The organism is Actinoplanes sp. CA-051413, from assembly GCF_050955795.1.
In the GTDB taxonomy this organism is placed as follows: domain Bacteria; phylum Actinomycetota; class Actinomycetes; order Mycobacteriales; family Micromonosporaceae; genus Actinoplanes.
Map to the genome: position 1 here is coordinate 5,361,335 of NZ_CP192100.1, position 55,785 is coordinate 5,417,119.

At 71.5% G+C, this 55,785-nt stretch carries 54 protein-coding genes (2 of these 54 only partly in view); 17 read left to right on the forward strand and 37 right to left on the reverse strand.

The genetic code is table 11. The features are described from left to right. Nucleotides 1–1,391 carry the 5' portion of a putative bifunctional diguanylate cyclase/phosphodiesterase gene (locus tag ACQP2Y_RS25290; RefSeq protein ID WP_433717503.1) on the reverse strand. Its footprint begins 817 nt before the window's first position, so only the first 1,391 of its 2,208 coding nucleotides appear in the window; the start codon lies at nt 1,389–1,391; the stop codon falls past the left edge of the window. Nucleotides 1,392–1,455: 64 nt separating this feature from the next. Beyond that, nucleotides 1,456–2,436: an aldo/keto reductase gene (locus ACQP2Y_RS25295; protein ID WP_433717504.1), complete on the reverse strand. Its 981-nt coding sequence runs from the start codon at nt 2,434–2,436 to the stop codon at nt 1,456–1,458. 62 nt (nt 2,437–2,498) lie between these two features. Between ACQP2Y_RS25295 and ACQP2Y_RS25300 the strand changes: the two genes are divergently transcribed. After that, a complete protein-coding gene (locus ACQP2Y_RS25300; protein ID WP_433717506.1) occupies nt 2,499–3,482 on the forward strand; it encodes an ArsR/SmtB family transcription factor in 984 nt (327 codons plus the stop codon). Between the two features lie 34 nt (nt 3,483–3,516). Here ACQP2Y_RS25300 and ACQP2Y_RS25305 read toward each other — a convergent pair whose 3' ends face one another. Next, nucleotides 3,517–3,678, reverse strand: coding sequence for a hypothetical protein (locus tag ACQP2Y_RS25305; RefSeq protein WP_433717508.1), 162 nt, complete (start codon nt 3,676–3,678; stop codon nt 3,517–3,519). A gap of 300 nt (nt 3,679–3,978) precedes the next feature. Here ACQP2Y_RS25305 and ACQP2Y_RS25310 point away from each other — a divergent pair, with 300 nt between their 5' ends. Then, entirely contained in the window at nt 3,979–4,887 is a 909-nt protein-coding gene (locus ACQP2Y_RS25310) for a FadR/GntR family transcriptional regulator (RefSeq protein ID WP_433717509.1), read from the forward strand. A gap of 12 nt (nt 4,888–4,899) precedes the next feature. Here the strand turns inward: ACQP2Y_RS25310 and ACQP2Y_RS25315 are convergent, their stop codons facing one another. The 11 genes from ACQP2Y_RS25315 to paaN all read right to left on the reverse strand — a co-directional run bounded on the left by ACQP2Y_RS25315 (nt 4,900) and on the right by paaN (nt 16,109). Then, on the reverse strand, nt 4,900–6,042 hold the full coding sequence (locus ACQP2Y_RS25315; protein ID WP_433717510.1) for a hypothetical protein: 1,143 nt from the start codon (nt 6,040–6,042) through the stop codon (nt 4,900–4,902). A 424-nt stretch (nt 6,043–6,466) separates the two neighbouring features. Beyond that, nucleotides 6,467–7,165, reverse strand: coding sequence for a cutinase family protein (locus ACQP2Y_RS25320; RefSeq protein WP_433717511.1), 699 nt, complete (start codon nt 7,163–7,165; stop codon nt 6,467–6,469). 727 nt (nt 7,166–7,892) lie between these two features. Further along, nucleotides 7,893–8,951 carry a 1,2-phenylacetyl-CoA epoxidase subunit PaaE gene (paaE, locus tag ACQP2Y_RS25325; protein WP_433717512.1) on the reverse strand — a complete coding sequence of 353 codons (1,059 nt, stop codon included), beginning with the start codon at nt 8,949–8,951 and terminating at the stop codon, nt 7,893–7,895. A 1-nt stretch (nt 8,952) separates the two neighbouring features. Continuing rightward, nucleotides 8,953–9,444 carry a 1,2-phenylacetyl-CoA epoxidase subunit PaaD gene (gene paaD, locus ACQP2Y_RS25330; protein WP_433717513.1) on the reverse strand — a complete coding sequence of 164 codons (492 nt, stop codon included), beginning with the start codon at nt 9,442–9,444 and terminating at the stop codon, nt 8,953–8,955. Further along, the gene (gene paaC, locus ACQP2Y_RS25335) at nt 9,438–10,322 is read right to left on the reverse strand and encodes a 1,2-phenylacetyl-CoA epoxidase subunit PaaC (protein ID WP_433717514.1); all 885 of its coding nucleotides are present in this window, start codon (nt 10,320–10,322) and stop codon (nt 9,438–9,440) included. Before paaC ends, paaD begins: the two co-directional genes overlap by 7 nt. Nucleotides 10,323–10,331: 9 nt before the next feature. Next, the gene (gene paaB / locus ACQP2Y_RS25340) at nt 10,332–10,628 is read right to left on the reverse strand and encodes a 1,2-phenylacetyl-CoA epoxidase subunit PaaB (protein ID WP_360554573.1); all 297 of its coding nucleotides are present in this window, start codon (nt 10,626–10,628) and stop codon (nt 10,332–10,334) included. After that, on the reverse strand, nt 10,625–11,569 hold the full coding sequence (paaA, locus tag ACQP2Y_RS25345; RefSeq protein ID WP_433717515.1) for a 1,2-phenylacetyl-CoA epoxidase subunit PaaA: 945 nt from the start codon (nt 11,567–11,569) through the stop codon (nt 10,625–10,627). Before paaA ends, paaB begins: the two co-directional genes overlap by 4 nt. Beyond that, the gene (locus ACQP2Y_RS25350) at nt 11,566–12,456 is read right to left on the reverse strand and encodes a 3-hydroxyacyl-CoA dehydrogenase family protein (protein WP_433717516.1); all 891 of its coding nucleotides are present in this window, start codon (nt 12,454–12,456) and stop codon (nt 11,566–11,568) included. Before ACQP2Y_RS25350 ends, paaA begins: the two co-directional genes overlap by 4 nt. Then, complete coding sequence (locus tag ACQP2Y_RS25355; protein WP_433717517.1) at nt 12,453–13,214, reverse strand: enoyl-CoA hydratase/isomerase family protein; 762 nt, start codon at nt 13,212–13,214, stop codon at nt 12,453–12,455. Before ACQP2Y_RS25355 ends, ACQP2Y_RS25350 begins: the two co-directional genes overlap by 4 nt. Continuing rightward, complete coding sequence (locus ACQP2Y_RS25360; protein ID WP_433717518.1) at nt 13,214–14,428, reverse strand: thiolase family protein; 1,215 nt, start codon at nt 14,426–14,428, stop codon at nt 13,214–13,216. Before ACQP2Y_RS25360 ends, ACQP2Y_RS25355 begins: the two co-directional genes overlap by 1 nt. Continuing rightward, nucleotides 14,421–16,109: a phenylacetic acid degradation protein PaaN gene (paaN, locus tag ACQP2Y_RS25365; RefSeq protein WP_433717519.1), complete on the reverse strand. Its 1,689-nt coding sequence runs from the start codon at nt 16,107–16,109 to the stop codon at nt 14,421–14,423. The genes ACQP2Y_RS25360 and paaN overlap by 8 nt, the downstream gene beginning before the upstream one ends. Nucleotides 16,110–16,191: 82 nt before the next feature. Here paaN and paaI point away from each other — a divergent pair, with 82 nt between their 5' ends. From paaI to paaK, 3 genes are read left to right on the forward strand one after another with little or no spacing between them, the layout of a single operon-like run. Next, nucleotides 16,192–16,641, forward strand: coding sequence for a hydroxyphenylacetyl-CoA thioesterase PaaI (paaI, locus tag ACQP2Y_RS25370; RefSeq protein WP_433717520.1), 450 nt, complete (start codon nt 16,192–16,194; stop codon nt 16,639–16,641). Next, the gene (locus ACQP2Y_RS25375) at nt 16,638–17,288 is read left to right on the forward strand and encodes a TetR/AcrR family transcriptional regulator (protein WP_433717521.1); all 651 of its coding nucleotides are present in this window, start codon (nt 16,638–16,640) and stop codon (nt 17,286–17,288) included. Before paaI ends, ACQP2Y_RS25375 begins: the two co-directional genes overlap by 4 nt. 19 nt (nt 17,289–17,307) lie before the next feature. Continuing rightward, entirely contained in the window at nt 17,308–18,615 is a 1,308-nt protein-coding gene (paaK, locus tag ACQP2Y_RS25380; protein ID WP_433717522.1) for a phenylacetate--CoA ligase PaaK, read from the forward strand. Here the strand turns inward: paaK and ACQP2Y_RS25385 are convergent. Continuing rightward, the gene (locus ACQP2Y_RS25385) at nt 18,597–19,619 is read right to left on the reverse strand and encodes a LacI family DNA-binding transcriptional regulator (RefSeq protein WP_433717523.1); all 1,023 of its coding nucleotides are present in this window, start codon (nt 19,617–19,619) and stop codon (nt 18,597–18,599) included. The genes paaK and ACQP2Y_RS25385 overlap by 19 nt on opposite strands. Nucleotides 19,620–19,715: 96 nt before the next feature. Here ACQP2Y_RS25385 and ACQP2Y_RS25390 point away from each other — a divergent pair, with 96 nt between their 5' ends. Further along, nucleotides 19,716–20,885 (forward strand): Gfo/Idh/MocA family protein, encoded by a 1,170-nt coding sequence (locus ACQP2Y_RS25390; RefSeq protein WP_433717524.1) that lies wholly within the window; start codon nt 19,716–19,718, stop codon nt 20,883–20,885. 70 nt (nt 20,886–20,955) lie between these two features. Continuing rightward, nucleotides 20,956–21,960, forward strand: coding sequence for a sugar phosphate isomerase/epimerase family protein (locus tag ACQP2Y_RS25395; RefSeq protein WP_433717525.1), 1,005 nt, complete (start codon nt 20,956–20,958; stop codon nt 21,958–21,960). A 581-nt stretch (nt 21,961–22,541) separates the two neighbouring features. Here the strand turns inward: ACQP2Y_RS25395 and ACQP2Y_RS25400 are convergent. Beyond that, nucleotides 22,542–22,685, reverse strand: a complete 144-nt coding sequence (locus ACQP2Y_RS25400; protein ID WP_433717526.1) for a hypothetical protein — start codon at nt 22,683–22,685, stop codon at nt 22,542–22,544. 284 nt (nt 22,686–22,969) lie between these two features. Between ACQP2Y_RS25400 and ACQP2Y_RS25405 the strand changes: the two genes are divergently transcribed. Continuing rightward, on the forward strand, nt 22,970–24,490 hold the full coding sequence (locus ACQP2Y_RS25405; RefSeq protein ID WP_433717527.1) for an OmpA family protein: 1,521 nt from the start codon (nt 22,970–22,972) through the stop codon (nt 24,488–24,490). A gap of 15 nt (nt 24,491–24,505) precedes the next feature. Here ACQP2Y_RS25405 and ACQP2Y_RS25410 read toward each other — a convergent pair whose 3' ends face one another. The 11 genes from ACQP2Y_RS25410 to iolC all read right to left on the reverse strand — a co-directional run bounded on the left by ACQP2Y_RS25410 (nt 24,506) and on the right by iolC (nt 36,316). Beyond that, nucleotides 24,506–25,366, reverse strand: a complete 861-nt coding sequence (locus ACQP2Y_RS25410; RefSeq protein WP_433717528.1) for a sugar phosphate isomerase/epimerase family protein — start codon at nt 25,364–25,366, stop codon at nt 24,506–24,508. Beyond that, nucleotides 25,363–26,394, reverse strand: coding sequence for a Gfo/Idh/MocA family oxidoreductase (locus ACQP2Y_RS25415; protein WP_433717529.1), 1,032 nt, complete (start codon nt 26,392–26,394; stop codon nt 25,363–25,365). Before ACQP2Y_RS25415 ends, ACQP2Y_RS25410 begins: the two co-directional genes overlap by 4 nt. Next, a complete protein-coding gene (locus ACQP2Y_RS25420; protein WP_433717530.1) occupies nt 26,391–27,206 on the reverse strand; it encodes an ATP-binding cassette domain-containing protein in 816 nt (271 codons plus the stop codon). The genes ACQP2Y_RS25415 and ACQP2Y_RS25420 overlap by 4 nt, the downstream gene beginning before the upstream one ends. Before the next feature lie 4 nt (nt 27,207–27,210). After that, nucleotides 27,211–28,278, reverse strand: a complete 1,068-nt coding sequence (locus ACQP2Y_RS25425) for an ABC transporter permease (RefSeq protein WP_433717531.1) — start codon at nt 28,276–28,278, stop codon at nt 27,211–27,213. A gap of 70 nt (nt 28,279–28,348) precedes the next feature. Continuing rightward, nucleotides 28,349–29,341 (reverse strand): sugar ABC transporter substrate-binding protein, encoded by a 993-nt coding sequence (locus ACQP2Y_RS25430; protein ID WP_433717532.1) that lies wholly within the window; start codon nt 29,339–29,341, stop codon nt 28,349–28,351. Between the two features lie 32 nt (nt 29,342–29,373). Further along, nucleotides 29,374–30,264, reverse strand: a complete 891-nt coding sequence (locus ACQP2Y_RS25435) for a TIM barrel protein (protein ID WP_433717533.1) — start codon at nt 30,262–30,264, stop codon at nt 29,374–29,376. A gap of 7 nt (nt 30,265–30,271) precedes the next feature. Continuing rightward, nucleotides 30,272–31,768, reverse strand: coding sequence for a CoA-acylating methylmalonate-semialdehyde dehydrogenase (locus ACQP2Y_RS25440; protein ID WP_433717534.1), 1,497 nt, complete (start codon nt 31,766–31,768; stop codon nt 30,272–30,274). Nucleotides 31,769–31,781: 13 nt separating this feature from the next. Next, nucleotides 31,782–33,635 carry a 3D-(3,5/4)-trihydroxycyclohexane-1,2-dione acylhydrolase (decyclizing) gene (iolD, locus tag ACQP2Y_RS25445; protein WP_433717535.1) on the reverse strand — a complete coding sequence of 618 codons (1,854 nt, stop codon included), beginning with the start codon at nt 33,633–33,635 and terminating at the stop codon, nt 31,782–31,784. After that, nucleotides 33,632–34,507: a 5-deoxy-glucuronate isomerase gene (gene iolB / locus ACQP2Y_RS25450; RefSeq protein ID WP_433717536.1), complete on the reverse strand. Its 876-nt coding sequence runs from the start codon at nt 34,505–34,507 to the stop codon at nt 33,632–33,634. The genes iolD and iolB overlap by 4 nt, the downstream gene beginning before the upstream one ends. After that, nucleotides 34,504–35,373, reverse strand: a complete 870-nt coding sequence (locus ACQP2Y_RS25455) for a Cgl0159 family (beta/alpha)8-fold protein (RefSeq protein ID WP_433717537.1) — start codon at nt 35,371–35,373, stop codon at nt 34,504–34,506. Before ACQP2Y_RS25455 ends, iolB begins: the two co-directional genes overlap by 4 nt. Beyond that, complete coding sequence (gene iolC, locus ACQP2Y_RS25460; protein WP_433717538.1) at nt 35,366–36,316, reverse strand: 5-dehydro-2-deoxygluconokinase; 951 nt, start codon at nt 36,314–36,316, stop codon at nt 35,366–35,368. Before iolC ends, ACQP2Y_RS25455 begins: the two co-directional genes overlap by 8 nt. Nucleotides 36,317–36,507: 191 nt before the next feature. Between iolC and ACQP2Y_RS25465 the strand changes: the two genes are divergently transcribed. Next, on the forward strand, nt 36,508–37,272 hold the full coding sequence (locus ACQP2Y_RS25465) for a GntR family transcriptional regulator (protein ID WP_433717539.1): 765 nt from the start codon (nt 36,508–36,510) through the stop codon (nt 37,270–37,272). Here ACQP2Y_RS25465 and ACQP2Y_RS25470 read toward each other — a convergent pair. After that, nucleotides 37,253–37,735, reverse strand: a complete 483-nt coding sequence (locus tag ACQP2Y_RS25470; RefSeq protein ID WP_433717540.1) for a MarR family transcriptional regulator — start codon at nt 37,733–37,735, stop codon at nt 37,253–37,255. The two genes, ACQP2Y_RS25465 and ACQP2Y_RS25470, sit on opposite strands and share 20 nt — an antisense overlap. A gap of 69 nt (nt 37,736–37,804) precedes the next feature. Between ACQP2Y_RS25470 and ACQP2Y_RS25475 the strand changes: the two genes are divergently transcribed. Further along, nucleotides 37,805–38,197 (forward strand): tautomerase family protein, encoded by a 393-nt coding sequence (locus ACQP2Y_RS25475; RefSeq protein WP_433717541.1) that lies wholly within the window; start codon nt 37,805–37,807, stop codon nt 38,195–38,197. Between the two features lie 54 nt (nt 38,198–38,251). Here the strand turns inward: ACQP2Y_RS25475 and ACQP2Y_RS25480 are convergent, their stop codons facing one another. The 6 genes from ACQP2Y_RS25480 to ACQP2Y_RS25505 form a co-directional block, all read right to left on the reverse strand. After that, a complete protein-coding gene (locus ACQP2Y_RS25480; protein ID WP_433717542.1) occupies nt 38,252–38,716 on the reverse strand; it encodes a cupin domain-containing protein in 465 nt (154 codons plus the stop codon). A gap of 88 nt (nt 38,717–38,804) precedes the next feature. Continuing rightward, nucleotides 38,805–39,446 (reverse strand): hypothetical protein, encoded by a 642-nt coding sequence (locus tag ACQP2Y_RS25485; protein ID WP_433717543.1) that lies wholly within the window; start codon nt 39,444–39,446, stop codon nt 38,805–38,807. A gap of 10 nt (nt 39,447–39,456) precedes the next feature. After that, the gene (locus tag ACQP2Y_RS25490) at nt 39,457–40,269 is read right to left on the reverse strand and encodes a class I SAM-dependent methyltransferase (RefSeq protein ID WP_433717544.1); all 813 of its coding nucleotides are present in this window, start codon (nt 40,267–40,269) and stop codon (nt 39,457–39,459) included. Next, nucleotides 40,257–40,844 carry a GNAT family N-acetyltransferase gene (locus ACQP2Y_RS25495; protein WP_433717545.1) on the reverse strand — a complete coding sequence of 196 codons (588 nt, stop codon included), beginning with the start codon at nt 40,842–40,844 and terminating at the stop codon, nt 40,257–40,259. The genes ACQP2Y_RS25490 and ACQP2Y_RS25495 overlap by 13 nt, the downstream gene beginning before the upstream one ends. After that, nucleotides 40,841–42,343, reverse strand: coding sequence for an APC family permease (locus tag ACQP2Y_RS25500; protein WP_433717546.1), 1,503 nt, complete (start codon nt 42,341–42,343; stop codon nt 40,841–40,843). The genes ACQP2Y_RS25495 and ACQP2Y_RS25500 overlap by 4 nt, the downstream gene beginning before the upstream one ends. A gap of 31 nt (nt 42,344–42,374) precedes the next feature. After that, nucleotides 42,375–43,022 (reverse strand): GOLPH3/VPS74 family protein, encoded by a 648-nt coding sequence (locus tag ACQP2Y_RS25505; RefSeq protein WP_433717547.1) that lies wholly within the window; start codon nt 43,020–43,022, stop codon nt 42,375–42,377. 336 nt (nt 43,023–43,358) lie between these two features. On the opposite strand from ACQP2Y_RS25505, the gene ACQP2Y_RS25510 reads away from it, so the two are divergent. The 4 genes from ACQP2Y_RS25510 to ACQP2Y_RS25525 all read left to right on the forward strand — a co-directional run bounded on the left by ACQP2Y_RS25510 (nt 43,359) and on the right by ACQP2Y_RS25525 (nt 47,861). Further along, entirely contained in the window at nt 43,359–44,648 is a 1,290-nt protein-coding gene (locus ACQP2Y_RS25510) for a DUF1800 domain-containing protein (RefSeq protein ID WP_433717548.1), read from the forward strand. 53 nt (nt 44,649–44,701) lie between these two features. Continuing rightward, nucleotides 44,702–45,922: a DUF1501 domain-containing protein gene (locus ACQP2Y_RS25515; protein ID WP_433717549.1), complete on the forward strand. Its 1,221-nt coding sequence runs from the start codon at nt 44,702–44,704 to the stop codon at nt 45,920–45,922. 64 nt (nt 45,923–45,986) lie between these two features. Beyond that, a complete protein-coding gene (locus ACQP2Y_RS25520; RefSeq protein WP_433717550.1) occupies nt 45,987–46,757 on the forward strand; it encodes a dioxygenase family protein in 771 nt (256 codons plus the stop codon). Nucleotides 46,758–46,862: 105 nt separating this feature from the next. After that, nucleotides 46,863–47,861 (forward strand): TerC family protein, encoded by a 999-nt coding sequence (locus ACQP2Y_RS25525; RefSeq protein WP_433717551.1) that lies wholly within the window; start codon nt 46,863–46,865, stop codon nt 47,859–47,861. Nucleotides 47,862–47,920: 59 nt separating this feature from the next. On the opposite strand, the gene ACQP2Y_RS25530 is transcribed toward ACQP2Y_RS25525, so the two are convergent. From ACQP2Y_RS25530 to ACQP2Y_RS25540, 3 genes are all read right to left on the reverse strand, one after another. After that, on the reverse strand, nt 47,921–48,166 hold the full coding sequence (locus ACQP2Y_RS25530) for a hypothetical protein (RefSeq protein WP_433717552.1): 246 nt from the start codon (nt 48,164–48,166) through the stop codon (nt 47,921–47,923). 255 nt (nt 48,167–48,421) lie between these two features. Further along, on the reverse strand, nt 48,422–50,653 hold the full coding sequence (locus tag ACQP2Y_RS25535; protein WP_433717553.1) for a M4 family metallopeptidase: 2,232 nt from the start codon (nt 50,651–50,653) through the stop codon (nt 48,422–48,424). An 89-nt stretch (nt 50,654–50,742) separates the two neighbouring features. Continuing rightward, nucleotides 50,743–53,529: an AAA family ATPase gene (locus ACQP2Y_RS25540; protein WP_433717554.1), complete on the reverse strand. Its 2,787-nt coding sequence runs from the start codon at nt 53,527–53,529 to the stop codon at nt 50,743–50,745. A gap of 193 nt (nt 53,530–53,722) precedes the next feature. Between ACQP2Y_RS25540 and ACQP2Y_RS25545 the strand changes: the two genes are divergently transcribed. The 3 genes from ACQP2Y_RS25545 to ACQP2Y_RS25555 all read left to right on the forward strand — a co-directional run. Then, nucleotides 53,723–54,508: a thioesterase family protein gene (locus ACQP2Y_RS25545; protein ID WP_433717555.1), complete on the forward strand. Its 786-nt coding sequence runs from the start codon at nt 53,723–53,725 to the stop codon at nt 54,506–54,508. An 8-nt stretch (nt 54,509–54,516) separates the two neighbouring features. Continuing rightward, the gene (locus tag ACQP2Y_RS25550; protein WP_433717556.1) at nt 54,517–55,011 is read left to right on the forward strand and encodes a hypothetical protein; all 495 of its coding nucleotides are present in this window, start codon (nt 54,517–54,519) and stop codon (nt 55,009–55,011) included. Between the two features lie 97 nt (nt 55,012–55,108). Next, nucleotides 55,109–55,785, forward strand: partial view of an alpha/beta hydrolase gene (locus ACQP2Y_RS25555; protein WP_433717557.1) — the start only. The gene runs 1,000 nt beyond the window's last position; 677 of the gene's 1,677 nt are visible here — the first part of the coding sequence; it begins with the start codon at nt 55,109–55,111; the stop codon falls past the right edge of the window.

Sequence of the window (55,785 nt, forward strand, 5' to 3'; positions counted from 1 at the left end):
GAGAACACCGCGTAGGCGTTGCGGCCGGCCCGTTTGGCGGCGTACATGGCCAGGTCGGCGTCGCGCAGCAGTTGGCCGGCGGGCAGGTCGCCGCTGGCGATGCCGATGCTCAGCGAGCAGGTGACGTCGCGGCTGTCCAGCCGGATCTGCTCGCGTCCGGCCAGCAGCAGCCGCTCGGCCAGCGCGACGGCGTCGGCCGCTTCCAGGTTCTCGACCAGGATCGCGAACTCGTCACCGCCGAGCCGGGCCAGGGTGTCGCCGGGGCGCATCTCGGCCCGCAGCCGCCCGGCCAGGGTGGCCAGCAGTTCGTCGCCGGCGCTGTGCCCGAGGTTGTCGTTGACCAGCTTGAAATCGTCCAGGTCGATGAGCAGCACGGTGACGCCACCGCCGGCGCGACGCTGGACGGCCTGTTCGAGCCGGTCGCGGAACAGGGCCCGGTTCGGCAGCCCGGTCAGCGAGTCGGTGAACGCCTGCCGGCTCAGCTGCTCCTCGAGCTCCTTGCGCCGGCCGATGTCGCGCAGGCTGATCACGGCGGCGCGCAGGTCGGCGTCGTCGGTGCGGTTGGTGCCGATCACGTCCAGGTGCAGCCAGGTGCCGTCGGGCCGCCGCAGCCGGGCCTCCGTACGGGCGGTGCCGCCGGGCACAGCGAAGAGCGCGCCCATCCACGCCCGCAGCCCGGCGAGCTCGTCGGGATGGGCCAGCTCCACCATCGCCTTGCCGGTGACCTCCGCGCCGGTGAGACCGAAGATCCGCTGGGCCGACGGGCTGGCGTAGCGGACCGCGCCCGTGACGTCGATGGCGAACACCGCGTCGGAGGCGGCTTCGAGCAGCATCTCGGTGCGGTGCTCGGCGGCCTGCCGGCGCCGGTCCAGCCGCCGCCGGCTGCGCGCGTTGATCGAGCTCAGCGCGACCAGGCAGGACATGATGGCGACCAGGGAGACGGTGGAGACGGCGTTGGCGCCGGTGAGGTCGGGCAGCAGCGCCAGGTAGCCGGCCACGGCCACCGCCCCGAGGCCGACCACCAGGGTGGGCCCGTACAGGGACGCGGCGGTGACCAGGATCAGGGCGACCCCGGGCAGGTAGAGCATCAGCCCGTCCTGGTCGAGCCGGGAGAACAGGAACAGCAGCGGCAGCTCGGCGGCCCACCAGAGGACCAGCCAGCGCCGGACACGGGCGCTGCGGACGAGGCGGGCCCACGGCAGGAGGGCGGCGACGAGCTGCACGAGGGCCGCGGCGAGCACCGGACCGAGCAGCCAGCGCCGGTCCGGTACCCAGTCCACGGCCACCCGTACGCAGCCGAGCATGGTCACCCCGGCGGCGACCGAGGCACCGATCCGGATCTGCCGCGCCCAGTACTCCGCGGTGCTGTCGTCGAACTCCGCCGGTTGCACGAGCCCTGTGATCGGCAGCCCGGCAACTTTCGTGAGGGAAACCGGGCCCTGAGGCGTACCCCCGTCACCATGCCCACGCCTCAGGGCCCGGACCGCCGTTGCCGACGGGCGGGAAGATCCGGTCCAGCTCATCCAGGGTCTCCGCGGAAAGCTCGGTGTCCAGCGCCAGCAACGGCAGATCCAGCTGCTGCGGCGTGCGCGGGCCGAGCACCGGCGCGGTCACCCCGGGCCGCGACAGCAGCCAGGCCAGCGCGACCGTGGTCGGCTCCTGGCCCAGGCCGGCGCACAGCTTCTCGAACTGCTCGAGCGCTGCGCGGTGCGGCTCGACCCGTTCCGGCGCGTGCAGGACGCTGCGGCCGGTGCTGCCCTCGCGCTGCTTGCGCAGCGCGCCGGACAGCGCACCGAAGTGCAACGGGGAGTACGGCAGGATGCCGATGCCCAGCTCCCGGGCGGCGGGCAGCACCTCCAGTTCGACATGCCGGGTGAGCAGGTTGTACTTCGGCTGCTCGCTGACCAGCCCCAGATATTGGCGCCGGTCGGCGGCGGCCTGGGCGCGGGTCAGATGCCAGCCGGCGAAGTTCGACGAACCCGCGTACCGGATCTTGCCCTGTCCGGTGAGCGTTTCCATCGCCTGCCAGATCTCCTCCCACGGGGTGTCCCGCTGGATGTGGTGCAGTTGCAGCAGGTCGATCCAGTCGGTGCGCAGCCGGCGCAACGACGCCTCACAGGAGGCGATGATGTGCCGCGCGGAGAGGCCGCCGTCGTTGGGCCAGTCGCTCATCGGCGCGTAGACCTTGGTCGCGAGCACGATCTTGTCGCGGGCGCCGGACTTGGCCAGCCAGCTCCCGATGAACTGCTCGCTGAGCCCGTCGCCGGTCTCCCGGCCGTACATGTTGGCGGTGTCGACGAAGTTGATGCCCGCGCCGAGCGCGCGGTCGAGGACGGCATGGGACTCGGGTTCGCCGATCTGCCAGGCGAAGTTCATGGTGCCGAGGCAGAGACGACTGACCCGCAGACCGGTACGGCCGAGGTACACGTAACGCATGACACGACCGTAAGGTCGGATTCGCGATGGCCCGAGCCGTTCGACCGTGCTCGAATGGTCGGATGATCCGGCTCGCATTCGCTCCCGCCGATCTCGCGGGCGTCCGGTTCGCCCACTCGCCGATGGCCGAGGTGATCGCCAGCAGCGTGGCGCTGACCAAACCGGACCAGTTCTGGATGTACGCCTCCTGGCGCGCCCAGGTGCGCCCGGTGCTGGCGGCGGCCCGGCTCGAGACGTTCCTCGCCGTGGTGGCCCGCCGGCAGGGCTGGGTGCCGGACTTCCTGAGCCCGGTGCCCGCGACCGCCCGGCCGCTGCTGCGCGACGAGCTGGCGATGATCGCGCAGACTCCGCTCGACCAGGTGGCGTGGGAGGTGGCGTACGCGTGGCGCGGGGTCCCGGACGTGCCGCCGGTGATCGCCCGTTTCGAGCGGGACCCGGCCGGTGGGCTGGCGGTGCTGCTGCGGGAGATCCGGCGGTACTTCGAGCTGGCGCTGGCGCCGTACTGGCCGAGGCTGCGCGCGGCGGCGGAGGCGGAGATCGCCCACCGCGCCCGGGCGGCGACCGAGCACGGGCCGCGGGCCCTGATCCGCGACCTGCACCCGAGCCTGAGCTGGGACGAGACGGCGCTGCGGATCGGCCACGGCGGCGGTGAGGTCGACTTCGGCCTGGACGGGCACGGGCTGGCGCTGCTGCCGTCGGGCTTCGCCGGGCCGAAGGTGTTCACGGTGACGGAGACCGCGCAGGGCCGGGCGTTGTGGTATCCGCCGCGGGGGTACGGCGCGTTGTGGGACGGCACCGCGCGCAGCGAACCGACGGCGGCGCTGGCGGCGCTGCTCGGGCCGACCCGGGCGGCGGTGCTGACGCTGCTGGCGGTGCCGCACAGCACCGGCGAAGTCGCGGCGGCACTGGGATTGGCCGCGGCGACGGCCTCTCATCATTTGACGACGTTGCGGGATGCCGGGCTGATCGCGGGGTCACGGGTCGGGCGGAAGCTGGAGTATCTGCGGACCGGGCTGGGTGAGCAGCTGGGCGGCGGTGCGGGCTGATCCGCCGCCGAGCTACCTTTTTCGCCTACGTGTTTCAGTTCAGCAGGCTGGAGAGAGTGGCGATCGCGCCGGCGAGGGTCACGCCGAACCAGGGGATGGCGGACAGACAGGTCCGGGGCCAGGTGGCGCCGTTGGCGCGGTGCAGGGCCGCCGCTATCGCGGCCGCCACCACCGCGAGCACAAAGGACGCCAGCACAACGGTGAATGTCAGGACGGCGCCGGGGTTCATCGGGGCCGCCGGGGTTGAACGCTGACCATGGTGCATCCCTCCTGAGGTGGGGCCTGAGATCACCTGTTCCGGTTTGTTTTCCGGGGGGTTACTTCACGCTAGCACTGACGCTATCCCGTTTAAAGAATGAAACATAACGTCTTCTGGTACGGCCAGAATGGATCTCAAATGCTGATCTCCGTACCGGATGAAATGGATCTTGTGCTCGGGCGGTCGCACAGTCCCGGCTATTCCGCAAACACCGGTCCTCATGTTTAGATTTTGTTCATGGCAGAAACCGATGTGGACGCCGAGGAGAAGACCCGGGGCTCCGGACGCGCCGCCGTGCGCATCCTGGGCGACCTGATCGCGGCCGGTGACCAGCTCCGCCCCGGCGACGTGGTGAGCCTCGACTACGTGATGGAGCAGAGCGGCGGCAGTCGCGCGCTGGCCCGTGAGGTGCTCCAGGTCCTGCAGATCAAGGGCCTGGTGACGCTCCAGCCCCGGGTCGGGGCCAAGGTCCAGCCGGTCGAGCAGTGGAACCCGTTCGACCCGGACGTCATCGAGTGGCGGCACCAGGTGGCCCCGCGCGTCCAGATGGACCTGCTCACCCAGCTGCGCGAGGCGGTGGAGCCGCAGGCAGCCCGCCTCGCGGCCCAGCACCCTTCTGCGGACGTGTGCCGGGATCTGATCAGTCTCAGCCGGCGGCTCAAACGGCTGGGCCTGGCCCGGGACGAGTTCCGCGACCAGGGCGAGGCCGGCGGCCGGCATCGCGAGCGGTACCGCGCCACGGACGAGGACTTCCACGTCGTGCTGCTCAAGGGATCCGGCAACGACATGTTCGTGGCTCTCAGCGCCCCGGTGACCAAGGCGCTCAACTACCGCATCGAGCGCGCCGCGAGCGGGCCGGCGGGCAAGGTGCGCCCCGCCGGTCCGGTCAGCAATTTCCCCGAGGTGCCGGAGGAGGAGTCGCTGTGGCTGCACCTGGGCCTGGCGCACTGCGTCGCGCAGGGCCTCCCCGAGGCGGCGGAGACGTTCTCCCGCGCCATCCTCGAGGAGGTCCGCGGAGGCGCCCGGTCACGCGTCCGCCGGTACGCGATCAGGGAAGCGCTGGACGAGATGGACCTCGACATGTTGCACGAGGAGGACCGCGACGATTTCGCCGCCGTCATCAGCGCGATCGCGGGCGAGATCTGACCGCTCAGCTTGTCAGCGTCTCCCGATGTCCCACACGACGGCGTGAGCACCGTCCCCGGTGACCGCGATGGTGCCCGCCACCAGGCCACGGTCGTTGATGAACTGCACCGAGCCACCCGTGACCCCACGGTCCAGCGGGCCGAGGTCGACCACGCCGGCGCCCCGCCAGACGACGCCGCGGCTGCCGCCCAGGTCGGCCACGCCGGCCACGTTCCCGGCCCCGTCCATCGCGGTGGCCAGGCCGCTGACTCCGCTGAGCGCGGCGAGGTCGGTTGCCGTACCCCGGTGCCAGCGCACCGCCCGCAGGTTGGAGTTGTCGCCGGCATTGCCGCCGACCTGGCCCCGGTCGTTGATTCCGACCGGGTAACTCTCGGTCCCGCCGAGCGCGCCGAGATCGGTGAAGACCCCGTTCTCCCAGAGGAACGCATGCCAGCCGGAGTCCGGCACCCGCACGGTGCCGATGACCTGGCCCCGCTCGTTGACGTCGATGGCCAGGCTGGCGATCCCGATCGGCGGCGTCAGCCGGATGAGCCGGCCGTCCCGCCACAGGGCAGCCTCGGCCTCGGCCCCGTCTGTGCTGATGGTGGAACCGGCGATGTCACCACGACTGTTGATGTCGTCGGCGAGAGTGTCCCCACCGAGACCGGGCAGATCGGTGGCGACGCCGTCCCGCCAGACGAACGCCTGACCGTACTGTCCGCTGGTGGCGGTGTAGCGGGTGCCGATGACGCGGCCGTGGTCGTTGAGCCCGGTGACGGAGATCCCGTCCCCGGTGACGGCGGTGAGGTCGCGCATGAGGCCGCGACGCCAGAGGAACGGGCGGGCGGTGCCGGCTGCGGTGAAGGCTGCGCCGGCCACGTCGCCGCGTTCGTTGACGTCGACGGCGTAGCTTGGGCCGCCGCCGGGGAGGGTGCCGAGGTCGGTGAGATGGCCGTTCCGCCAACGGAAAGCGTGGGTGGCGCCGGTGGTGGTCTCGCTGGAGCCGACGAGGTAGCCGGAGTTGCTGAGGGCGGTGGGGTTACTCCAGGCGCCGCCGAGGGTGCCTACGTCGTGCGGGGTTATCGGGGTGGTGGTGGCGTGGGCGGCCGATGTGGGTCCGGCTGCTGCGGCGAGTGTGGCGAGGATGGCTGTGGTCAGGAATCTGCTTGGACGCATCTTCTCCCCCTCCAGAATGTGGCGTTCCATCGCCACTCTGCGGGGTCCGTGCGCCTGACGTCTGTCCGTCGATCGTCCATGGTGGATTGGTTGATCGGCAGATCGTGGGCGCGGTGGCTGCCCTTCTCCGCGTGTCCGCCCCTCTGTCCGCACCTCCGGCTGTCCGCGCCCCTCCCTGGCCACACCTCCCTTCATCCCCGCCTCCTCCTGGCAGCGCCTCCCGCGACGCCCGACCCGCGCGCCGCGCACCCGCGATGCTCGCCTCGAAACCCAAGTCCAGCAACCGGTGACCGGTGACAGCCGGTGGCACGGCTATCCGCGACCGATGACCGGCGAAGGGCGACAGCCGGTGGCACGGCTACTCGCGACCGGGGATCCGCGGCCGGTGACCGGGGATCCACGGCCGGCGAGGTAGAGGCGCGTTTCAGCCCAGTTGTGCCGCGACGAACTCGGTCGCGTCGTCCAGGAACTTGTTGTAGTCCAGGTGTGCGGCCAGGCTCGTTCCGCCCTGGCAGAAGCGGTCGTTGCGGTTGCAGAAGGACTGCGTCCGGTCCGCGAAGGCGTCCAAGCCGCCCGCGCCGCGCGGGAAAACGCCGTTGCGGGTGCCGTTGCCCACGTTGAAGTCCTCCCCCGCGGTGAATGTCGGGTCGCCGAAGAGCAGAACCGCCGCAACCCGATCGGACAGCGCGGCCGGGATCGCCGGCTGACCGGCAGCACGACCGCGGACCGACCTGCCCGCGAGGGCGTCACCGACCACGTTCGCACCCTGCGAATAGCCCATGAGAACGAACTTGGTTTCCGCGCACGCGGCCGCCGTCTGCTGCACGTCCGCCGCGATGCTCGTCACGCCTTGCCGGACGCTGGCCGTGTAGTTGAACGAGGCCGGATAGTCGACAGCGGTCGACCGTACGGTCTGCGGCAGCTCACGGGTGAGTTGCTGGGCGAGCGGCGTCAGCAGCACGCCGAGGCCGGGCCGTTCGGTGGTTCCCCGAGCGCCGATGACCTCCACGTCGGGGCAGGCATTCCCGGGCGCCTGGGCTGCGAACGTCAATGGTGCGACAAGCAGGCCGGCCGCTCCGACAACACCCGTCGCCGCGATGGTCAGAACTGTGCGTAAACGCATTTCGTCATCCCTTTCCAAAGGGCCGAGGACTATATGCATTCCATACGCAGAAACCTGGGAGCCCGCCCAACGCTGAGGATTAAGTCACATCCAGTGCAGAAATGATCCGCAGGTGGTCGCCATCCGTAGCAGCTCCAGCGCCGTCGCCGGGGTCGGTCTCGGCCACGCCGCGCCGCTCACTCAAAGGTGAATGTGCGTCCATCTATCGGCGGCTCGGTGGATCGGCGGCGCCCGCACCCCGGCGCACCCTTTGCGGCGAATTAACCATTCGCACCGGACATGGGGTGCCATTCTAGGAATAGGCACAATGGACAGTCGTGCCAGCGGACGCCCCCATGGAGCAAGTCGAACACGCGACGGCCAAGCCCGGCGCGAGCCAAGTTCGTTCCACTCACCGGGCCACGGCTGGGCCGTTCCGGCCGGCCGGGCTCGCCACCGGGTGATGCTCCCCAGCCCGGTTGGGCCATGGGCTGGGCCGCTCCCGCGGCCGAGCTCACGCCACTCGGCGAGTTCTCCCACCCGGCCGGACCCACGGCTGAGCCTTCCCGGCCGGTCGAGCTCACGCGACTGGACGAGTTCTGCCCACCCCCGGCCGGACCCACGGCTGGGCCTTCCCGGCCGGCCGGCCGAGCTCACACGACCGGACGAATTCTCTTCTCCGGCCGTGTACCGGAGACGGTCCCGGCCGACTACCGGATGCGGTCCCGGCCGACTACCGGAGACGGTCTCAGTCGTCGAAGTCGACGATGACCTTCTCCGACGTGGGCGTCGACTGACAGGTCAGGACGAACCCCGCCGCCACCTCCCCCGGCTCCAGCGCGAAGTTGCGCCGCATCACCACATCACCCTCGACCACCCGCGCCCGGCAGGTGCCGCACACCCCACCCTTGCAGGCGAACGGCAGATCCGGCCGCGACCGCTGCGCACCCTCAAGCACCGTCTCGCCCTCCGGCACGGTGACCGTGGTCGACCGCCCGTCGAGCACCACAGTGACCTCGCTGCTCGGCCCCTCGAGCCGGCGCTCTTCCCGTACCGGCTCGGGCGGGGCCTCGTCCACCCAGAACAACTCTCGGTGCACCCGCGCCGGCTCCACGCCGTGCTCGCCGAGCACCTCGGTCGCCGCCGTGACCATGCCGAACGGTCCGCACAGCCACCAGTGGTCCACGGCGCCGACGTCGATCAGCAGCGGCAGCAGTGTGCGCAGCTTCTCCGCGTCGAGCCGGCCGGTCAGCAGGTCCACCTCGCGGGGCTCACGCGACAGCAGGTGCACCAGTTCGAGGCGGGCCGGGTGGGCGTCCTTCAGGTCCGCTAGCTCCTCGGCGAACATGACCGTGTCGGCGCGCCGGTTGCCGTACAGGATGCTGACGTGGGCGTCCGGGTGCCGCAGCAGCGACGCGGCGATCGACAGCACCGGGGTGATGCCGGAGCCGGCGGCGATCAGCACGTGCCGGCCGCCGGTCGAGAGGTCTGGCGTGAAGGAGCCCGTCGGCGGTGCGACCTCGACCTCGTCGCCGGCCCTAAGGCCGTGCACCAGCCAGGACGACACCAGACCGCCGGGGACCTCGCGCACGCCGATCCGCGGTCGTGCCCCGGCGGGCGCGCAGATCGAATAGGTACGGCGCTCGTCGGCCCCGTTGCCGACGTGCCGCACAGTCAGCGACTGTCCGGGTCGGAACGCGTACCGGTCGGCCAGTTCGTCGGGCACGTCGAAGGTGACGGCCACCGCGTCGTCGCAGAGTCGTTCGACGGCGGCGACCCGCAGCGGGTGGAACTCGCGGACCACCACGTCAGATCTCCTTCACGTGCTCGAACGGCTCACGGCAGACCGGGCAGCGGTGCAGGGAACGGCACGCGGTGGCACTGAACGCGGCGATCTGCTCGGTGTCGGGGTTTCCGCACTGGGGGCAGGCGATGGGCCGGCGGCTCGGCGCGAGGGTGAGCGGAATCGGTCCTGCCGCCCGGCGAGGTGCCGCACCGGGTGGCGATATTCCGGCGGCGGCGAGCTTGTCGCGCCCGGCCGCGGTGATCCAGTCGGTGGTCCAGGCCGGTGTGAGCACCGTCCGTACCTCGACCCGGGCGTAGCCGGCCTCGTGCAGGGCATCGGTGAGGTCGTCCTGAATGGTCTGCATCGCCGGGCAGCCCGAGTACGTCGGGGTGATCGTGACGACGACACCGTCACCGGACTCGTCGACGGCGCGCAGGATTCCCAGGTCGGCAAGGGTCAGCATGGGCAGCTCCGGATCGGCCACCCGGGAAGCCACGGCAGCCGCGGTCACCACACACCCCCGGGCAGGGACCGCGCCACACTCTGCAGCTCGGCCAGGATCTCGGTCAACGCGGGAGTATGCACGCCGTCCCGCCCAGCGCCGTCTTTGCCGTTCTCCTCGACCTCGGCAGTCGGCGGCCGGAGCGTCGCAGCCGTCAGGACCTGAGCCCACACCGCGTCGAATTCCGGCCGCGTCGTGGACGGGTCAACCGCCACCGACGCGAGAGCCAGGCGCAGCTCGACCTGGTCCGGCACGAACAACTCGCCCACCAGCGGCGTCACCGCGTCGATCGCGGCCTGCATCCGCTCGTGGGAGATCTCCGTACCGTCGCCGAGGCGGACCACCCACTGCGCCGCATAGTCGCGGTGGTAGGTCACTTCCTTTACGCCCTTCGCGCCGATCGCCGCGAGCACCGGATCGGCCGAGGCGGTCAGCCTGTCCAGCAGGGAGAGCCGCCATGTCGAGAACACCAGAAGCCGGGCCACGAGGTGCGCGAAGTCGGCGTCCGCCCGCTCCACGAGCCGTACGTTGCGGAAGTCGGCGGCGTCCCGCAGATAGGCCAGTGCATCCTCGTCGCGTCCGGCGTCCTCCGCCTCGGCGGCCCGGCTCAGCAGCAGCCGGGCCTGGCCGAGCAGGTCCAGGGCGATGTTGGCCAGGGCCAGCTCGTCCTCCAGCTCCGGCGCACGGGTCACCCACTGCTGCAGCCGGTGCGACATGATCAGCGCGTCGTCACCGAGCGCCAGGCAGTACGCGCTCAGATCGCCCCGGTCGACGTCCTGCGAAACGGCGGTGTCCACGCCGGCGAGGGGGTCGGCGAAGCCGGTGCCGTACGCCCACCGTGCATCGTCGTCGTGGTCGGTGAGCGCCTCATAGGCGGCGTCGAAGGACATGGCATCGCCTCAGATGTGCGGTACGGAGTCGGGAATCGAGTAGTACGTCGGGTGCCGGTACACCTTGTCGCCGCTCGGTGAGAAGAACGCGTCCTTCTCGTCCGGGCTGGAAGCGGCCACATCGTCCGAACGCACCACCCAGATGCTCACGCCCTCGTTCCGCCGCGTGTACAGGTCACGGGCGTGGTGCAGCGCCATCTGGTGGTCGGCGGCCCGCAGCGAGCCGACGTGCACGTGGTTGAGGCCGCGCTTGGCCCGCACGAACACCTCGAACAGCGGCCACTCGTGCTTGATCTCCTCGGTCATGCCGCTACCTCCTGACGTCGACGCGCGTGCGCGGCAGCCGCCTCACGGACCCAGGCGCCTTCCTCGTCGGCGCGACGCCTGTTCTCGATGCGCAGGGAGTTGCAGGGCCCGTCGCCGGAGATGACCCGCTTGAGCTCGGACCAGTCGATCGGCCCGAAGTCCCAGTGCCCGCGCTCCTCGTTCCAGCTCAGGTCGGGGTCGGGCAGGGTGACGCCGAGGGCCTCGGCCTGCGGCACGCTCATGTCGACGAAGCGCTGCCGCAGCTCGTCGTTGCTGTGCCGCTTGATCTTCCAGGCCATGGACTGGGCCGAGTTCGGCGACTGGTCGTCGGGCGGGCCGAACATCATCAGCGACGGCCACCACCAGCGGTTGACGGCGTCCTGCACCATCTCCCGCTGCGCCGGGGTGCCGCGCATCATCGTCATCAGCAGCTCGTAGCCCTGCCGCTGGTGGAAGGACTCCTCCTTGCAGATGCGGATCATCGCGCGCCCGTACGGGCCGAACGAGCTGCGGCACAGCGGCACCTGGTTGCAGATCGCGGCACCGTCGACGAGCCAGCCGATGACGCCGACGTCCGCGAACGACAGCGTCGGGTAGTTGAAGATCGACGAGTACTTCTGCCGGCCCTCGATGAGCCGCCGGGTCAGGTCCCCGCGGTCGGCGCCCAGGGTCTCGGCCGCCGAGTACAGGTACAGCCCGTGCCCGGCCTCGTCCTGCACCTTAGCCAGCAGGATGGCCTTGCGGCGCAGCGAGGGCGCGCGGGTGATCCACTCGCCCTCCGGTTGCATCCCGATGATCTCGGAGTGAGCGTGCTGGGCGATCTGCCGGATCATCGTCTTGCGGTAGCCGTCCGGCATCCAGTCGCGCGGCTCGATGCGCTGGTCCTTGGCGATGGTCTCGGTGAAGGTCTTCTCGTTGGTCTGCGTGACCGTGTCCGTCATCGGGTCTCCTCCCAGGTATGGAAGCCCTGTCCGGTCTTGCGACCGAGCTCGCCGCGGGCCACCTTGTCGCGCAGCAGCCGCGGCGGTGCGAACCTTTCGCCGAGCTCGCGGTGCAGGTGCTCCGCGATGGCGAGCCGGACATCGAGGCCGACGAGATCGGTGGAGCGCAGCGGTCCCATCGGGTGCCGGTAGCCGAGCTCCATGGCGCGGTCGATCGACGCGGCGTCGGCGACGCCTTCCTCCAGCATCCGGATGGCCTCCAGGCCGAGCAGCACGCCGAGGCGGCTGGTGGCGAAGCCCGGCGAGTCGCGGACCACGATCGGGGTCTTGCCCAGCCCGGCCGCCCAGAACTGGGCGGCGTCGCGGACGGTGTCGGCCGTCTGCGGGCCGACGACGATCTCGACGAGGTCGCTGGCCGGCACCGGGTTGAAGAAGTGCATGCCGACGAAGCGCTCGGGCCGGTGCAGGCCTTCGGCGATGCCGGCGATGGAGAGGGAGCTCGTGTTGCTCGCGAGCACGGTGTGCTCCGCGACGGCCTTCTCGGCGGCGGCGAGGACGCCGATCTTCATGCGGGCGTCCTCGGGCACGGCCTCGACGACGAGCTCGGCCGCCGCCGGCAGCGCGGCGATGTCGTCGGTGACGGTGATCCGGTCGAGGACGACTGCGGGGTCCTCGGCGAGCTTGCCGCGCTCCGCGGCCCGGCGCAGCGCGGCACCGAGACGCTCCCGGGTGGACGCACCCGCGGCTGGGTCAGCCTCGACGACCGTGACGGAGGCACCGGCGGCCGCGAAGACCTGCGCGATCCCGGCGCCCATCCTGCCCCCACCGATCACTCCGACGGCCTTGGGCGCACCCGAGCCCACTGGCGGCGGTGCAGCGGCGGTCATCGGCGTTCTCCTGACAGGAAAGCGTCCATCCGGGTGCGCTTGTCCTCTGATTCGAAGAGGATCGCCTGGGCCAGGTCGTCGGCGACCGGATGGCCGCCCGGGGAGTCGGTGACCAGCTTGGTCAGCCGCAGGGCGAGCGACCCCGACCTGGCCATCCGGTCGAGCAACGCGTGGCCACGCTTCAGCAGCTCCTCGGCCGGCACGATCTCGGCCACCAGGCCCAGCCGGTAGGCGTCCTCGGCGTCGAGCCGCCGGCCGGCCAGCAGCACCTGCTTCGCCACCGAGGCGCCGACCAGCTCGCGCAGGCGCCAGCAGGCCCCGGCCGCGGCGAGGATGCCCAGGCCCGGCTCGGGATTGCCGAAGGTCGCCGTCGGTGTGGCCAGACGGACGTCGCAGGCGTAGGCCAGCTCGGCGCCACCGCCGAGCGCCCAGCCGTCGACCGCCGCCACCGTGGGCAGCGGCAGCCGGGCGATCCGGTCGAACAAGCGGCTGTTGATGCCCTGCAGGGCCTGCTCCCGGCCGCGGTCGCGCAGCTCCGCGATGTCGGCCCCGGCGGCGAACGTGCCGCCGTCGCCGGTGAGCAGCAGCAGCCTCGGCCGTTCCTCCAGGCCCGCGCACACCTCGTGCAGCTCGCGGACCATGGCCGCGTTGATCGCGTTGCGGGCCTGCGGCCGGTGCAGCGTCACGACCACGCGGTCGTCCGACTCCTCGACCTTGATGGCGGTGGGAGCCGAGACGGCCGTGGTGGCTTCGGTCATCAGACGCGCTCCACCAGCATGGCGACGCCCTGACCGACGCCGACGCACAGGGTGGCCAGCCCGCGGCGGGCCTCCTCGCGTTCCATGCGGCCGAGCAGGGTGACGGTGAGCCGGGCGCCGGAGCAGCCCAGCGGGTGCCCGAGGGCGATCGCGCCACCGTCGGCGTTGACCCGCTCCTCGTCGAGCTTGAGCCGGCGCAGCACCGCCAGCGACTGCACCGCGAACGCCTCGTTGAGCTCCACCGCGTCGACATCGCCGACGCCCCAGCCGGCCCGGGCCAGGGCCTTCTCGGTTGCGGGCACCGGGCCGAGGCCCATGATCTGCGGCGGGACGCCGGCGCTGGCCGAGGTGACGATGCGGGCGCGCGGGGTCAGGCCGTACCGCTGCACGGCCTCGGCGCTGGCCACCACCACGGCGGCGGCGCCGTCCGAGAGCGGCGACGACGACCCCGCGGTCACCACGCCACCCGCGCGGAACACGGGTCGCAGGGCACCGAGGCGTTCGAGGCTGCTGCCGCGGCGCGGGATCTCGTCGACGGTCAGCTCGCCGTCCTTGAGCGGCACCGGCGTGATCTCGGCGGCGAAGCGGCCGGCGTCGATCGCGGCGATGGCACGCTCGTGGCTGCGCAGCGCGAAGGCGTCGCTGTCGGCGCGGCTGATGCCGTCGAGGGCCGCGACTTCCTCCGCCGTCTCCCCCATCGTCAGGGTGACCCGGCGGTCCTCGGGGCCGGTGCCGGCGTCCTTGTCGTGCGCGGTGAAGCGGGGGTTGGTGAAACGCCAGCCCAGTGAGGAGTCCACGATCTCGCCCGGGCGGGCCCACGGCGTGCCCGGCTTGGCCATCACCCAGGGCGCCCGCGTCATCGACTCGACGCCGCCGGCCACGATCAGGTCGGCCTCGCCGCTGCGGACCGCCTGGGCCGCGGAGATGATCGCGGTGAGGCCGCTGGCGCAGAGCCGGTTGACCGTGTAGCCGGGGACCGTGTCGGGCAGGCCGGCGAGCAGCGCGGCCATGCGCGCGACGTTGCGGTTGTCCTCACCGGCCTGGTTGGCCGCACCGAGGATGACCTCGTCGATCGCTTCGGGGGGCACCTCGCCGCGGCTGACCGCCTCCCGGACGACCAGGGCGGCGAGGTCGTCGGGGCGCACGCCGGAGAGGGCACCGCCGTACTTGCCCTGCGGGGTGCGGACTCCGCCGACCAGGAAGGCCTCAGGCATTGCGCTCCTCGGTGACGTGGTGACGCGACTGCAGCGTGAAGAACCGGCCGGTGACGAAGTAGCTGTCGGTCAGCGAGGCGGTCGCGGCGGGGTTGGCCGCCGTGCCGTGCAGGTCACTGAACGCGGCGGTCTGGTTGACGAAGACGCCGCCGGTGAGGTTTTCCGAGAGGTGCACGCCGGCGTCCAGCGCGGCCTCGCGAGCCGCGGCCAGCACCTCGTGCGAGGTCGAATAGACCGAGGCGGTGAGCGCGCCGTGGTGCTGCACCGTCTCGGTGAACAGCGCGAGGCTGTGCGCGGTCGACTCGGTGGCGATGACGAACGACACCGGCCCGAACCACTCACGGGTGTAGGCCTTCTCGTCGGCCGCGTCGAGCCGCAGCACCACCGGCGTGCGGATGGTCGCGTCCGGATACTGCTCGTCCGTCACAGCCGCGGATGGGTGGATGACGCTCGGGGCGTTGCCGGCCTCGGTGAGCCGGGCCAGCACGCCGTCGTTGACGATGGCGCCCAGCGTGCCCGCGGCGCGCTTGGGGTCGCCGAGCAGCTTGTCGAGCGCGGCGGACAGGTCGGCGCCGAACTCCTCCACGCTGCGGTGGCCGGCGTCGGTCTCGATGCCGGTCGACGGGACCAGCAGGTTCTGCGGGGTGGTGCACATCTGCCCGCTGTAGAGCGACAGCGAGAACGCCAGGTTGCGCAGCAGGCCCTTGTAGTCGTCGGTGGAGTCGACGATGACCGTGTTGAGGCCGGCCTTCTCGGTGTAGACCACCGCCTGGCGGGCGTTCGCCTCGAGCCAGTTGCCGAACTCGCTGGAGCCGGTGAAATCGACGATCCGCACGTCGGGGTGGGTGGCCAGGGTGGCGGCGATGCCGTCGCCGCGCTCCTCGACCGCCAGGGTCACCAGGTTGGGGTCCTGCCCGGCCTCCGCGAGCACTTCGCGGGCGATCTGCACGGTGATGGCCAGCGGCAGCACAGCGCCGGGGTGCGGCTTCACGATGACCGGGTTGCCGGTGACCAGGCTGGCGAACAGGCCGGGGTAGCCGTTCCAGGTGGGGAAGGTGTTGCAGCCGATCAGCAGGGCGACACCGCGGCCGACCACCGTGCTGGTCTTGGCCATGCGCAGCGGATCGCTACCACGCTGCGGCTTGGCCCACGACGTGGTCACGGGAATGCGCGTCGACTCGGCCAGCGCGACGGCGACGGCCTCGAGCCCGCGATCCTGGGCGTGCGCCCCGCCGGCCTGGAACGCCATGACGAACGCCTGGCCGGTGGTGTGCTGCACGGCGTGGGCGATCTCGAAGATGCGGGCGTTGATCCGGTGCAGGATCTCGGCGGCCACGCCGGCCCGGCCCTGCGGCCCGGCGGCGCGCCAGCCGGGGATCGCGGCGCGCGCGGCGGCGATCAGGGCGGCCGGGTCACCCTTCGGGTAGCGGATGTCCAGGGCGATCCCGTACGGCGAGCGCTCGGTCGCCACGGTGCCGCTCGCACCGGGCACCTCGATCGGGAACTCCGCGCCGAGCAGGGCCTGGAACGCGCGTTCACCGGCCGGCGCGGCGTCCTCGCCGTAGACGGACTTGCTCGGCGACTCGGGATACGCAGACCAGTAGTCGCGCGTGGCGGCCGCCTCGATCGCCTTGTCGAGCAGCTGGCGGTGCTTCTCGTAGAACTCGGCGGGGGTTGTCATCGGCGCTCCTGTGCGGTTGGCTGTATCCATATTTACCGTCCGTTCGGTCGGTAATCAAGACCGGGCGGGAAACGGAGGGAACATGGCACGCGGAAACGGGGCACCGGCGGACGAGCCGCAGCCGGCAGGAGCGCGCACCGCAGCGCACGACATGTTCGACCGGGACAAGGCCTCCCAGGCCCTCGGCATCGAGTTGATCTCCGCAGGCGGGGGCAGTGCAGTCGCGCGGATGACGGTGACCGCCGGGATGGTCAACGGTCACGGCATGACCCACGGGGGCTACCTGTTCCTGCTCGCCGACACGGCCTTCGCCCTGGCCTGCAACGCAGCCGGCCCGGTGACCGTCGCGGCCGGCGCCGACATCATGTTCCTGCGGCCCACCGCGGAGGGCGACGAGCTCGAGGCCCGCGCCGTGGAGCGCGCGTCCAGCGGCCGCAGCGGTGTCTACGACGTCACGGTCACGCGCGGCGGCGACGTGATCGCCGAGTTCCGCGGCCGCAGCCGCGTGATCAGCACGGGCCGGCCCGCATGACGGACCGGACCGACGATCCGGCCCGCGCCGAACGTGTCGTCGACTACCTCGAGGAACGCAACCGGCCCAAGCGCGGGCGGCCCGGCCACGACCTCGGCGCGGTGCTGGCCGCGGCCGTCCGGCTGTTCAACGAGCGCGGGTACGAGGCCACCAGCATGGACGACGTGGCCAAGCGGCTGGGCATCACCAAGTCCAGCCTCTACCACCACGTCACCGGCAAGCAGGAGCTGCTGCGGATCGCCGTCGACCAGGCTCTGGACGGGTTGCACGAGGCGATGGACGAGGTGGAAGGGCTGGACGCGCCCGCCCTCGACCGGCTCGAGTCCCTCATCCGGCGCAGCGTGCTCGTCCTCGCGGAGCGCCTGGAATACGTGACGTTGCTGCTGCGCGTACGCGGGAACACGGCGGTGGAGCAGCAGGCCCTGCTGCGCCGCCGGATCTTCGACGCCAAGGTCACCGAGCTGGTCAAGCAGGCCCAGGCCGAGGGGGCCATCCGCCCGGACGTGGACGCCGCCACCGCCGCCCGGCTGCTCTTCGGCATGGTCAACTCATTGATCGAGTGGTACAGCCCGCGCCGCGGCGGCGCGGCGGAGCTGGCCGAAACCGTCACCACCATCGCCTTCGACGGCCTGCGCACGAGGCAGTGAGGTTCACAGAGGAGACGACATGCAGGACCGTACCCCCCGCCCCGAGGATCTCGACCCGATCGAGCGAGCGTCCGTCGATGAGCTGCGGGCGCTGCAGCTCCGGCGCCTGCAGTGGTCGCTGCGCCACGCGTACGACAACGTGCCGCAGTACCGCAAGATGTTCGACGAGATCCAGGTCCACCCCGACGACCTTCACGAGCTGACGGACCTGGCGAAGTTCCCCTTCACCGACAAAGCGGTGCTGCGCGCCAACTACCCGTTCGACATGTTCGCCGTCCCGCGCGAGCAGATCTCCCGGCTGCACGCCTCGTCGGGCACGACCGGGCGGCCCACCGTGGTCGGCTACACCCGCCAGGACATCCGCACCTGGGCCGAGCTGATGGCCCGGTCGATCCGGGCCTCCGGCGGCCGGCGCGGCGACCGGGTGCATGTCGCCTACGGGTACGGCCTGTTCACCGGCGGGCTGGGCGCCCACTACGGCGCCGAGGAGCTGGGCTGCACGGTCATCCCGATGTCCGGCGGCATGACCGAGCGCCAGGTGATGCTGATCAACGATTTCAAGCCGGACGTCATCATGGTCACACCGAGCTACATGCTGGCCATCGTGGACGAGATGCACCGGCAGGGCATCGACCCGCGGAGCACGTCGCTGGCCGTCGGCATCTTCGGCGCCGAGCCGTGGACGCAGGACCTGCGGCGCGAGATCGAGGACCAGCTCGACATCCACGCGCTGGACATCTACGGCCTGTCCGAGGTGATGGGCCCCGGCGTGGCGACCGAATGCGTCGAGACCAAGGACGGCCTGCACGTCTGGGAGGACCACTTCTATCCCGAGATCATCGATCCGCAGACCGGCGAGGTGCTGCCGGACGGCGAGCAGGGCGAGCTGGTCTTCACCTCACTGAGCAAGGAGGCCATGCCGGTCGTGCGCTACCGCACCCGCGACCTCACCCGGCTGCTGCCGGGCACGGCCCGGCCGATGCGCCGCATCGAGAAGATCACCGGCCGTACGGACGACATGATCATCCTGCGCGGGGTGAACCTCTTCCCGACCCAGATCGAGGAGCTGATCCTGCGCACGCCCGAGCTGGCACCGCACTTCCAGTGCCTGCTCAGCCGGGACGGGCGCCTCGACACGATGACGGTGAAGGTGGAGCGCCGGCACGGTGTCGAGCCGGCCGCGGCCGAGCTCGCGGGCCGGCAGCTGGCCACCCTGGTCAAGAACACGATCGGCGTCAGCGTGGCGGTGGCCGTGATCGAGCCCGACGGCGTGGAGCGCTCGGCGGGCAAGATGCGCCGCATCGTCGATCAGCGGCCCAAGGACTGATCCTCCGGCCGGGGCGGTGGCCCGGTGCTGCCCCGGACCACCAGGCGCGGGTTCAGGACGACCTCGAGCCGCTGCTTGCGGCCCTCGTCGAGGCGCTGGACCGCGGCGAGCACCGCGTGGCGAGCCTGGGCGGCGGCGTCCTGGTTGACGGTGGTCAGGTCGATGTGGACGAGATGGGCGAGCGTGCTGTCGTCGTACCCCACGATCGAGACGTGCCCGGGCACCTCGATGCCGGCGCGGACGAACGCGTCCATGACCCCGACGGCGCAGCGGTCGTTGGAGGCCATGACGGCCGTCGGCCGGTCAGGGCTCGCGGCGAGCAGCCGCCCGGCGCGGATGCCGCCCTCCTCGGTGTGATCGCCCGCGATGATGCGGATCTCGTCGGCGAGCCCGGCCCGGCGCATGCCGTCGCGGTAGCCGCGCCGGCGCGCGGCCGCGACGACACCGCGACCGCCGTCGACGAAGGCGATGCGCCGATGACCGAGACCGATCAGGTGAGCGAGGGCCTCGGCGACCCCGACATGGTCGGCTGGGCGCACGACATCGACGTCGCCGGTGGCGACGCGCCGCCCGATCGCGACCACGGGGACCTGAGCGGCGAGGGAGGCGAGCCGCTGATCCGCGGCGTCCGGACCTAACAGGAGTACGGCCTCACAGCGGAAGTCGAGCAGCGTCTCGATCGCCCGATCCTCATCACGGTGCCGGGTCAGCGTGGACAGCACCACCTCGTAGCCGACCTGGTCCGCCTCGGCCTGGATCTCCTCGACCAGCTCGGCGTGGAACGGGCTGCGGATGTCGAGCATCACACCGAGCAGGTGACGCCGCCGGCGGGCCAGCATGCTCGCCGTGCGATCCGCGCGATAGCCCAGCTCAGCGGCCGCTTCGAGAACTCGGCGACGGGTCTCGGCGCTGGGACCGGGGGCACCGCGCAGCACCAGCGAGACCGACGCCGTGGAGACGCCGACCCGCGCGGCCACGTCGTCGAGCCGGGGTCGTTGATCCACTCCTGAAACCTCCGGAAGCACCCTTGACACACAACGAGATCGACTTGGATAGTACTCGCAGTTAAAGCGCTTTAAACCCTGGACCCCGGAGGTCCCATGACCCTCTCGTCTCCCGGCGTCGCTGTCATCGGCGCCGGCATGGTCGGCCGCGCCCACGCGAACGCCTACCGCAACGCCGCCACCGTCTTCGCCCCCGGCCGGCCCGCGCCACGCCTGGTCGCCATCGCGGACACCCACGAGCCGTTCGCCGCCGACGCCGCCACGCGCTACGGCTTCGCCCGCACCGAGACCGACTGGCGGGCCGTGATCGACGCGCCCGACGTGGACGCGGTCACCGTCGCGGTCGCCAACAACCTGCACCGCGAGATCGTCGAGGCCGCGCTGGCCGCCGGCAAGCACGTCCTCTGCGAGAAGCCGCTCGCCCCGAGCCTCGACGACGCGCAGGCCATGGTCGACGCCGCCGCGGCCTCCGACCGGGTGGCAGCCGTCGGTTTCACCTTCCGCCGCTCCCCCGCGATCAACGCCATCCTCGAGCAGGTCCGCAACGGCGGCCTGGGCCGGGTGCGGCACCTCGTCGGCACCTACTTCACCGACTACGGCTTCGACCCGCAACGCCCGATGAGCTGGCGATACCTCGGCGGTCCGGGTTCCGGCGTGCTGGCCGACATCGGCAGCCACCTCGTCGACCTGGCCGAGTTCTTCTGCGGCCCGACCACCGGCGTGCAGGGCACGTCGATGAGCACGCTCGTCGCCTCTCGCCCGAAACCGCTCGGCGTCACCGTCGGGCATGCCGGCGGCGTCGAGCTCAGTGACGAGCACGTCCCGGTGGAAAACGAGGACATCTGCACCTTCACCACTACCTACGCGGGCGGCACGCTCGGCACGTTCGCCCTGTCCCGGGTGGCGTTCGGCCACGCCAACACGCTGCGCCTGGAGCTGTTCTGCGAGAACGGCACGGCGTCGTTCGACCTGACCCGGCCGGGCGAGTTCAGCATCATCGACGGCACACCCGGGCAGAGCGTGAACGGCGCCCGGCAGGTGTTCATCGGGCCGTGGCATCCGTACGTCGCCCGCGGACTGCCCATGGACTTTCCCACGGTCGGCCACGGCCAGAACGACTTCTTCGTGTTCCAGGCCCGCGCGTTCCTCGACCAGATCGCCGGCATCCAAGAGCTCCCACCGTGCCCGGACCTGGCGCACGGCCTGCACAACCTGCGCGTGCTCGACGCGGTCGTCTCCGCCACCGACAAGCCCGTCCTGCTCTGACCCCCACGCCCGTCCTGCTCCGACCCACGCCCGTCCTGCTCTGACCTACGCCCGTCCGGAAGGCAATGCCATGAAGCTCGGCGCCTACACCGCGTGCCTGCACGACCGATCCCTGGACGAAACCCTCAAGATCCTCGGCGAACTGGGCCTGACCAGCGCGGAGATCAACGCGGGCGGTTTCATCCCGGCCCCGCACCTGCCCATCGACGACCTCCTGGCGAGCACCGGCGCCCGCGAGGACTACCTGGGCCGCTTCGCCCAGGCCGGCATCGAGCTGACCGGCCTCAACGTCAACGGCAACCCCCTCAACCCCGACCCGGCGGTGGGCCCGAGACACGCCGCCGACCTGCACCGCGCGATCGACGTGGCGGCCGGCCTGGGAGTCGGACGCGTCGTCACCATGTCCGGGCTGCCGGCCGGCGAGCCCGGCGGCACCACGGCCAACTGGGTGGTGAACCCGTGGGACAGCCAATATCTCGACATCCTCGACCACCAGTGGCACCAGGTGGCGGTCCCGTTCTGGAAGGACATCAACGCCCGCGCGGCCGCCGCCGATGTCAAGATCTGCATCGAGATGCACCCGCACAACCTCGTCTTCAACCCGCCGACGCTGCAACGCCTCGTCGAGCAGACCAACGCAACCCACATCGGCGCCGAGATGGACCCGAGCCACCTGTTCTGGCAGGGCATGGACCCGGTCGCCTGCGTCGAATACCTCGGCGACCTGGTCTTCCACGCTGCGGCCAAGGACACCAGGATCAACCCCGACAACGCCAAGGTGTACGGCGTCCTGGACGACCGCTTCACCCGTACCCCGGCCGACGCCAACCCCCTCAACCTGGGCGGGGCGAACACGCTGAACCAGTGGCCGAAGAGCCCGTCCTGGGAGTTCGTGGCGGTCGGGCGCGGGCACGGTGTGGAGGAGTTCTGGGTGCCGTTCCTGAGGGCGTTGAGTGCGGTGGACCCGGACATGGCGGTCAACATCGAGCACGAGGACCAGGCGTTCGACCAGGTCGAAGGGCTGCGCCTGGCGGCCGAGAATCTACTCGCCGCGGCGTCACAAGCGGGCGTCTGAGCAGGCGTGCGGGTGGGCGATTGAGCCAGCGCGTGCGGGTGGGCAATCGAGCCGGCAGGTGCGGGTGAGCAATCGAGCCGGCACGTCCAGGTGAGCAATCGAGCCGGCAGGTCGGATGAGCAATCGAGCCGGCGCGTCCGGGCGGGCGACTGAGCCATTTCGTCCGGGCGGGCATCCGGCCGCGGGACTGATCGCCGGGCGATCCAGGGTCTGAGCGGGATTTCCAGCAGGCGGCAGCACGGGGTCGAAGCGCTTTGCAGACGCGGGTTCCGGAGGGGTGAGGCGACTGGTGGGCGATGGAGTGAGAGGTCGAGCTGATGATCCGCGCACGCGCTGATCCCGGAAGGGAGGAGTGGCTTCGAACTGTCCCGGCAAGGTGCTGCGCGTAGCGGCAGAGGGATGGCGCGGCTGGTGGCTGCGTAACGACCGGCCGGCTGCGAGGCGAGGTGCTTGAGATGGCTGGGCAAGCGGCGATGGCGGGGCCTGCAGCCATCGCGCGAATGAGACTGGCCGTGGCCGCCGACAACGGCGTCGGTGGTCGCGGCTACCGGGCGCGACGCCAACGCAGCAACGTCGACCGATCATCTCCGCGGGTGACCGCAGAGACTGGGCCAGCCGTCCAGGCGGTCGAGCACCAGGGAAACGGCAGCCATCCCGATCGCGACGCGCCAGTCGATGACCCGGGCCGCGCCGAACCCCTGATTGCCGTCGTAGATCTGCGGCACAAGCCGCGTCCGCAACACCGCGGAATCAACGGACCACCCGCATCAGGCGAAGCACGGTATCCACAACCCTCGCAGACCAGACCGGCATCGCGCCACTCGGCGATGGCCCGACGACCACCCACCCGGGGCGATGAGCAGCATGAACACCCGAGATGCCGGCGGGCTGGAGCGGGGAACCCGATGCGGGCGGGGCAATCCACCAGGCCTCAGCCCGCACAGCAGCGAAACCTGAGGCGACATACGGCTACTAGGCTGGGACACGGTAACCACAGCCGGGAGGTCAGGTGCGACGCTCACGAGCCTTGGTCGCTGTCGGCGTCACCGCCCTCGCCGTCGCGGCGTGCAGTGACGACGCAGCCTCACCGACGGCCGTGACCGCAAGCCCTTCAGCCTCAGCGAGCATCACCGCCCAGCCCGCCGCGCAGGTCAGGACCGTCGACGCCGCCGGTGACATTCTGCAGATGAGTGTCGGGCCACTGATCCGGTCCGGCGACTCCCTCGTGCTCACCGCCCAGACCCGGCTCGAACGGTCCGCAAGCGGCAGCGCCAGCATGGTCAGCCGGCACTTCTCCACCCTCCTGACCAACTCCTTCGACGCCGCCCGGCTTGTCGATGAGGCCGGACGCCGGGTCTACCTCGTCTCCGAAGGGCTCGACGGCAGCGGCTGCGTCTGCACCGGACTGGTCCGCTTCGAGGTCGGTGAGACCCGTCCCCTGCAAGCCGTCTTCCGCGGCGTACCCACCGAGGTCCAGCGGCTGTCGGTCATGCTTCCCTACGCCGGCGTGTTCACCGACGTGCCCGTCACCGACGGCATCGTGCCCGCGCCGCCCGCCGAGCAGACCAGAGCCGGGCAGGTGCAGGAGCCCCTCGACCCCGCAACGGCAGCTCCCGCGTTCACCGCCGCCCTCGAGTCGTACACCGAACGGCTCGACGTCGCGCTGCGGACGCGGCGGACCGCCGACCAGGTCGACATCAGCCTGGACACCGACGTGCTGTTCCGGCTGGACAGTGCCGAGCTCACCCCGGGCGCCGGCAAGTCCATAACCGCCGCCGTCATCGACCTCAAGGCTGCCGGGCCCGGCCCGCTCACCGTCACCGGCCACACCGACAGCACCGGCACCACCGCGCACAACCAGGACCTCTCCCAACGACGCGCACAGGCCGTGGCCAAGGCGCTTCGGGCGGCGCTGCCCGATCAGCAATGGCCCAAGACCGTCGCCGCCGAGGGTGAGAGCAAGCCGGCCGTGCCCAACGATTCCGATGCTCATCGGGCGCTCAACCGGCGGGTCGCCATCACCTACCGGGCCCGCGGGGCGGCCACCCCGGCTCCGGCCAAGGCCGTGCTGCCCAAGACCACCGGCGAGCAGGGCCGCGCCCCCGACGGTGTCGAGGTCGCCATGCCGCTCAACCGGGGCACCCTGCGCTTCGTGCCCGGCCCGGCCACCGTACGGGGACCGTTCCTGCTGGTCAGCCTCACGGCCCGCAACGTCGGCGACAACAAGGCCACCATCCTGGACTTCCTCGGCCAGGGCGTGTTCACCGTCCGGGACGAGTTCGACCCGTACGCCCGGTACGGCACCGCCGGTGTCCGCCTGCTCGCCGGGGACACCGCCGCCTACGGGCTCGACTACGAGTCCTCCCCCGGCTCCCACCGCTGCCTCTGCGACCGGATCCTCAACAAGGCCATCCCGCCGGGCAGCGAGCAGGTGCTCTCCCTGTGGTTCCCGGCCCCGCCCGCCGGCACGGGCACCGTCACTCTCGACGTGCCCGACCGGCTGCGGATCACCGGTATCCCGGTCGCCTGACCCGCCGGGCACGGGTCAGCGGGCGTACTTGGCCACGTACTGGTTGACCTGTTCCAGGTTGAACCGGCCGCTGTCCGCCGCGCGTTCCTCCCAGGCGAAGACGCACACCGTCGCGATGCCGTCGAAGCCCACTTCGGCCAGCGTGCGGAAGAACAGATCCCAGTCGACCTCGCCCTGGCCGATGTCCAGGTGCTGGTGCACCCGCACCGTCGAGCCCGGCGGGTTCACGATGTAGCGCAGGCCCGACGAGCCCCGATGGTCGAACGAGTCCGCGATGTGCACCTGGGTCAGCAGCGGCCCCGCGTGGCGCAGCACCGCCGCCAGGTCGCCGCCCTGGTGGAACGTGTGCGGCGCGCAGTACAGGAACGTCACCAGCGGCGAGTTGATGCCCTTCACCAGGTTCACCCCGGCGATGCCGTCCTCGACGAAGTCGTCCGGGTGCGGCTCCAGCACCAGCCGGACACCCTCGCGTTCGAAGATCGGCAGGAGCTCCTCCAGGGAACGCCAGAACTGGGCCTCGCTGGCCGCCGCTGCCTCGGGGCGGCCGTTGAACTCCGAGTTCATCACGTCCACGCCCAGGTCGACGGTGATCTCGATGGCCCGTTTCCAGTACCGCACCGCCGCCTGGCGTTCGTCCTCGTCCGGGCCCGACCACTTGTACAGCGGCAGCACCGACGCCACCGACACCTCGGCCGCGGCCAGTTCCCGCTTGAACGCGGCCACGTCCGCCGACGACGCCCGCGGGTGCAGGAAGAACGGCATGAAGTCGTCGCGGGGCGACAGTTCGATGTGGCGGTAGCCCAGGTCGGCGACGACCCGCGGCAGCTCCAGCAGCGGCACCCCGCGCAACATGTACGGATCCAGCGCGATCTTCACGACAGCACCGCCTCGGTGGCGTAAAGAGCCGGACGAGGAGCCAGCACCACCGGTACGCGTTCCCCGGTGCGCAACGCCTCGACGCCCGCATCCGACACCACCGCCGCCGCATAGCCGTCCCACGCATTCGGGCCCACCGGTGCGCCGCCGCCGGCCAGCGAGTCGACCCACTCCTGGATCTCCACGTCGTACGCGCGCAGGAACCGCTCCCGCCAGTCGGCCGGCACCGGCGTCGACACCTGCCGCGCCGTCCGGACCGACACCGGGCTGAGCTCGCCCAGGGCCGCCGTACCGTCCTCGCCCACGACCTCGCCGCGGATGTCGTAGCCGTACCGGATGTTCACCGAGATCTCCACGTCGACCAGGGCGCCACCCGCCATCTCCAGGATCAGCAAGAGCGGGTCCTGCAGGGGGCCGCCGTTGCGGCTCCGGCGCGGGATCAGCACCCGGGCCGCGGTGATCTCCTCGCCGAACATCCAGCGGACCATGTCGATCTCGTGCACCGCGGTGTCGGTGATGGCGCTCTCCTTCTCGTAGAAGGAGGGCACGTCGGCGTTGCGGTGCGCGCAGTGCATCATCAGCGGCGCGCCGATCTCACCGCTGTCGACCACCTGCTTGAGGGCCCGGTACGCCGCGTCGTACCGGCGCATGTAGCCGACCTGCACCAGCCGGCGGCCGGCCGCCACCTCGGCCTGCACGATCCGCAGGCAGGCGCCCTGGGTCGTGGCCAGGGGCTTCTCGCAGAAGACCGGCTTGCCGGCGGCGATCGACGCGAGCACGTACTGCTCGTGGGTGGGTCCCCACGAGCAGACGACGACCGCGTCGACCGCCGGGTCGGCGATCAGTTCCTCGCCGGTGGCGTGCACGGTGGCGGCGGGCAGGCCCTCGGCGACCTTCTTGGCCGTGTCCACGTCGACGTCGGTGACGGCGGTGACCGTCACGCCGGCCAGCACCGTGGTCATCCGCCGGATGTGATCGCGGCCGATCATCCCGGTGCCGATGACGCCGACCCGCAGAACGCTGCTCATCGGCCGAGCTCGTGCGACAGCTCGGTCAGTTCGTCGCCGCCGGCCATCTGGGTGGTCAGCTCGTCCAGGCCGACCTCGGAGCGGTTCTTGTCCAGGGCCGTGCCGCCGAGCTTGAGGATGATGAAGTGGTCACCCACCAGGTACGCGTGGTGCGGGTTGTGGGTGATGAACACGACGCCGAGCCCCGCGTCACGGGCCGCCGCCGTGTACTTGAGGACGACCCCGGACTGCTTGACGCCCAGCGCCGCGGTCGGTTCGTCGAGGATCAGCACCCGGGCGCCGAAGTACACCGCCCGGGCGATCGCCACGCACTGGCGCTGGCCGCCGGAGAGGGTGCCGATCGGCTGGTTGATGTCCTTGACGACGATGCCCATCTTGCGGAGCTCCTCGTCGGCGATCCGCTTCATGTCCTTGATCTTCATGCCGGCCAGCGGGAACTTGCCCGCGGTCAGCTCGGAGCCGAGGAAGAAGTTGCGCCAGACCTCCATGAGCGAGACCACGGCGAGGTCCTGGTACACGGTGGCGATCCCGTGGTCCAGGGCCTCCCGCGGGGACGCGAAGGTCAGTTCCTTGCCGTCGACCTTGAGGCTGCCCTCGTTGTGCGGGTGCAGCCCGGACATGATCTTGATCAGGGTGGACTTGCCGGCGCCGTTGTCGCCGAGCACGCAGGTGACCTCGCCCGCGTTGACCCGCAGGTTGATGCCGCGCAGGGCCCGGATCGCGCCGTAGCTCTTGCCGATGCCGGTCATCTCGATGAGCGGCTCGCCCTTGCGCAGTCCCGCATCGGCGTGATCGGCCAAGGTGTCGGTCATGTTGTCATCCCACCTTCCGTGCCGTGGACATCCGCTTGACGTACAGGTTGACCAGGACGGCGAGCAGCAGCATCACGCCGAGGAAGGCCTTGAACCAGTTCGGGTCCCAGCCGGCGTAGACGATGCCCAGGCTGGTCATGCCGAAGATGAACGCGCCGATCGCGACGCCGATCGCGTTGCCGTAGCCGCCGGTGAGCAGCGTGCCGCCGACCACCGCGGCGATGATGTAGAGGAACTCGTTGCCGACGCCGTTGCCGGCCTGCAGCGTGTTGAACCGGTAGAGCAGGTGCATGCCGACGAACCAGCCGAAGAACGAGACCGTCATGAACAGCCCGATCTTGGTGCGGACCAGCGGCACGCCGACCGCGCGGGCGCTGTCCGGGTTGCCGCCGACGGCGAAGATCCAGTTTCCGGTACGGGTGCGCTGCAGGATCCACGCGGCGAGCGCGACGAACAGCAGCCACCAGATCACCGTGATCCAGACCGTCACCGGGCCGATCTTGAAGCTCGACGCGAAGATGGCCTGCAGCGAGCTGAAGCCGTCGATCTGGCTGATGTCCGGGCTGGAGACCGAGCCGGTGACGAGCTTGGTGACGCCGAGGTTGGCCCCCTGGAGCACGAAGAACGTGCCCAGCGTGATCAGGAAGCTGGGGATCCCCGTCTTCATCACCAGATAGCCGTTGAGGAAGCCGATGAACAGGCAGAACAGCAGCGAGACGAGCGCGCCGACCCACAGGTTCATCCCGTAGTTCCAGCACAGCATCGAGTTGACCAGGCCGGCGGTGATGGTGATGACGCCCGCGGACAGGTCGAACTCGCCGCCGATCATGAGCAGGCCGACCCCGACGGCGACGATGCCGATGGTGGAGGACTGGTACAGGATCGTGAAGAACGACTCGGCGGAACGGAAGGCGGGCGCGACGCTGAGGAAGAAGATGAAGATGATGACCGCCGCCACCAGCGCGCCCACCTCGGGTCTGGCGAGGATGCGGCTGTAGAGGCTGAGCGTGACCCGGTTGGACGCTTCGGCGGGGGTCTTGGCGGGAGGAGGAGTGGTCTGGACTTGTGTCATGGCGATGCTCCGATTACTGCCTGAGCGGGGGGCAGCCGCGTCGTGGCCCGCGGCCGGCCCCCGCGAGCGACTACCGGGTGTTGTTCTTGGTGAACGGCACGATCTTGTCGATGTTGGTCTTGTCCACGAACGACGGTCCGGTGAGCACCGCTCGGCCGCCGCCGATGTCGTTGCCGTTCTTGAGGTAGAGGTAGAGCGACGAGACCGCCAGGTAGCCCTGCACGTAGGGCTGCTGGTCGATGGAGAACTCGATCTTGCCGTCCTGGATGTCCTGGGCCGCCTCGGCGTTGAGGTCGAAGGTGATCAGCTTGGCCTTGCTGGCGGCGGCGTCCATCGCCTTGAGGGCGTCGATGGCGATCGGCGCGCCGAGGGTGACGATGTAGTCGATCGACTTGTCCTGCGACAGCTTGGCCTGCAGGGTCGACACGACCGCGCCGTCGTCCGCGCCGTTGACCTGGAGGTTCTCGGTGCCCGGGACCGCGCTCTTGACGCCGGCGCAGCGGGCCTCCAGCGCGACGGAGCCGGCGGCCTGGATGACGCAGAGCGGGTGCTTGGCCCCGGCCTCGCCGATCCGCTTGCCGGCGGCGGTGCCGGCCACGGTCTCGTCGGAGCCGAAGTACATGAGGGCGCCGAGCTTCTGGAACTGGTCGATGCCGGAGTTGAAGCCGACGACCGGGATCTTCGCGTCGGTGGCCGCCTTCACCGACCCGGCCAGCGCGTCCGGGGTCACCAGGGTGGTGGCGATGCCGCTGACCTTGGAATCGACCGCGCTCTGGATCAGCCCCGCCTGCTTGGACGCGTCCGGGTCGTTGGAGTACTTGAGGGTGACACCCTCGTCCTTGGCGGCCTGCTGGGCCCCGGCCTTGATCTTGTCCCAGAACGTGTCACCGGGCGTCTCGTGGGTGATCATCGCGATCGTGTAGCCGGAGCTGCCGGCGGCGTTGGCCCCGCCGCCGGAGGTGCCGGTGGTCTCCTGCTTGCCGCCTTCGCTGCAGGCGGCGAGCCCGAGGGCCACCACCGCCGCCACGGCGACCAGGCGTGCACCTCGCATGCGAAGCGTCATGAGGTTCCTTCCTTCAAGGGGGACGGCGGCCGTCACAGGCCGACGGAGTTCAGATAGGCACGGGTACGGGTGGCGATCGGCAGGGGCAGGTCGAAGTCGACCGGATACATGTCCTGCTCGACGACGACGAACAGGTCGGCGTCCAACTCGTTGAGGGCCTCCAGCACGGACGGCACGTCCGGCCGGCCCGCCGGCGGTTCGACGCTCGCGCCCAGCGCGACGGCCTGCCCGAAGGCCATGTCCTCGCGCTCGGCCCGCTCGGCGATCGCCGGGTCCATCTGTTTGATGTGCACGTAGCCGATCCGCTCGGGGTACTTGCGGATGACGGCCGGGATGTCCGCCCGCCGGTAGGCGAGGTGGCCGGTGTCCAGGCACAGCGAGACGTACCGCGGGTCGGTGTCCTCCAGGAAGCGCTCGGTCTGCGCCTGGGTCTCCACGTGGTAGTCGGCGTGCGGGTGGAACTGCATGGTGAGGCCGTACTCCTCGGCGAGGACCTTGCCGAGGGTGTTGCTGTTGTCGATCAGGGCCCGCCAGCGTTCCGGGCTGAGCTCGGCCGGCTCGTGGTAGGCCCCGGTGACGTCGTCGCGGTAGCCGGGCACCGGGACGAAGATCAGGTTCTTCGCGCCGAGTGCGGCGGTCAGCTCGGCGACCTTGCGGGTTTCGGCGAGCACGGCCGCGAAGTCCTTGTGCGGGCCGCCGACGCCGGCGACCGTGCCGCCGGCACAGGTCAGCTCCCGGCGGTCGAGCTCGTCGCGCAGCTGCGCCGGGTCGGTCGGCAGATACCCGTACGGGCCCAGCTCCAGCCAGCGGTAGCCGGCCCCGGACAGCTCGTCGAGGAAGCGCTGCCAGGCTGTCTGCCGCGGGTCGTCGGCGAACCACACGCCCCAGGAGTCGGGACAGCTGCCCAGCCGGAGTCGTCTCATCGCTGCCTCAGCTCGCCGTCGGGAAGTGCATGCTGGCGCCGTGCGCGGCCTCGACGTGCGGCCACCGGGAGGTCACGACCTTGCCGCGGGTGTAGAACGAGACGCCCTCGGGACCGTGGATGTGCTTGTCGCCGAAGAGCGAGTCCTTCCAGCCGCCGAAGGAGTAGTAGGCCATCGGCACCGGGATGGGCACGTTGATGCCGATCATCCCGACCCGTACCCCGCGCTGGAAGCGCCGCGCGGCCTCACCGCTGCTGGTGAAGATGGCGGTGCCGTTGCCGTACGGGTTCGCGTTGATCAGGTCGATCGCCGCCTCGACGGTGTCCGAGCGCACCACCGACAGCACCGGCCCGAAGATCTCCTCGGTGTAGACGTCCATCGAGGTCCGCACCTGGTCGATGACCGTGGGGCCGACGAAGAAGCCGTCCTCGTAGCCGGCCACCTTGAGGCCGCGGCCGTCGGCGAGCAGCTTGGCGCCCTGCTGCTCACCCGTACCGATCAGGCCCTCGATCCGGTCGCGGGCCGCGGCCGTGACCACCGGGCCCATCTCGCTCTTCGGGTCGCGGCCGGAACCGACCACGACCTCGTTGGCCTTGCGGGTCAGGATGTCGGCCAGCGGGTCACCGGCGGCACCGACGGCGACCGCCGCGGAGATCGCCATGCACCGCTCGCCGGCCGAGCCGAACGCCGCCGCGGCCAGGTGGTTCGCGGCGAACTCGAGGTCGGCGTCGGGCAGGATGATGGCGTGGTTCTTGGCGCCGCCGAGGGCCTGCACCCGCTTGCCGGTCGCGGACGCCTGCTGGTGGATGTAGCGGGCGATCGGCGTGGAGCCGACGAAGGACACCGCGGCGACGTCGGGATGCTGCAGCAGCGCGTCGACGGCCGTCTTGTCGCCGTGCACGACGTTGAAGACACCGTCGGGCAGACCGGCCTGGCGCCACAGGTCGGCGATGTAGTTCGACGCCGACGGGTCGCGCTCGCTGGGCTTGAGCACGAAGGTGTTGCCGCAGGCGATGGCGACCGGGTACATCCACATCGGGACCATCACCGGGAAGTTGAACGGGGTGATGCCGGCGCAGACACCGAGCGGCTCGCGGAAGCTGAACACGTCCACGCCGGTCGAGGCCTGGTCGGAGTACTCGCCCTTGAGCAGCTGCGGGATGCCGCAGGCGAACTCGATGACCTCCAGACCGCGCTGGACCTCGCCGGCCGCGTCGCTGAGCACCTTGCCGTGCTCGTCGGACACCAGCTCGGCGAGCGGCTTGACGTTGGCGTTCACCAGCTCGCGGAAATTGAACATGATCTTCGTACGGGCGCTCAGCGACGCCTGGCTCCAGGACTCGAAGGCCGTACGGGCCGCCGCCACCGCCGCATCCACGTCGGCGCTCTCGGCCAGCACCACCTCGTGCTGCTGAGCGCCGGTCGCCGGGTTGTAGACCGGGGCGCGGCGGGTGGCGGCGCCACTGGTGAAGCTGCCGCCGATCCAGTGTTCGATGGTGGTCAAGGCACTGCCCTCTCTAGAGATACTGCCGCTGGCCGCGCTTGGCCGTTTCGTAGGCGGTCCGGGCCGCCCGGGTGCTGTCCAGCGCCGAGACCTCCGAGACGGGCACGTCCCACCAGCTCTCACTGGACGGCACCGGCGACAGCGGGTCGGTCTCGATGTGCACGACGGTGAGCCGGTCGGCCTCGCGGGCCCGCTTGAGGCCCTCGGTGAGCTCGGCGATGCCACGGCAGCGGATGACCGACGCGCCCAGGCTCTCGGCGTTGGCCGCCAGGTCGACCGGCAACCGGTCGCCGTCGTAGTCGTCGTCCGCGCCGCGGTAGCGGTAGCTCGTGCCGAAGCGCTGCGAGCCCAGCGACTCCGACAGCGCGCCGATCGAGGCGAACCCGTGGTTCTGCACCAGGACGACGATCAGCTTGATGCCGTCGGCCACGGCGGTGACGATCTCCTGCGCCATCATCAGGTACGAGCCGTCGCCGACCAGCGCGTACACCTCGCGGGAGGGGTCGGCCATCTTGATGCCGAGCGCCCCGGCGATCTCGAAGCCCATGCAGGAGTAGCCGTACTCGACGTGGTACTGCTTCGGGTCCCGGGCGCGCCACAGCAGTTGCAGGTCACCGGGCATGCTCCCGGCCGCCTGCACGACCACGTCGCGCTCGCCGCAGGCGTCGTTGACCGCGCCGATGACCTCGCTCTGAGCGGGCAGCGGTCCTTGGCCGAGGTGGTACGCGCGATCCACCTCCTGTTGCCAGGCAGCGACCTCGGATGAGTAGGACATGTCGGATTTGTAATCACGGACGGCGGTGGTCAGCGCAGCGAGCCCGGCCCGCGCGTCGGCCACCACGGTGAGCGCCGACTGCTTCGCAGCGTCGAAAGCGGCCACGTTCACGTTGATAAAACGGACGTCGGGGTTGGCGAAGGCGGTTCGGGAGGCGGTCGTGAAGTCGCTGTAGCGGGTGCCGATACCGATGATCACGTCGGCTTCCCGGGCGAGCCGGTTGGCGACCGGCGTACCGGTGGAGCCGACTCCGCCCACCGAGTTCGGGTGGTCCCAGCTCAGCGCGCCCTTGCCGGCCTGGGTGTCGGCGACCGGGATGCCGGTGGCGCGGGCGAAGGCGTCCAGCTCGGCGGAGGCCTCCGAGTAGATGACGCCGCCGCCGGCGACGATCAGGGGACGGCGGGCGGAGCGGATCACCTCGGCGGCGCGGTCTATCGCGGCGGGTTCCGGGACCGGGCGGGCCACGTGCCACACGCGCTTGGCGAACAGGGCGTCCGGGAAGTCGTACGCCTCGGCCTGCACGTCCTGGGGCAGGCAGACCGTCACTGCGCCGGTCTCCACCGGGTCGGTGAGCACCCGCATCGCGCCCAGCAGCGCCGACGCCAGCTGCTCGGGACGCCACACGCGGTCGAAGAAGCGCGACAACGGCCGGAACGCGTCGTTGACGGACACGTCGTAGGAGCGCGGATCCTCCAGCTCCTGCAGCACCGGCGCCGCGACCCGGGTGGCGAAGACGTCACTGGGCAGCAACAGCACCGGGATCCGGTTCACCGTCGCGAGGGCCGCGCCCGTGAGCATGTTGGTCGAGCCGGGCCCGATCGAGGCCGTGCACGCCATCGCCGAGAGCCGGTTCTTCATCCGGGCGTAGCCGACGGCCGCGTGCACCATGGCCTGCTCGTTGCGGGCCAGGTGGTACGGCAGGTCAGCCGAGCCCGTGCGCTGGGCCTGGAGCAGGGCCTGGCCGACGCCGGCGACGTTGCCGTGGCCGAAGATGCCGAAACAGCCGGCGATCGCGCGCTGCTCGACACCGTCCCGCTCGGTCCACTGGTTGGCCAGGAACGTGACGACGGCCTGGGCGACGGTGAGTCTCACGAGCGCCTCCTCTCGGTTGCGGACGTCAGGGGCAGCCGGGGGTCCATCGCCTGCTCGTTCCAGGTGCCACGGACCCAGGCGTGGGCCGGGTCGTCGGAGAAGAGCCACTTGCGCTCCCCCGGGCCGGCCATGACGTTGAGGTAGTAGAGGTCGTAACCGGGGGCCGCCATCGACGGGCCGTGCCACCCGTACGGGATCAGCACGACGTCCCCGCTGCGCACCTCGGCGCAGATGTCGATCGGGCGGTCGGGGTGGCCGTACACGCGCTGATAGCCGGCCCCGGCAGCGCCCGACGGCGAACCGGCGACCTCGAAGTAGTAGATCTCCTCCAGCGCGGTCTCGCTCTCCCCCGGCGCGTCGTGCTTGTGCGGCGGGTACGACGACCAGTTGCCGCCCGGGGTGAGCACCTCCACCGCGATCAGCCGGTCGGCGTCGAACGAGTCCGGCGTACAGAAATTGTTGACCTGGCGGCTGGCCTGCCCGGCCCCGCGCGGCTCGACCGGCACGTCCTCGGCCGGTCCGTAGCGGAACGGCAGCCGCCGGTCCGCGCGGGCCGCCGGCAGGGCGAACCGGCCGCCGTTGGCCGCCCGGACGGTGACCGACGCGTCGCGGGGCAGGTAGGCGAAGTCGGTGACCCGGGAGAACACCGAGCGCCGCCCGGTCAGGGTGACCCGCTCGTCGTCGCAGGTGACATCGCAGCCACCCGACAGCGGCAGCACGATCATCTCCTCGTCGCCGGTGGCGAAGCTGACCCGGGCCCCGACGGCCAGCTCGATGATCCGCAGGCCGCTGAAGCCCCAGCCGGCGCTCTGCGGGGTCACGACAGTCTCGAACGGCTCGCTCTGGGCGTCGCCGCGACGCAGCAGTGTCATAGCAGGCCCACCGCCCGGTCGACCGCGCCCGCGACGTCCCCGCCGGGCGGGTAGAGCAGGCTGCGCCCGATCACCAGCCCCTGCACGGTCGGCTGGGCCAGGGCCTTGCTCCACCGCGCGTAGGCGGCCTCGGCATCCTCGGAGACCTCGCCGCCCAGGATGAGGGCGGGCAGCGTGGTCGCCGCCATGACCCGTTCCATGTCGGCCACGACCGGGACCTTCAACCACGTGTACGCCGAAGTGGGCCCGAGCCCGGCGGCGACCGTCATCGCCCGGATCATCGCCTCGGCGCTGAGCTCGTTGCGCACCCGGCCGTCGACCCGGTGCGAGATGAACGGCTCGACCATCGCCATCAGCTTGTGCGCGGCGAGGTCGCCGACGGCCCGGCCACAACTCTCCAAGGTGGTCACGGTGCCGGCATCGTCCGGATCGATGCGCAGCAGCATCTTGCCGCCTTCGAACCCGGCCGCGGCGAGACTGTCCCCGTCGTACGCGGTGAAGCGGTCGTCGATCTCGAAGCTGGTGCCGGCCAGCCCGCCACGGTTCATCGAACCGATGACGACCTTGTCGTCGAGCGCGCCGAGCAGCAGCAGGTCCTCGAGGATGTCCGGGGTGCCCAGCACACCGTTGACCCCCGGGCGTTCCAGCGCGGTGCAGATGCGCCGCAGCAGGTCGGCGCGGTTGCCCATGGCCAGCGGGTCCGGCCCGGCCCGCAGCGCGCCGCGGGCGGGGTGGTCGGCGGCGATGATCATCATGCGACCGTGCTCCCCGCGCCAGCCGACGGGCCGGCGGCGGGCGGCCGCGGCGACGGCGATGGCGTCCGGGCGGTCGGCCCGGGCGGCGACGAGCTCGTGGACGTCAAGCACGGCCGGCCTCCTCGAGCAGCTGGTGGACCTCGGACTCCGTCGGCATGGCGTCGGCGCAGGCCAGACGGGTGGTGACGATGGCACCGGCGGCGTTGCAGAAGCGCATCGTGGTCTCCAGGTCCCAGCCGGAGAGCAGCCCGTGGCACAGCGCGCCGCCGAAGGCGTCACCGGCACCGAGCCCGTTGACCACCTCGATCGGCACCGGCGGCACCTGCACCTGTTCCTTGCCGTTGGAGGCCAGCACGCCGAGCGGTCCCTGCTTGACGACGGCGAGCTCGACCCCCGCGTCGTGCAGGGCCTGCGCGGCGGCGTGCGGCTCCCGGACCCCGACCGCGGTCTCGCACTCGTCGAGGTTGCCGACGGCGACCGTCGCGTACGGCAGGGCCTGGCTGATCCACTCCCGGGCCTGCTCACGCGACTCCCAGAACATCGGCCGGTAGTCCAGGTCGAGGACCGTGATGCCGGATTTGTTGCGGGCGCGCAGGGCGGCCAGGGTGGCCTCGCGCGACGGCGACTGGCACAGGCCGGTGCCGGTGACCCAGAAGATGTCCGCGGCCCGGATCGCGGCCAGGTCCAGCTCGGACTCGGCTATCTCCAGGTCCGGCGCCTTCGGGAAGCGGTAGAAGTAGAGCGGGAAGTCGTCCGGCGGGAAGATCTCGCAGAAGGTGACCGGGGTGGGCAGCGCCGCGACCGGCGCGACGAACCGGTCGTCGACCCCGAAGCCGCGCAGCGCGTCGTGGATGAACTCGCCGAACGGGTCGGCGCCGGTCCGGCTGATCACCGCGCTGCGCCGGCCGTAACGGGCGGCGGCGACGGCGACGTTGGTGGGGCTGCCACCGAGGAACTTGGCGAAGGTGCGGACCTCACGCAGCGAGACGCCGATCTGCTGTGGATACAGGTCGACGCCGATCCGCCCCATGGTCAGTACCTCGTCTGCGGGCATGCGTCCCCCTGGGAAAGACGGATGGGCCGTGCGGGGAGATTTCAGGCGCGCTGCGGCGCCTGGTGTGCCGTGCGGATTACGGCGCGATGAAAAGTCTTCAGGGCCGGTGTGTCGGCTCGTTTCGATGTAATAACGTGGGGGCTTCCACGTCAATACTTTGTTATGACAAACTGAAAAACGAAGGGGGTTCCATGGCATCCGATCCCTCCCCAGCCCGTGCTGCGGTGCGCCCGGTCGAGGTCGACCGGACCAGCCCCGTGCCCCTCTACTTCCAGGTCGCCAGCCGCCTGCAGGAGCTGATCGAGCAGGGCGAGATCGGCGTCGGCGCCCGCATCGAGAACGAGGTCGACCTGGCCGAACGCCTCGGCGTGTCCCGGCCGACCACCCGCCGCGCGATCCAGTATCTGGTGGAACGCGGCATGCTCGTGCGCAAACGCGGCGTCGGTACCCAGGTCGTGCACCCCAAGGTGCGCCGCCCGGTCGAGCTGTCCAGCCTCTACGACGACCTGGTCAGCGCCGACCGCAAGCCCCGCACCGAGGTGCTCGACCTGCGGGTGATTGCGGCGCCGGCCGAGGTGGCCGAGGCCCTGGAGGTCGCGCCCGGCGCCGAGGTGACGTGGATCGAACGGCTGCGCTACGCCGGTGGGGAGCCCCTCGCGCTGATGCACAACGCGATCCCGGTCGACCTGATCCGGCTGGAGGCGGCCGACCTGGCCGCGTACGGGCTCTACGAGCTGCTGCGCCGGGCGGGCTTCGTGCCACGCATCGCGACGCAGGTGATCGGCGCCCGCTCGGCCAGCGCGGCCGAGGCGCGGACCCTGCAGGAGAAGCGCGGGGCGTCACTGCTGACGATGACCCGTACGGCCTGGGACGCCGGCGGCCGCGCCCTGGAGTACGGCTCGCACGTCTACCGGGCCAGCCGCTACAGCTTCGAGCTCAACCTGTCGGCGGGCTGATCTCCCCGGCGTCCGACGCACCGGAGACGGCGGCCTCGTAGGCGAGCAGTGTGTCGACGACGACACGACGCTGCGCCGGGGTCAGCGGCCCGAGGGCCTGACGCCACGCCTGGGCGCCGGGCGAGAGCCACTGCGAGATCGCCGGCCGGCTCGCCGCGCTGATGTCGACGATGCGCCGGCGACGGTCCGCGTCGTCCTCGCGCCGCACGAGCACGCCCTTCCGGCTCAGATCACCCACCATCAGACTGACCGTGGTCGGCGCGACGCTGAGATGCGCGGCCAGCTCGGACACGGTCTGCGGACCGTCGAGCAGCAGCAGCGAAAGCAGCGACAGATGCCGGGGCGCGAGGTCGAACGAGCGCAGCTGCTCCGGGACGGGGATGCGTTTCACCCGGCCGACCAGTCGCGGCATCACCAGCATGAGTTCACGGACCGCCTCGTCCGCCGGGTGAGGTGTTGACACTCTGCCGCTCCCCCAATAGCTTTGTTAGCAAAGATTCTTTGCCCTCAAATCTATCTGACCGGAGACGGCATGCCGCATCTGACTGTCCATGTGCTGGAGAGCGAGCTCGCCGGGCGGGAGACGCCACTGATCGCGACCCTGACCGAGGCGGTCGTGGCGGTCTACGGCGAGTGGGCCCGGGAGATCGTCGAGGTGCGGCTGATCGGGGTGCCGGCCGGGCGCTGGGGCATCGGCGGGAAGCCGGCCGCGGATCCGGCGCCGAGCGTGACTTTCGGGATCAAGGAGGGGGCGTTCCACCGGCCGGACACGCCGGAGATCGTGGCCCGGCTGATCGCGGGGGTCACCGACGCGATCGTCGCTGTGTGCGGTGAGCGGGTCCGCTCAGGCGTGTCCGTCGAGCTGGTGGGCGCCCCGAACGGACGCAGCGGCATCGGCGGGGTGGTGGCGGCCCAGCGTTCCTGACCCGATCGGTTCCGCCGCCGGTGACCCGAGGAAGGGTCGCGGTGCCCTACCGCGTCATGGCCGGTATTCGGAGGAGATCTCGGTGGCGTACTTCTGCCAGAGCGGAGTCATGGTCTCGGCCGTCATCGGCTGTCCGGACTCGACCATCTTCTTGAGGTCGCGGAAGTACTGCACGTACAGGTCCGGCGTGAAGGTGGAGAGCATGACCGCCGGGTCGTCGCCCACGTTGGCGAAGGTGTGGGGTGCGCCCGGCGGGACGATGACCCAGGTGCCGGGACCGGCGTCGTAGTCGTCCTGGCCCACGGTGAACCGTACGGCGCCCGACAGGACGTAGAAGCCTTCGTCGTGCTGGGCATGGCGGTGCTGGATGGGGCCGGGCGTGTGCGGCTGGAGGGTGATCTCGCCGATCCCCAGGCGGTGCCCGGTGTGGCTGCCGTCCTCGAGGATGCGGATCTGCGACGGGCCGTTGGCGGTGATGAGCTCACCTTCGCCGGGGCGGACGATCGTGACCGGGGTCATGGACGGGTCTCCCTGATGGTTTCGCCGGCGTACGCGACGGTGATGTCGCGCCGTGACACAACCATACCATCGATGTCGCGGTACGACATCACTGTTGATGGCGGGGCGTGCCGTCCCAGCGCCAGGAGGCTCGGCGGTCGCGGCCGGGCAGGGCGATCCGCCCGGTGGCCCACAACAGCGTCTGCCAGCTGTCGCCCTCGGCCGGCACGTCCGGGAACAGCCGTTGCAGGGAACGGGCGCACAGATCCTGCGGTGGCTCCCACGAAAGCTCCAGCCCCGCGGCGACGTCACGCATGTGCACCAGGGTCTCGACCACGCCCATCGCCGCGAAGCCTTCCGGGTCCGAGGCGCCGTAGGTGTGCTGCGAGCGGACGGTCGGCGGGGTGACCTCGACCATCGCGGCCAGCAACGCGCCGCAGGACTCGAGCACCTGCAACAGGCCGGCCTGCCCGCCCTCTTCCGGTATGGCATAGATGGTGAGCGCCGGTCCGCCCGGGCGGCGGTACTCGAAGCCGATGGGGACCGGTTCCGTCACCGACGGGCGGCGCGGGCCGAGCTGCGACGCGTACGCGAAAAGGTCGTCGGCGATGTGCTCGACGGTCTCCCAGCAGTCCCAGTCCAGATCACCGGCCGGCACCCGCCAGTCCCGCTCCACCACCGTGGCGAGGGTGTCGGCCGCCAGATACACAGCTTCACGGACATCGGCCGCAGTCACAGGGTCGCCAGGCATGGCGATGATCCTAACGACGGGCGACGGTCACGATCTCCCGGCTGTCCGGGGTCAGTGGTCCGCCGTGCCAGTCGCCGTACTGCTCGTCGATCCGGTAGCCGGCCTCGCGGAGCAGCCGGTTGAGCACCTCCGGGCCGAGGAAGCGCAGCACCTGACGTTCGTAGTGGACAGCGGCACCGGACGCGTCGGTGACGGTCTCGGTGAAGGTGACGACATCGTCCACGACCGACTCGACCTCGTGACTCACCCGCAGGAGCCGGCCGCCGGCGTCCACGACCTCGCTCGCGTGCGCGGGTGTCCAGTCCTCCCAGGCGTGCGCCTGCGGGTGCCGGGTCTCGAACGCGAACCGGCCACCCTCGCGCAGCGCGGCGCGTACCCCGGCGAGCCCGGCCCGGATCTCGCCGTCGTCGACCAGGCACTGGAACGCGTGCCCGGTCATCACGGCCAGGTCGAACTCCTGCTCCCACGGCGTCGTGGCCGCCGTCCCGAGCACCCACTCGATGTCGTCGCGGCGCCGGGCCCGGGTCAGGTACGCCGGGTTCGGGTCGATCCCGGCCAGCACGCCACGATGCCCGGCGTCGCGGGCCCGGTGCAGCATCGCCCCGGTGCCGCAGCCCACGTCGAGCACCGCGCCGGCCGCCATGACCAGGCGGTGCTGGAACGCGTCGGCCGGGTGGTGCTCCGGGTCCCACGGGTTCAGCAGGTCGTGGAGCGCGGCCACATCGGCGTCGGAGAGCACCGCAGCAGCATAGGTGCCGGGGGCGGCGCTGCCCGGAACGCCGATGGGCAGCGCCGCCACGACCGGGGGACTCAGGCCCGCCACATCCGGTAGAACGGTGTGTCGTCCGGCATCCGGATGTCGAACGGCATCATGTCGGTGTAGCCGTACCGGCGGTAGAGGCGGATGTTGTCCTCGTTGGTCGCCTCCAGGTACGCCGCCGCGCCGCCCAGGTCCTGGTGGGTGCTGTCCATCAGCGCACCGCCGAGGCCGTGGCCCTGGTGGTCCGGGTGGACCGCCAGGAAGGCCAGGTGCCAGTGCGGGTCCACCGGGTGGTGCTTGTCGAACAGCTCGTCCAGTTCGTGGAAGTGCGGCAGCCACTCCCCCGCCAGCGCGGCCAGGCGCTCGTCGTAGTGCGGGATCTCCGGCATCTCGTGCGTACGGTCGAACCACACCGCGGCCGCCGCCGGCCCGCCGGCCGGGTCGTCGATCACGTCGACCTTGCCGCACAGCGGCGCGTGCTCGGTGAGCAGGGTGAAGAAGTCTCCCATCACCCGCAGCCGGGACTGCGGGTCCGGGACCAGCGACCTGTTCTGCTCCAGGTCGTCGAAGGACAGGGCGATGAGGGCGCCGACCGCCGGCAGTTCGGCCTCGGTGGCGGGGCGGATCACGGGAGTCACTGGTGGGCCTCCGAAGTGGCGTCGCGGAAGGAGTGGCCGGTGCCGGCGCTGCGTGCGCCCATGCCGATGCCGCGGTAGACCTGCGGGCGGCTGCGGCGCAGGATCAGCGCCCAGCTCACGCCGGCCAGGGTCAGCACCGCGTACGCGAGCGGGACGGCCCAGGTCGGGGTGGAACCGGGCTCGACGCCGAACAGCACGGCGATGTTGGTCAGCGCCAGGTACGTCACCACGAGCAGCAGCACCGTGCCGAGCACCGGGGCGCCGATGCGGTGCCAGACGTCCTCACCCTCGGGGTTGCGGGCGAAGTAGCCGATCACCGCGGCCGAGGTGACCGTGATCAGCAGCAGCACGCCGATGCCGCCCGTGGTGCCGCCCCAGAAGAACAGCTGCACCAGCGGGTCCCAGCCGGCCAGCGCGTAGACCAGGATCGCGACCAGGCCCACGGCCGACTGGGCCAGGGAGCCGTTCTTCGGCGCGCCGGTGGCCGGCACCGTGCGGCCGAAGGCCCGGGGCAGCACGCCCTCGCGGCCCAGCGAGAAGGTGTAGCGGGCGATGATGTTGTGGAAGGAGATCATCGCCGCGATCAGCGAGGTCAGGAACAGCGCGTGGCCCAGGTGCAGGGCGGTGCTGCCGAGCCGGTCGGAGGCGAGGTTGAAGAACAGCTCCGGGCCCTCGGCGCCGGCCCGGCCGATCGGGTCGGCCCCGGCGGCGGAGATCATCGCCCAGGCGGAGAAGGCGTACAGCACCGCGATCAGCGCGACCGCGATGTACGTGGCCCGCGGCACCGTACGGCGCGGGTCGCGGGACTCCTCGCTGAACACCACGGACTGCTCGAAGCCGACGAAGCCGGTGACGGCCATGACCAGCAGCGCCCCCGCGCCCGTGCCGACCAGGCTGCTCGGGTTGAGCGGGGCGGACGAGGCCGCGAAGTCGGGGGTGAGCATGTCGGCGAAGCTGAAGATCACCACGAGCACGATCTCGGCGACCAGCAGGGTGGCCAGCACCTTGCCGTTGACCGCGACGTCGCGGACGCCCAGGACGGCGACCAGCGCCCAGGCCACCAGCGAGATGCCCCACCACGGCAGGTCGACGCCGAACCAGTCGGCGAACAGCGGGGCGGCGATCGCGCCGAAGCCGCCGTACGAGGCGACCTGGAAGCTGTTGTAGGCCAGCAGCGCGACCCACGCCGCGCCGACCCCGAAGGGGCGGCCGATGCCCCGGGCGATGTAGGCGTAGAAGGCGCCGGCGTTGGCGATGTGCCGGGCCATGGCGACGTAGCCGACCGCGAAGACGGCAAGCACGAGCGCGACGGCGAGGAAGGCGATGGAGATGGCGGTGAGCCCGGTGACCGCGAGGCCGGTGGGCACGACGCCCGCCACGACGGTCAGCGGCGCGGCGGCCGACATCACGAAGAACACGACGGCGGCGACGCCGAGGCGGTCGCGGGCCAGGGCGGTCGAGAGCTGGCTCGGTCTGGCGGGGGTGGAGGTGCTGGGCACTTGGGGGTCTCCCAACGGGACGGAGGGGGTGTCAGGCGCGGCGGGCCATCACGGCGTCGCCGACGGCGGCCTCTGCGTGGCCGACGAGATGCTGCAGCGTGGCCGGCATCCGCCGGCGCAGCTGGTCGAACAGGTGGTCACGCTCACGGGCGTCGAGCGTGACGAGCACGTGCTGGTCGAGGCCGGTGGCCAGCACCAGCCCGGCCAGCACGAGATCGGGGCCGTCCAGCAGCTCGCCGCGGGTGGCGGCGATCCGGATCCGGGTGCCGGGCCAGGCGGCGGTCGCGGGGTCGGTCGGCACGAAGCGGACCTTGGTGCCGAGCAGGCCGCGCTTCTCTTCCCGGCGCACCAGCCCGGCGCGGGCCAGGCGCCGCTCGACGAGTTCGGTCGAGACGCCGGTGGCCAGGAAGGCGATCCAGTCGCGGATCTGGCGGTGGTGGCTCTCGCGCAGCAGCTGCTCCAGGACGGCGGCGGTGGCCGGTTCCGGGGTGGGCCGGTCGTCGAGCACGGTGACCTGGTTGTCGTACAGCTCCAGGCGGCGCCAGAAGACCAGCTCGCCGAGCAGGCCGGCGGCCAGGCCCAGGCCGAGGGTGGCCGGGGTGAGCAGGCAACGGCCGCGGGTCGCGTCGTGGGCGGCCAGATACAGGTCATCGGCGAGCGGCAGCTGGGTGGTCGCCACTCGACGGTCTCCTTTCCCTCGTACGCGGACACGGCCGAGCGACCGCGGGCCGTGACGACGGGCGGTGAGGGCAAGCTGACCGAGGTATGACGGCGGCGCCACGACCGGTTACGGTCAGCGGCGTCCAAGCAACACCGCGTAGCTTGCCAGCGCCCCGGGCGACGCGCAATGTCCAGAGTGGCCGGATCCAGAATGCATCCTGCACGAAGACGCTGAGCTGCGGTTATGCCGCTCCTGAGATCGAGAAAGTTAACATCGTCTTCATCTGCCGAACGCGAACCCGGCCCGAACGCGACCCTTACCGAACGCTTACCCGCCGGCCCTACCGTCGTCGGCATGACCGAACGTGTCGCGGTGTCCCATCTCCTGCGCAGGCTGACCTTCGGGCCGACGGCCGCCGAGGTCGACGCGGCCGAACGCGCGGGGGCCGGCGCCACCCTGGACAAGGTGCTCGAGCCGATCGGCCGTACCGTCGAGCTGCCGGGCCTGGCCCCGGGCGGCACGCCGCCGAGAGGCGCGAGCCGCGAGGAGAAACAGAAGGCCCGGCAGACCGCCCGCGCCCAGCTCACCACCGCGACCCGATGGTGGCTGGCCCGGATGGCCACGGAGTCCGGCGCGGCCGAGAAACTCACCTTCTTCTGGCACGGCCACTGGGCCACGTCGGCCCAGAAGGTCCGCTCGGCGCCGCTGATGCTCGCCCAGCAGCAGACGCTCCGGCGCTACGGCGGCGGGACGACCGGGCCACTGGTCCGGGCGATGCTGCGTGATCCCGCGCTGATCCTCTGGCTCGACGGGCAGAAGAACAGCCGCAAGGCCCCGAACGAGAATCTCGCCCGGGAGCTGATGGAGCTGTTCACCCTCGGCGTCGGCAGCTACGGCGAGGCCGACGTCAAGGCCGGGGCGCGGGTGCTCACCGGCTGGCAGGTCGACCGGGCGGCCGGCACCGCGAAGCTGCTCCCCCGCCGCCACGACGACACGCCCGTCACGCTGCTCGGCAGCACCGGCCGCTTCGACATCGACTCCTACGCCGACCTGCTGGTCCGACACCCGGCGCACGCGCCCTTCCTGGCCCGGCGCCTCTGGGTGCGCTACGGCTCGGGCACGGCGCCGGGGCCGGAGACCACCGCCCGGCTGGCCGCTGCCAGTCGTACCGGCACCAGCGCGATGCTGCGGGCCCTGGTCACCGATCCCGCCTTCGCGGCCACCGCCGGACAGCTCGTCAAGCAGCCGGTCGAGTGGCTGGTCGGCGCGCTCCGGCAGCTGCGCGTCAACCTCACGGAGCTGCCGGAGAACAAGGAGAAGCAACTCCTCGCCGGTCTGCGCTCTCTCGGGCAGGTGCCGTTCCGGCCGCCGAGCGTGGGCGGCTGGCCGGTCGGCGCGGCCTGGCTGACGACCTCGTCGACCCGGTCCCGGCTCCAGCACGGCCAGACCCTGACCGCGCTGGCCGGCGTCGCGGTCGAGGACCTGGCGGACACCGGCCGCGACGACCGCGTCGAGGCCCTGGCCCGGCTGCTCGTCGTCGACGCCTGGACCGACCGGACCGCGGCCGTGCTGCGAGCCGCGGCCGCGGACCCGCGACGGCTGCTCGCCCTCGGCCTGGCCAGCCCCGAATACGCCGTCCACTGAAGGGACCGTCCGACCGCCCCTCCGCCACCCTTGAAAGGACTGAAGGCGAAACCATGGACACGATCACCCGGCGCCGATTCCTGACCGCCAGCGGCGTCGTCGGGGCCGGCGCGCTCGCGGCCGGCGGCTCCGCCTACGCCCTGCACGACATCCTCGCCACCGCGGGAGACCGAGAGCCCGGCAGAATCCTTGTGCTGGTCACGCTCTACGGCGGCAACGACGGCCTGAACACCGTCATCCCGTACGCGGATCCGGCCTATGCCGCGGCCCGGCCGGGCCTCGCCTACGACGAGGGGCAGGTGCTCGCGCTCGCGGACGGCGCCGGGCTCAACCCCGGACTGAAGGGCCTGCACAAACTGTACGGCGACCAGCGGCTCGCCGTCGTCCGCGGCGTCGGCTACCCGAAGCCGGACCGCAGCCACTTCCGTTCCATGGACATCTGGCAGACGGCCGCCCCGGAGCGCCCCGGCACCACCGGCTGGCTGGGCCGGTGGCTGGACACCGCGGGCGGGGATCCGCGGCTGGCGATCTCGTTCGAGCCGGTCCTGCCGCCATTGCTGGCCGGCGCCACCAGCGCGGGAGCGACCGTCCCGGACGGAGCGCTGACCCTGCCGAAGGGCGTGACGAAGCCGGTCCTCGACGGCTTCGGCACCGCGGCCGCCGGTGAGTCGCCGGCCCAGGCGCGGGCGGCGGCCTGCTTCGCTGACCTGGTCCGGGTGCAGGGGCTGATGACCGACGTCGCGGCCGAGGCGGAGGACGACGACGCCGAGGGCCAGGCGACCGCGACCGGCGGCCAGGCACCGCCGCTGGACCAGCAACTCGCACTGGTGGCCCGCTGCGTCGAGGCGGGCGCGGCCACCCGGGTCTATTCGGTGTCGCTCGGGGGCTTCGACCTGCACGCCGACGAGAAGACCGCGCAGGAGGCACTGCTGACCAAGCTCGACAAGCCGCTGGCCGCGTTCGTGGAGCGGATGGCCGGCACCGAGGCCGGGCGGGACGTGGTGGTCGCGGTCTACTCGGAGTTCGGCCGCCGGGTCAAGGCCAATGCCTCGGACGGCACGGACCACGGCACGGCCTCCAACGTCCTGCTGCTCGGCGCCGGCATCAAGGGCGGCCTTTACGGCGAGGCGCCGAGCCTGACCGACCTCGACGACGGCGACCTGCGCCACACGGTCGACTTCCGGGACGTGTACGCGATGCTGCTCGCCGAAGTGCTGGGCGCCGAGCCGGAAAGGATCCTGGACGGCTGGCGCGGCCGCCTCACATTTAGTTGACGACTCAACTAAAGCGCCGTATCGTGGAGCCTGTTAGTTGAAGCGTCAAGTCTCGGAGGCCTCCATGAGTGCCATGCCCGCCCTGTTCATCAGCCACGGCGCGCCGCCGCTGGTCGACGATCCCACCTGGGTCGGCCAGCTCCAGGAGCTCGCCCGGGACCTGCCCCGGCCGAAGGCGATCCTGATGGCCTCCGCGCACTGGGAGTCGGCGCCGCTGATGCTCGGCGCCACCGAGACGGTGCCGCTGGTCTACGACTTCGGCGGCTTCCCCCGCCACTACTACGAGGTGCAGTACCGGGCGCCGGGCGCGCCCGGGCTGGCCACGCAGATCGAGAAGCTCATGCCCGACCGCGAGCGCGTCACCCGTACCGGCCGGGGGCTCGACCACGGGGCGTACGTGCCGCTCACGGTCATGTACCCGGACGCCGACATCCCGGTGCTGCAGATGTCGCTGCCCACCCTCGAGCCCGACCGGCTGCTGGAGATCGGCCGCCGGCTGGCGCCGCTGCGCGAGGAGGGTGTGCTCATCGTCGGCTCCGGCTTCACCACCCACGGGCTGCCGTTCCTGCGCGACTTCCGGCCGGAGGCGGCGGCGCCGGGCTGGTCGCGGGACTTCGACGCCTGGACGGCCGAGACCCTGGCCCGCGGGGCGATCGACGAGCTGGCCGACTTCCGGGAGCGGGCGCCCGGGATGCCGTACGCGCACCCGACGATCGAGCACTTCGCGCCGATGTTCCTCACCCTGGGCGCCGCGGCCGACCCCGAGCAGAGCCCGGAGCAGCCGATCGAGGGCTTCTGGATGGGCCTGTCCAAGCGCTCGTTCCAGGTCGCCTGAGCCACCGGCGAGGGGAATTCAGGATCTTCCCAGCCTGACCAGGGACCCTTGTGGGTACATTCCGCCAACCGCCCTTGCTGACTCACGCCCGGAGGTTCCTTCCCCATGCTGGAGGTCACCGCGCTCGGCTGGACGCTGACCATCGCGGTCATCGTCGCCCTGCTCGCCCTCGACCTGACCCTCGGTGTGCTGCGCCCGCACGCCGTCGGTTTCCGTGAGGCCACCGCCTGGTCGGTCTTCTACATCGCGATCGCGATCGCGTTCGGTTTTGTCTTCGCCGCGGTCGCCGGCTGGGACTACGGCACGGAGTACTTCGCCGGTTACATCGTCGAGAAGAGCCTGTCGGTCGACAACCTCTTCGTCTTCGTGATCATCATGGGCACCTTCGCGGTGCCGGAGAAGTACCAGCAGGAGGTGCTGACCTTCGGCATCATCATCGCGCTGGTGCTGCGGGTCATCTTCATCGCGCTGGGCGCGACGCTGCTGTCGCTGTTCTCGTTCATGTTCCTGATCTTCGGCCTGATCCTGATCTTCACGGCGGTGCAGCTGTTCCGGCACCGCGACGAGGATCCCGATCCCGACAACGCCGTGGTGCGCGGGGCCAAGCGGCTCTTCCCGGTCACCAAGGAGTTCGTCGGCGGCAAGATGTTCACCCGCATCGACGGCAAGCGGACGGCCACCCCGCTGTTCATCACGCTGATCGCGATCGGCAGCGCCGACCTGCTGTTCGCGCTCGACTCGATCCCCGCGGTCTTCGGCGTCACCGAGGAGGCGTTCATCGTCTTCGCCGCGAACGCGTTCGCCCTGCTCGGCCTGCGGGCGCTCTTCTTCCTGGTGAAGGGCCTGCTGGACCGGCTGGTCTACCTCTCCACCGGACTGTCGATCATCCTGGCCTTCATCGGCGTCAAGCTGGTGCTGCACTGGGCGCACAAGGACATCAGCACGGCGGTGCCGGAGGTCAGCACCCCGGTCTCGCTCGGCGTCATCGTCGCGGTGCTGGTCATCACGACCGTGGCCAGCCTGATCAAGGTGCGCAAGGACCCGGACACGATCGCGCACGCGGGCGCCCTGCGGGCCAGCGAGGACCGGTCCGACCAGGACTGACACAGCGAGAACGGCCCCGGCGACAGTGCCGGGGCCGTTCTCGTGTCAGGTGGTCAGCGTCAGCCGCGATAACCGCCGAGGCCGCTGCCGGCCCGCTGTCGCTCGTAGTCCTGCTGGTTGAGGATCTCGCGGATCTCCCGCGTCTCCTCCTGCGTGTGCCGGCCCAGGATGAAGTCGAGCTCGGCGCGCTCGGCCGGGGTCTGGAACGCCGCGAGCTCGGCGCTGAGCCGGCGCCGGGCGGTCCGCTCGGTGCGACGGTTCGCCAGGTTCACGCGGACGTCGCGCAGCTGGGTGGTGAAAGGCATGATCCTTCTCCTCACGATGAGTGACGGCGAAAGCGTCGTCGCTTCCTGCAACAACCATCCGGCCTTCGGGCTTCCACAACAAACCGACCAGGTAAAACCTCCGCTACAGAAGTGATGGCGGCCACCGGATCCCTGTAGCCCAGGTCACTCTCCGTCGCCAATGTCCTGGTCAGACCATTGCGCCGGCCGGCCGTGTTTCCGGACACAACGAAGGCCCGCGGCGCTCGCCACGGGCCTCCGGAGTGGTGCTTCGGGTCAGAGAGTCAGGGTCCAGGTGTTGATGTAGCCGGTGTCGGCGCTGTAGACGTCACGGACCTGGAGCTTCCAGGCGCCGTTGGCGGCCTCCGAGGAGAGGTTCGCCGTGTACGTCGTGGCGACGTTGTCCGCACTGTCCGAGCTGCTGCTGTTCTTCAGCCGGTACGCGGTCCCGTCCGGGGCCACCAGGTCGACGACCAGGTCACCGCGGTAGGTGTGGACGATGTTGACCGCCACGGTCGAGGCCGACGACGCCGACCGGGCACAGCCGGCGATCGTGATCGTGCTGGTCACCGCCGTTCCGGCGTCCGGGATGGACACGTCCGTGGCGTTGGTGCCGGCACAGCTGCCACCGGTGCCGCCGGTGACCGTCAGCGTGTAGGTGGCGGTGTGCGTCGCCGAGCCGGTGCCCGTGACGGTGATCGGGTAGCTTCCCGAGGGCGTGGCCGCCGTGGTGCTGATCGTCAGGGTCGACGACGAGCCGGAGGTCACCGAGGCCGGGCTGAACGAGGCGGTCGCCCCGCTCGGCAGGCCCGCGGCGGTCAGCGCCACACTCTGCGCCGAACCGGAGGTGGTCGCCGTGGCCACGGTGGTGGTGGCCGACGAGCCGGCCGCGACGGTGCCCGAGGTGGGCGACACCGACACCGAGAAGTCGTTGGTCGGCGTACCGGTGGTGCAGGTGGCCTCGCCGCTCACCGCGGGCACGCTGACCGCGGCCCAGGCCGCCTTGACGGCGTTGAACTCGGCGCAGCTGGGGGCGTACAGGTTCTTCGCGGCGGCCAGCGTCGCGGTCCGGACCCCGGCGTGCTTCCACGTCGAGGTCTTCGACTGCATCGCGTTGTAATAGATCTCGCCGGCCTTGCGAATGCCCAGGCCGGTCACCGTGCTCGAGTTGCAGGTCGGGCTGGCGGGCTGGCCGTTGGTCGGGTTCGAGCCCTCGGCGGCCAGGTAGAACCAGTGGTTCAGCGGACCGGCCGCGGCGTGCACCTCGGTCGACGGGATCGACGACGAGTAGCAGTTCGGGTCGCCGGCGAGCGACGGGTTGTACATGTACCGGATCGGGCCCTGGCCGACCAGGTCGACCTCCTCGCCGACCTGGTAGTCCGGCGGGTCGAGCGGGCTGTTGGCGAACGCCTCGGTCAGCGCGCCGAAGATGTCGCCGGTGGACTCGTTGAGGCCGCCGTTCTCGTTGCCGCTGCCCGCGCCGCCCGGGGTGGTCTGGAAGACGGCGTGGCCGAGCTCGTGGCCGACCACGTCGATCGGGGTGGCCTGGCGGGTGTTCGCCTGGTTGTGGCCGAAGTTGACGTACGAGCCGTTCCAGTACGCGTTCACGTCGGCGAGCCCGACCCGGATCGGCGGCGTGTTGCCATTGCCGAGGATGCCGTTGCGGTTGAACCACGAGGAGAACATGTCGACCTCACGCTGGGCGCCCCACAGGGCGTCGACGCAGGCCGTCTCCAGGTTGGTGCCGGAGCCGGTCCCCCACGCGTCGTCGGTGCCGGTGTACGCCGACCCGTTCTGCCCGCCGCACTTCAGGCCCGGACGGGTGGAGTCGGTCATGGAGAACGAGGAGCCGGAGCCCGACGTGGTGATGGTGACGTTGCCGTAGTAGTAGCCGTTGCCGGAACCCTCACGCACGTAGTCGATCTCGTCGAGCACCGCGCCGGTTGCCGCGTCGACGAAGATGTGCAGGTTGCTCGGCTTGTTCTGCGCCGTACGGCCCTCGACGACGGCCTCGTAGGCCAGCTTCGGGCTCTCCCCGGCGAGGACCTTGAGCTCGGGCGTACCGGCACTGTCCACCTTGGCCAGCCGGGCCTTGGCGATGGCCGCCGCCCGGGCCGCGGTGATCTTCGCGGTGGTGCCGACGGAGATGGCGGCGGTCTCGGCGACCGCGGTGTCCTTGACCGTGCCGGCCGCGTCCGTGGTGACGACGACGTCGCCGCCGACCACGGCCAGGCCCTTGAAGGTGCGGGCGTAGGTCACGTACTGCAGGCCGCGGGTGCCCTGCACGACACCGGTGCGCTTGAGGTCGTCACCGGCGGAACGCCGGAGCGTGGCGGCCTTGCCGGCGCTGCCGACGAGGCTGTCGGCGGAGGCGGCGGCGAGGGCCGCGGGGGCGGGGCTGGGGCTGGGCGCCTGCTGAGGGCTCGCGCCGGCGGGCGTCGCCGCCAGCGCCAGCGCCGCACCGGTGGCCAGGGCCACCGAGGCTGTGATGAGTTTCTGACGTCCCACGCTCGTACTCCTTAACTCGACCCGGTCAGGGCGAGGCCTGGGCGCGGTGTCCCGGGGTCGGGAGGCACCAGGCTGACTGAGCAGTGACGCTATGCATCGACGACCGTCACCGAATCAGGGAAAACCCTTGTCGGTGCGAGCTCGGCCGCCGGCAGCCGGGACGAGAGCTGGGTGCGGGAGCGTACGCCGAGCTTGCGGTAGACCCGGGTGAGGGTCGCCTCGACCGTCTTGACGCTCAGGTACAGCTGGTTGGCGATCTCCCGGTTGCTGGCGCCGTCGCGGACCAGCCCGGCGATCCGCGCCTCGGTCGAGGTCAGCCCGAGGTCGGCCGGCGGCGCGGAACTGCCCTCGGTGCCGGCCAGCGCCCGTTCGGTCTGCTCGGTCCACGGCCGGGCGTCGGCGGCCAGGAACAGCGCCAGCGCCGCACCGATCGCCACCCGGGCGGCCGCGTACCGGCGCCGGCGCCGCTCGGCACCACCCTGCACCAGCAGCGCGTGGGCCTGCTCGATCGGCTGGCGCAGCTCGGCGAAGTGCGCCGCCGCGGCCGCCGACAGCTCGACCGCCGCGTCGGCCTGGCCGCTCTCGGAGAGCACGACAGCGGTGGCCCGGTCCAGATAGCCGGTGACCCCCGGGCTCTCGCCCAGCCGGGCCGCCGCCGCCCGCGCCTCGGCGAGGATCCGCGCCGCCTCGTCGTGCTCCCCGAGCGCGGCCAGCCCACCGGCCAGGTCACCGCGCCAGCGCACGATCATCGGATCGGCCGCGCCACCGGCCGGCTCGCGCAGCCGGCGCAGCGCCGCGACCCCGGCCCGGGTCTCACCGGCGCGGAGCTCGGCCAGGCCCAAAGCGTGCAGGTTCCGGCGCAGGTAGAGGCTGTCACCCTCCTGCTCGGAGGCGCGCATCCCGCGGCGGGCGTACCCGGCCGCGGCGGCCAGGCTGCCCCCGGCGAGCTCGGCCACCGCCGCTGTGTACCAGGTCGGTCCGGGGCTCAGCCCGGCCCGCTGGGCGGCGGCGACGGCCCGGTGGGCGTACCGCAGAGCGTCGCGGCAGCGGCCCGCCCGGGTCGCCACCTCCGCCAGGCTGCGCAGCACCTCGACCAGCGCCTCCCCGGTTCGGTCGTGCTCGGCCAGGGCCAGCAAGGTGAGGAGCTCGGCGCGGGCCTCGTCGAGCCGGTCGTCGACCATGGCGAAACGCGCGGCGAGATAACGCGGGCCCATGTGCAGCCAGCCGGGCGCCTGCGGGGCCGGCAGCGCCAGAGCCTGCTCCAGGGTGCGCGTCCAGCGCGCTTCGCCGCGGATCCGCTGGATCTGGGCCAGCGCGCTGAGCGCCATCGCCCCGGTCGCCGGGTCACCGGCCTGCCGCGCCGCCGCGGCCGCGCCCACCGCCCAGTCCGCCGCCGTGCCCGGGTCCCCGGCCAGCATCGCCGCCCAGGTCAGCCGCAACCGCACCGGCCCGATCAGAGTGACGTCGTCCCCGGCCTCGTGCAGCGCCGCGGCGAACGTCTCCCCCATGTCGGCGAGGGCCTGCCCGGCCAGGTCGATCAGCACCAGCCGGGCGGCGACCCGGTGCCGGGCCGGCGAGTCGGCCGCGGCCAGCACCGCCTCGGCGGCCCGCCCGGCCAGCGCGGGCACCCCGGCGGTCAGGGCGGTGCCGGCAGCGGCGGCGAGCCAGTCGAAGCGTTCGGCGGCCAGGCTGCGCGGACACCGGTCGGCCGCCAGCAGATAGAGCTCAGCGGCGGTGCGCCCGTCGCCGCGGGCCAGCGCCCGCTCGGCGGCGGCGACCAGGTCGACGGCCACATCGGCGTCCGGCCGGCCGCTGCGCAGCGCCCGGTGCCGGACGTTGTCGGTCTCGTCCAGCGCCGCGTTGGCCAGCGCGTCGTGCACCCCCGCCCGCCGGGCCGCCCCGGCGTCCTCGGCCAGCACGGCGGCGAGCGCGGGCGGCACGAACCGGATCGTCCCGCCGTGCACCTCGATCACACCGGCGGTCGCAGCGGCGCGCAGATCCCGGTCGGCGTCCTCGTGACCGGCCCGGATCAGCACCGAGACGGTCGGCTCGGTGGCCAGCGCGGCGACGAGCAGGGTGCCGATGACGGGCGCGGGCAGCGCGTCGAGGCGGCGCCGCAGCAGCGCCCGGGCCGGCTCGGGCAGCGGCGCGGGCCGCCAGGCCGGACCGGCGGTGACCGCCCCGCCCAGGGCCAGCGCCAGGAACGGATTGCCGCCGCTGGCCTCGTGCAACCGGCTGGCCGTCCGGCAGGGCAGGCCCCGCGCCTCCAGCAACGCGGTCAGCTCGTCGGCGGCCAGCGGCGGGACCAGCAGATCGGCGACCGGCGCGGGACACAGCCGGGCCGCCCGGTGCCGCCCGACCGGGTCGGGGAACCGCTGGGCGGCGACCACCCGCACCCGCGGACCCGGGCGCCGCCGCATGGCGAAACCGATCAGCTCGGCGGACTCGGCGTCGAGCCACTGCACGTCATCGATCACGAGCAGCACACACTGGGCGCGGGCGCAGTACGCGAGAAGGCCGGGCAGCACGAGACGGCGGGCCAGGGCGGGGGCGCCCGCGCGCGGAGCGGTGCCCTGGCGCAACACGGCCAGGGCGGTGCGGTGGGCGGGTGGCAGGGCGGCCAGGGACGCCGGCGGCAGCTGCGCCACGAGGTCGGCGATGCCCGCGTACGGCAGACGGCGCTCGGCAGGCGCAGGCCGCAGCCGCACGACCAGCTCTCCCCGCGCGGAGGCCGCGGCGGCGACAGCGTCCAGCAGAGCGGTCTTGCCGATGCCCTCCGGGCCGTGCAACGCCACCCCGCCGCCGGCGCCGAGCCGGGCCTCGACCGCGGCCAGCAGCGACGCCCGGCCGAACAGGGTGGGCGTGCCGGGCTGCACGCGCTTATCCAGGGCCGACTCCCCAGCTAGACCTGATCGAGCATGCTCAGCCTAGGAACCCGGCCGCCAAGCATCAATGCTTGCGCATATGTCATTTTTCTTACGGCTGGACCCGGCCGGCGCCCCGGTTCTTCCCGGCCGCGGGTCCCCGGGCGACCGGATCCACGCCCGGCACGGCCCGTAGGGTCAGGCAATGATCAGCTACTTCGAGCGGGCCGGCGCCGGACGGTTCCGGCCCACCGCCGCGACCGGCGGCGCCTGGGCCGTCGACGAGCAGCACATCAGCCCGATGACCGGCCTGATCGTGCACGCGGTCGAGCAGTTCACCGCCGCCCGCGGCGCCGACGGCCTGGTGGTCGCCCGGGTCAGCATGGACATCCTCGGCGTGCTCAAGCTGGAGGACTTCGAGATCCACGTCGAGACGGTACGGCCGGGACGCACCATCGAGCTCCTGGAAGCCGTCGTGATCGCGAGGGGCCGGCCGGCCGTACGGGCGCGGGTCTGGCGCCTGGCCGAGCTGGACACGGCCGGGGTGGCCGGTGGCGAGGTCGCGGCGCTGCCCGGCCCGGAGTCGGTGCCGAGGTGGCCGATGTCCGACGCGTGGCCCGGCGAATTCATCACCACGCTGGACGTACGCCCGATCGGCCCGGTGCGGCCCGGCCGCACGACCGCCTGGATCTCCACCGGGCTGGACCTGGTGGCCGGTGAGCCGGTCAGCGACCTGGCGAGCTACCTGGCCCTGGTGGACACGGCCAACGGGATCGCGATCCGCGAGTCCCCCAAGGAATGGCTCTTCCCCAACCTGGACCTGACGATCCACCTGCACCGGCAGCCCCGCGGGCGCTGGGTCGGCCTGGACACGTCGGTGGTGTTCGGGCCGCGGGGTCACGGCCTGACCACGACGACGCTGCACGACCTGGACGGGCCGGTCGGCCGCGCGGAGCAGATCCTGACGGTCCGCCCGGCGCCGCGGCGGTGAGCTGGTCGATGTACGCCGTGCCGCTGCACGATCTGGCCATGGACGGGATGGTGGACTGGGCGAGGTCGGCGAGCTTCAGCCGCGGTGTGCCGGATCATGCGCCGCCGCCTCACCCGTTGCCGTCCGTCGGCGATGTCCTCCGCGCGTTCCGGGCGGCGGGGTGCCACGGGACGCCGTGGTTCACGGTCGACGCGACGGGAAACGCCGAGCAGCTCCAGGAGTGTCCTGACCCGTCGGCCTGTCCCCGCACCGACGGACGCGACCTGGGCGAGGTCAGTCTCCGGGCCGGCGATCACGCCGACGGTGACCAGCCGTTGGCGCTGGACGCGGCGGTCCGTTCCCTGTCGTTCCGTAAGCCGGATGGCATGGCGGTCTTGGCGGCGATGTGCGCGCTGACGCCGGTCGCCGGTGCCCAGCTCGTCTACGACGACTCGGCCGACGAGGTGTTCGTGATCCGGCCCGGCGAACGCGTCGAGGACCTCGTCGCCGACTGGCCCTGGTAGCCGCGGCAAGAACCGTGACCACATAGACAGTGACGACTATCCTCGGCGGCGGAGCTCGCGAAGGAAGTCAGTCACTCGACCCGTCACGGGAGTGCTCATGACCCATCCGAAGCAATGGCGCCGCGGAATCGCAGTCGCTGCCGCCGCCACCGTCACCGCCGCCCTCACCACCGTTCCGCTCTCCCCGGCCCACGCAGCAGCCGCGCCCGCATCCCGGGTCGCGTGGACGGCTTGCGAGGACGGGTTCGAGTGCGCCACCGTGCCGGCCCCGCTGGACTACGACCGGCCGCGGGGCGTGCAGATCGGCATCTCGCTGCTGCGGCTGCGCGCCGCTGATCCGGGGCGGCGGATCGGCTCGCTGCTGCTCAACCCCGGCGGGCCGGGCGGGTCCGGTGTGGACTTCGCGCGGGCGGTGGCCCGGGGTCTGCCGGCCGAGATCCAGGCCCGCTTCGACATCGTCGGCTTCGATCCGCGGGGCATCTACCGCAGCACACCGCTGCGCTGCTTCGACACCTATGAGCAGGCGATCGCGGTGCTGCCGCCGTTCGCGTACCCGGAGACCACGGCCGAGGAACGGCGGCAGCGGGTGTCGGACGACCAGCTCGCCGCCGCCTGCGCCCGGCACGGCGGGGCCATTCTCGACCACATGTCCAGTGCCGACGCGGCCCGCGACATGGATCTGCTGCGCGAGGTGCTCGGTGACAAGAAGCTGAGCTATCTCGGCTACTCGTACGGCTCGCTGCTCGGGCAGAACTACGCCAACCTGTTCCCGTC

Bases quoted from the DNA above. Each gene is read 5' to 3' on its own strand.
- ACQP2Y_RS25295 (WP_433717504.1), bottom strand. From the start codon at position 2,436: ATGCGTTACGTGTACCTCGGCCGTACCGGTCTGCGGGTCAGTCGTCTC.
- ACQP2Y_RS25300 (WP_433717506.1), top strand. From the start codon at position 2,499: ATGATCCGGCTCGCATTCGCTCCCGCCGATCTCGCGGGCGTCCGGTTC.
- ACQP2Y_RS25310 (WP_433717509.1), top strand. From the start codon at position 3,979: ATGGCAGAAACCGATGTGGACGCCGAGGAGAAGACCCGGGGCTCCGGA.
- ACQP2Y_RS25315 (WP_433717510.1), bottom strand. From the start codon at position 6,042: ATGCGTCCAAGCAGATTCCTGACCACAGCCATCCTCGCCACACTCGCC.
- ACQP2Y_RS25320 (WP_433717511.1), bottom strand. From the start codon at position 7,165: ATGCGTTTACGCACAGTTCTGACCATCGCGGCGACGGGTGTTGTCGGA.
- paaC (WP_433717514.1), bottom strand. From the start codon at position 10,322: ATGTCCTTCGACGCCGCCTATGAGGCGCTCACCGACCACGACGACGAT.
- paaB (WP_360554573.1), bottom strand. From the start codon at position 10,628: ATGACCGAGGAGATCAAGCACGAGTGGCCGCTGTTCGAGGTGTTCGTG.
- paaA (WP_433717515.1), bottom strand. From the start codon at position 11,569: ATGACGGACACGGTCACGCAGACCAACGAGAAGACCTTCACCGAGACC.
- ACQP2Y_RS25350 (WP_433717516.1), bottom strand. From the start codon at position 12,456: ATGACCGCCGCTGCACCGCCGCCAGTGGGCTCGGGTGCGCCCAAGGCC.
- ACQP2Y_RS25355 (WP_433717517.1), bottom strand. From the start codon at position 13,214: ATGACCGAAGCCACCACGGCCGTCTCGGCTCCCACCGCCATCAAGGTC.
- ACQP2Y_RS25360 (WP_433717518.1), bottom strand. From the start codon at position 14,428: ATGCCTGAGGCCTTCCTGGTCGGCGGAGTCCGCACCCCGCAGGGCAAG.
- paaN (WP_433717519.1), bottom strand. From the start codon at position 16,109: ATGACAACCCCCGCCGAGTTCTACGAGAAGCACCGCCAGCTGCTCGAC.
- paaI (WP_433717520.1), top strand. From the start codon at position 16,192: ATGGCACGCGGAAACGGGGCACCGGCGGACGAGCCGCAGCCGGCAGGA.
- ACQP2Y_RS25375 (WP_433717521.1), top strand. From the start codon at position 16,638: ATGACGGACCGGACCGACGATCCGGCCCGCGCCGAACGTGTCGTCGAC.
- paaK (WP_433717522.1), top strand. From the start codon at position 17,308: ATGCAGGACCGTACCCCCCGCCCCGAGGATCTCGACCCGATCGAGCGA.
- ACQP2Y_RS25390 (WP_433717524.1), top strand. From the start codon at position 19,716: ATGACCCTCTCGTCTCCCGGCGTCGCTGTCATCGGCGCCGGCATGGTC.
- ACQP2Y_RS25395 (WP_433717525.1), top strand. From the start codon at position 20,956: ATGAAGCTCGGCGCCTACACCGCGTGCCTGCACGACCGATCCCTGGAC.
- ACQP2Y_RS25415 (WP_433717529.1), bottom strand. From the start codon at position 26,394: ATGAGCAGCGTTCTGCGGGTCGGCGTCATCGGCACCGGGATGATCGGC.
- ACQP2Y_RS25420 (WP_433717530.1), bottom strand. From the start codon at position 27,206: ATGACCGACACCTTGGCCGATCACGCCGATGCGGGACTGCGCAAGGGC.
- ACQP2Y_RS25425 (WP_433717531.1), bottom strand. From the start codon at position 28,278: ATGACACAAGTCCAGACCACTCCTCCTCCCGCCAAGACCCCCGCCGAA.
- ACQP2Y_RS25430 (WP_433717532.1), bottom strand. From the start codon at position 29,341: ATGACGCTTCGCATGCGAGGTGCACGCCTGGTCGCCGTGGCGGCGGTG.
- ACQP2Y_RS25435 (WP_433717533.1), bottom strand. From the start codon at position 30,264: ATGAGACGACTCCGGCTGGGCAGCTGTCCCGACTCCTGGGGCGTGTGG.
- iolB (WP_433717536.1), bottom strand. From the start codon at position 34,507: ATGACACTGCTGCGTCGCGGCGACGCCCAGAGCGAGCCGTTCGAGACT.
- iolC (WP_433717538.1), bottom strand. From the start codon at position 36,316: ATGCCCGCAGACGAGGTACTGACCATGGGGCGGATCGGCGTCGACCTG.
- ACQP2Y_RS25465 (WP_433717539.1), top strand. From the start codon at position 36,508: ATGGCATCCGATCCCTCCCCAGCCCGTGCTGCGGTGCGCCCGGTCGAG.
- ACQP2Y_RS25475 (WP_433717541.1), top strand. From the start codon at position 37,805: ATGCCGCATCTGACTGTCCATGTGCTGGAGAGCGAGCTCGCCGGGCGG.
- ACQP2Y_RS25480 (WP_433717542.1), bottom strand. From the start codon at position 38,716: ATGACCCCGGTCACGATCGTCCGCCCCGGCGAAGGTGAGCTCATCACC.
- ACQP2Y_RS25485 (WP_433717543.1), bottom strand. From the start codon at position 39,446: ATGCCTGGCGACCCTGTGACTGCGGCCGATGTCCGTGAAGCTGTGTAT.
- ACQP2Y_RS25510 (WP_433717548.1), top strand. From the start codon at position 43,359: ATGACCGAACGTGTCGCGGTGTCCCATCTCCTGCGCAGGCTGACCTTC.
- ACQP2Y_RS25515 (WP_433717549.1), top strand. From the start codon at position 44,702: ATGGACACGATCACCCGGCGCCGATTCCTGACCGCCAGCGGCGTCGTC.
- ACQP2Y_RS25520 (WP_433717550.1), top strand. From the start codon at position 45,987: ATGAGTGCCATGCCCGCCCTGTTCATCAGCCACGGCGCGCCGCCGCTG.
- ACQP2Y_RS25525 (WP_433717551.1), top strand. From the start codon at position 46,863: ATGCTGGAGGTCACCGCGCTCGGCTGGACGCTGACCATCGCGGTCATC.
- ACQP2Y_RS25530 (WP_433717552.1), bottom strand. From the start codon at position 48,166: ATGCCTTTCACCACCCAGCTGCGCGACGTCCGCGTGAACCTGGCGAAC.
- ACQP2Y_RS25545 (WP_433717555.1), top strand. From the start codon at position 53,723: ATGATCAGCTACTTCGAGCGGGCCGGCGCCGGACGGTTCCGGCCCACC.
- ACQP2Y_RS25550 (WP_433717556.1), top strand. From the start codon at position 54,517: ATGTACGCCGTGCCGCTGCACGATCTGGCCATGGACGGGATGGTGGAC.